Origin of the sequence: Nocardioides sp. GCM10028917 (assembly GCF_042666175.1) — a bacterium.
Lineage (GTDB): Bacteria > Actinomycetota > Actinomycetes > Propionibacteriales > Nocardioidaceae > Nocardioides.
Map to the genome: position 1 here is coordinate 224,248 of NZ_JBHTFL010000006.1, position 57,063 is coordinate 281,310.

At 71.9% G+C, this 57,063-nt stretch carries 52 protein-coding genes (2 of these 52 cut by a window edge); 10 read left to right on the forward strand and 42 right to left on the reverse strand.

Annotated elements, in window-relative coordinates:
* The 3 genes in view from ACFQW6_RS08715 to rimP are tightly spaced (at most 24 nt apart) and all read right to left on the reverse strand, a layout consistent with a single transcriptional unit that may run on beyond the window.
* On the reverse strand, positions 1-291 hold the 5' portion of the coding sequence (locus ACFQW6_RS08715) for a YlxR family protein (protein WP_378543632.1). Its footprint begins 87 nt before the window's first position; 291 of the gene's 378 nt are visible here — the first part of the coding sequence; it begins with the start codon at positions 289-291; the stop codon falls past the left edge of the window.
* 24 nt (positions 292-315) lie between these two features.
* Complete coding sequence (nusA, locus tag ACFQW6_RS08720) at positions 316-1,293, reverse strand: transcription termination factor NusA (protein ID WP_378543298.1); 978 nt, start codon at positions 1,291-1,293, stop codon at positions 316-318.
* Positions 1,293-1,790 (reverse strand): ribosome maturation factor RimP, encoded by a 498-nt coding sequence (rimP, locus tag ACFQW6_RS08725; RefSeq protein ID WP_378543300.1) that lies wholly within the window; start codon positions 1,788-1,790, stop codon positions 1,293-1,295. Before rimP ends, nusA begins: the two co-directional genes overlap by 1 nt.
* A gap of 125 nt (positions 1,791-1,915) precedes the next feature.
* On the opposite strand from rimP, the gene ACFQW6_RS08730 reads away from it, so the two are divergent.
* On the forward strand, positions 1,916-2,431 hold the full coding sequence (locus ACFQW6_RS08730; protein WP_378543302.1) for a hypothetical protein: 516 nt from the start codon (positions 1,916-1,918) through the stop codon (positions 2,429-2,431).
* Positions 2,428-2,862 (forward strand): ferritin-like domain-containing protein, encoded by a 435-nt coding sequence (locus tag ACFQW6_RS08735; RefSeq protein WP_378543304.1) that lies wholly within the window; start codon positions 2,428-2,430, stop codon positions 2,860-2,862. The genes ACFQW6_RS08730 and ACFQW6_RS08735 overlap by 4 nt, the downstream gene beginning before the upstream one ends.
* Before the next feature lie 257 nt (positions 2,863-3,119).
* On the opposite strand, the gene ACFQW6_RS08740 is transcribed toward ACFQW6_RS08735, so the two are convergent.
* From ACFQW6_RS08740 to ACFQW6_RS08750, 3 genes are all read right to left on the reverse strand, one after another.
* Positions 3,120-3,845, reverse strand: a complete 726-nt coding sequence (locus ACFQW6_RS08740) for an HAD family hydrolase (RefSeq protein WP_378543306.1) — start codon at positions 3,843-3,845, stop codon at positions 3,120-3,122.
* Positions 3,846-3,849: 4 nt separating this feature from the next.
* A complete protein-coding gene (locus ACFQW6_RS08745; protein ID WP_378543308.1) occupies positions 3,850-5,628 on the reverse strand; it encodes a proline--tRNA ligase in 1,779 nt (592 codons plus the stop codon).
* 67 nt (positions 5,629-5,695) lie between these two features.
* Complete coding sequence (locus tag ACFQW6_RS08750; RefSeq protein WP_378543310.1) at positions 5,696-8,284, reverse strand: CHAT domain-containing protein; 2,589 nt, start codon at positions 8,282-8,284, stop codon at positions 5,696-5,698.
* A gap of 80 nt (positions 8,285-8,364) precedes the next feature.
* Between ACFQW6_RS08750 and ACFQW6_RS08755 the strand changes: the two genes are divergently transcribed.
* Complete coding sequence (locus ACFQW6_RS08755; protein ID WP_378543312.1) at positions 8,365-9,648, forward strand: S8 family serine peptidase; 1,284 nt, start codon at positions 8,365-8,367, stop codon at positions 9,646-9,648.
* Positions 9,649-9,672: 24 nt separating this feature from the next.
* Here the strand turns inward: ACFQW6_RS08755 and ACFQW6_RS08760 are convergent, their stop codons facing one another.
* The 8 genes from ACFQW6_RS08760 to ACFQW6_RS08795 form a co-directional block, all read right to left on the reverse strand.
* A complete protein-coding gene (locus ACFQW6_RS08760; protein WP_378543314.1) occupies positions 9,673-10,131 on the reverse strand; it encodes a hypothetical protein in 459 nt (152 codons plus the stop codon).
* Complete coding sequence (locus tag ACFQW6_RS08765) at positions 10,128-10,721, reverse strand: RNA polymerase sigma factor (RefSeq protein WP_378543316.1); 594 nt, start codon at positions 10,719-10,721, stop codon at positions 10,128-10,130. The genes ACFQW6_RS08760 and ACFQW6_RS08765 overlap by 4 nt, the downstream gene beginning before the upstream one ends.
* Before the next feature lie 88 nt (positions 10,722-10,809).
* Positions 10,810-11,661: a GNAT family N-acetyltransferase gene (locus tag ACFQW6_RS08770; protein WP_378543318.1), complete on the reverse strand. Its 852-nt coding sequence runs from the start codon at positions 11,659-11,661 to the stop codon at positions 10,810-10,812.
* Positions 11,662-11,710: 49 nt separating this feature from the next.
* The gene (gene ispG, locus ACFQW6_RS08775; RefSeq protein ID WP_378543320.1) at positions 11,711-12,862 is read right to left on the reverse strand and encodes a flavodoxin-dependent (E)-4-hydroxy-3-methylbut-2-enyl-diphosphate synthase; all 1,152 of its coding nucleotides are present in this window, start codon (positions 12,860-12,862) and stop codon (positions 11,711-11,713) included.
* Positions 12,863-13,024: 162 nt separating this feature from the next.
* A complete protein-coding gene (locus tag ACFQW6_RS08780) occupies positions 13,025-14,371 on the reverse strand; it encodes a M50 family metallopeptidase (protein ID WP_378543322.1) in 1,347 nt (448 codons plus the stop codon).
* A gap of 54 nt (positions 14,372-14,425) precedes the next feature.
* Entirely contained in the window at positions 14,426-15,511 is a 1,086-nt protein-coding gene (dxr, locus tag ACFQW6_RS08785) for a 1-deoxy-D-xylulose-5-phosphate reductoisomerase (RefSeq protein ID WP_378543324.1), read from the reverse strand.
* Positions 15,512-15,560: 49 nt separating this feature from the next.
* On the reverse strand, positions 15,561-16,169 hold the full coding sequence (locus ACFQW6_RS08790; protein WP_378543326.1) for a hypothetical protein: 609 nt from the start codon (positions 16,167-16,169) through the stop codon (positions 15,561-15,563).
* A gap of 2 nt (positions 16,170-16,171) precedes the next feature.
* Complete coding sequence (locus ACFQW6_RS08795) at positions 16,172-17,656, reverse strand: M1 family metallopeptidase (RefSeq protein ID WP_378543328.1); 1,485 nt, start codon at positions 17,654-17,656, stop codon at positions 16,172-16,174.
* Between the two features lie 198 nt (positions 17,657-17,854).
* Between ACFQW6_RS08795 and ACFQW6_RS08800 the strand changes: the two genes are divergently transcribed.
* Positions 17,855-18,748 (forward strand): serine protein kinase RIO, encoded by an 894-nt coding sequence (locus ACFQW6_RS08800; protein WP_378543330.1) that lies wholly within the window; start codon positions 17,855-17,857, stop codon positions 18,746-18,748.
* A 79-nt stretch (positions 18,749-18,827) separates the two neighbouring features.
* Positions 18,828-19,922: an LOG family protein gene (locus ACFQW6_RS08805; protein ID WP_378543332.1), complete on the forward strand. Its 1,095-nt coding sequence runs from the start codon at positions 18,828-18,830 to the stop codon at positions 19,920-19,922.
* On the opposite strand, the gene ACFQW6_RS08810 is transcribed toward ACFQW6_RS08805, so the two are convergent.
* The 9 genes from ACFQW6_RS08810 to rpsB form a co-directional block, all read right to left on the reverse strand.
* Positions 19,900-21,117, reverse strand: a complete 1,218-nt coding sequence (locus ACFQW6_RS08810) for a glycosyltransferase family 4 protein (RefSeq protein WP_378543334.1) — start codon at positions 21,115-21,117, stop codon at positions 19,900-19,902. The genes ACFQW6_RS08805 and ACFQW6_RS08810 overlap by 23 nt on opposite strands.
* A gap of 93 nt (positions 21,118-21,210) precedes the next feature.
* Positions 21,211-22,347 (reverse strand): 23S rRNA (adenine(2503)-C(2))-methyltransferase RlmN, encoded by a 1,137-nt coding sequence (gene rlmN / locus ACFQW6_RS08815; RefSeq protein ID WP_378543336.1) that lies wholly within the window; start codon positions 22,345-22,347, stop codon positions 21,211-21,213.
* Between the two features lie 55 nt (positions 22,348-22,402).
* Positions 22,403-22,750 (reverse strand): hypothetical protein, encoded by a 348-nt coding sequence (locus ACFQW6_RS08820; RefSeq protein ID WP_378543338.1) that lies wholly within the window; start codon positions 22,748-22,750, stop codon positions 22,403-22,405.
* Between the two features lie 103 nt (positions 22,751-22,853).
* Positions 22,854-23,636: an SDR family oxidoreductase gene (locus ACFQW6_RS08825; protein ID WP_378543340.1), complete on the reverse strand. Its 783-nt coding sequence runs from the start codon at positions 23,634-23,636 to the stop codon at positions 22,854-22,856.
* Between the two features lie 23 nt (positions 23,637-23,659).
* The gene (locus ACFQW6_RS08830) at positions 23,660-24,559 is read right to left on the reverse strand and encodes a phosphatidate cytidylyltransferase (RefSeq protein WP_378543342.1); all 900 of its coding nucleotides are present in this window, start codon (positions 24,557-24,559) and stop codon (positions 23,660-23,662) included.
* 12 nt (positions 24,560-24,571) lie between these two features.
* Positions 24,572-25,126, reverse strand: a complete 555-nt coding sequence (gene frr / locus ACFQW6_RS08835; protein WP_378543635.1) for a ribosome recycling factor — start codon at positions 25,124-25,126, stop codon at positions 24,572-24,574.
* A gap of 59 nt (positions 25,127-25,185) precedes the next feature.
* Positions 25,186-25,905: a UMP kinase gene (gene pyrH / locus ACFQW6_RS08840; protein ID WP_378543344.1), complete on the reverse strand. Its 720-nt coding sequence runs from the start codon at positions 25,903-25,905 to the stop codon at positions 25,186-25,188.
* 154 nt (positions 25,906-26,059) lie between these two features.
* Positions 26,060-26,872: a translation elongation factor Ts gene (gene tsf / locus ACFQW6_RS08845; RefSeq protein ID WP_378543346.1), complete on the reverse strand. Its 813-nt coding sequence runs from the start codon at positions 26,870-26,872 to the stop codon at positions 26,060-26,062.
* A gap of 117 nt (positions 26,873-26,989) precedes the next feature.
* Complete coding sequence (gene rpsB, locus ACFQW6_RS08850) at positions 26,990-28,084, reverse strand: 30S ribosomal protein S2 (protein WP_378543348.1); 1,095 nt, start codon at positions 28,082-28,084, stop codon at positions 26,990-26,992.
* A 430-nt stretch (positions 28,085-28,514) separates the two neighbouring features.
* On the opposite strand from rpsB, the gene ACFQW6_RS08855 reads away from it, so the two are divergent.
* Positions 28,515-29,102, forward strand: a complete 588-nt coding sequence (locus ACFQW6_RS08855; RefSeq protein ID WP_378543350.1) for a M23 family metallopeptidase — start codon at positions 28,515-28,517, stop codon at positions 29,100-29,102.
* A gap of 120 nt (positions 29,103-29,222) precedes the next feature.
* On the opposite strand, the gene ACFQW6_RS08860 is transcribed toward ACFQW6_RS08855, so the two are convergent.
* The 13 genes from ACFQW6_RS08860 to ACFQW6_RS08920 form a co-directional block, all read right to left on the reverse strand.
* Positions 29,223-30,122 (reverse strand): tyrosine recombinase XerC, encoded by a 900-nt coding sequence (locus ACFQW6_RS08860; RefSeq protein ID WP_378543638.1) that lies wholly within the window; start codon positions 30,120-30,122, stop codon positions 29,223-29,225.
* A 103-nt stretch (positions 30,123-30,225) separates the two neighbouring features.
* Positions 30,226-31,344 (reverse strand): DNA-processing protein DprA, encoded by a 1,119-nt coding sequence (dprA, locus tag ACFQW6_RS08865; protein ID WP_378543352.1) that lies wholly within the window; start codon positions 31,342-31,344, stop codon positions 30,226-30,228.
* Positions 31,341-32,945: a YifB family Mg chelatase-like AAA ATPase gene (locus ACFQW6_RS08870; RefSeq protein ID WP_378543354.1), complete on the reverse strand. Its 1,605-nt coding sequence runs from the start codon at positions 32,943-32,945 to the stop codon at positions 31,341-31,343. The genes dprA and ACFQW6_RS08870 overlap by 4 nt, the downstream gene beginning before the upstream one ends.
* On the reverse strand, positions 32,945-33,346 hold the full coding sequence (locus ACFQW6_RS08875; protein WP_378543356.1) for a YraN family protein: 402 nt from the start codon (positions 33,344-33,346) through the stop codon (positions 32,945-32,947). The genes ACFQW6_RS08870 and ACFQW6_RS08875 overlap by 1 nt, the downstream gene beginning before the upstream one ends.
* A gap of 301 nt (positions 33,347-33,647) precedes the next feature.
* Positions 33,648-33,956 (reverse strand): DUF2469 domain-containing protein, encoded by a 309-nt coding sequence (locus ACFQW6_RS08880; RefSeq protein WP_207081985.1) that lies wholly within the window; start codon positions 33,954-33,956, stop codon positions 33,648-33,650.
* Positions 33,953-34,654, reverse strand: a complete 702-nt coding sequence (locus tag ACFQW6_RS08885) for a ribonuclease HII (RefSeq protein ID WP_378543641.1) — start codon at positions 34,652-34,654, stop codon at positions 33,953-33,955. Before ACFQW6_RS08885 ends, ACFQW6_RS08880 begins: the two co-directional genes overlap by 4 nt.
* A 41-nt stretch (positions 34,655-34,695) precedes the next feature.
* Complete coding sequence (gene lepB, locus ACFQW6_RS08890; protein WP_378543358.1) at positions 34,696-35,463, reverse strand: signal peptidase I; 768 nt, start codon at positions 35,461-35,463, stop codon at positions 34,696-34,698.
* A 147-nt stretch (positions 35,464-35,610) separates the two neighbouring features.
* Complete coding sequence (gene rplS, locus ACFQW6_RS08895) at positions 35,611-35,961, reverse strand: 50S ribosomal protein L19 (protein WP_378543360.1); 351 nt, start codon at positions 35,959-35,961, stop codon at positions 35,611-35,613.
* 197 nt (positions 35,962-36,158) lie between these two features.
* Positions 36,159-37,337, reverse strand: a complete 1,179-nt coding sequence (gene trmD, locus ACFQW6_RS08900) for a tRNA (guanosine(37)-N1)-methyltransferase TrmD (RefSeq protein WP_378543362.1) — start codon at positions 37,335-37,337, stop codon at positions 36,159-36,161.
* Complete coding sequence (gene rimM / locus ACFQW6_RS08905) at positions 37,334-37,936, reverse strand: ribosome maturation factor RimM (RefSeq protein WP_378543364.1); 603 nt, start codon at positions 37,934-37,936, stop codon at positions 37,334-37,336. Before rimM ends, trmD begins: the two co-directional genes overlap by 4 nt.
* Positions 37,937-38,057: 121 nt before the next feature.
* A complete protein-coding gene (locus tag ACFQW6_RS08910; protein WP_091196877.1) occupies positions 38,058-38,300 on the reverse strand; it encodes an RNA-binding protein in 243 nt (80 codons plus the stop codon).
* Positions 38,301-38,302: 2 nt separating this feature from the next.
* Positions 38,303-38,845 (reverse strand): 30S ribosomal protein S16, encoded by a 543-nt coding sequence (rpsP, locus tag ACFQW6_RS08915; protein WP_378543366.1) that lies wholly within the window; start codon positions 38,843-38,845, stop codon positions 38,303-38,305.
* A gap of 190 nt (positions 38,846-39,035) precedes the next feature.
* Positions 39,036-39,692 (reverse strand): GNAT family N-acetyltransferase, encoded by a 657-nt coding sequence (locus tag ACFQW6_RS08920; RefSeq protein ID WP_378543368.1) that lies wholly within the window; start codon positions 39,690-39,692, stop codon positions 39,036-39,038.
* 185 nt (positions 39,693-39,877) lie between these two features.
* On the opposite strand from ACFQW6_RS08920, the gene ACFQW6_RS08925 reads away from it, so the two are divergent.
* Entirely contained in the window at positions 39,878-40,444 is a 567-nt protein-coding gene (locus ACFQW6_RS08925; RefSeq protein ID WP_378543371.1) for a hypothetical protein, read from the forward strand.
* Between the two features lie 63 nt (positions 40,445-40,507).
* On the opposite strand, the gene ACFQW6_RS08930 is transcribed toward ACFQW6_RS08925, so the two are convergent.
* The gene (locus ACFQW6_RS08930; protein WP_378543374.1) at positions 40,508-41,590 is read right to left on the reverse strand and encodes an amidohydrolase family protein; all 1,083 of its coding nucleotides are present in this window, start codon (positions 41,588-41,590) and stop codon (positions 40,508-40,510) included.
* Between the two features lie 159 nt (positions 41,591-41,749).
* Between ACFQW6_RS08930 and ACFQW6_RS08935 the strand changes: the two genes are divergently transcribed.
* A complete protein-coding gene (locus ACFQW6_RS08935; protein WP_378543377.1) occupies positions 41,750-49,432 on the forward strand; it encodes a DUF4082 domain-containing protein in 7,683 nt (2,560 codons plus the stop codon).
* 16 nt (positions 49,433-49,448) lie between these two features.
* Here the strand turns inward: ACFQW6_RS08935 and ACFQW6_RS08940 are convergent, their stop codons facing one another.
* The 5 genes from ACFQW6_RS08940 to ACFQW6_RS08960 all read right to left on the reverse strand — a co-directional run bounded on the left by ACFQW6_RS08940 (position 49,449) and on the right by ACFQW6_RS08960 (position 55,520).
* Positions 49,449-49,811, reverse strand: a complete 363-nt coding sequence (locus tag ACFQW6_RS08940; protein ID WP_378543380.1) for a hypothetical protein — start codon at positions 49,809-49,811, stop codon at positions 49,449-49,451.
* A gap of 119 nt (positions 49,812-49,930) precedes the next feature.
* Positions 49,931-51,526 carry a signal recognition particle protein gene (gene ffh / locus ACFQW6_RS08945; RefSeq protein ID WP_378543383.1) on the reverse strand — a complete coding sequence of 532 codons (1,596 nt, stop codon included), beginning with the start codon at positions 51,524-51,526 and terminating at the stop codon, positions 49,931-49,933.
* A 118-nt stretch (positions 51,527-51,644) separates the two neighbouring features.
* The gene (locus ACFQW6_RS08950) at positions 51,645-53,867 is read right to left on the reverse strand and encodes a [protein-PII] uridylyltransferase (RefSeq protein WP_378543386.1); all 2,223 of its coding nucleotides are present in this window, start codon (positions 53,865-53,867) and stop codon (positions 51,645-51,647) included.
* Positions 53,868-53,892: 25 nt separating this feature from the next.
* On the reverse strand, positions 53,893-54,231 hold the full coding sequence (locus ACFQW6_RS08955; protein ID WP_172259157.1) for a P-II family nitrogen regulator: 339 nt from the start codon (positions 54,229-54,231) through the stop codon (positions 53,893-53,895).
* Positions 54,228-55,520: an ammonium transporter gene (locus ACFQW6_RS08960; RefSeq protein ID WP_378543390.1), complete on the reverse strand. Its 1,293-nt coding sequence runs from the start codon at positions 55,518-55,520 to the stop codon at positions 54,228-54,230. The genes ACFQW6_RS08955 and ACFQW6_RS08960 overlap by 4 nt, the downstream gene beginning before the upstream one ends.
* Before the next feature lie 234 nt (positions 55,521-55,754).
* On the opposite strand from ACFQW6_RS08960, the gene ACFQW6_RS08965 reads away from it, so the two are divergent.
* Positions 55,755-56,699, forward strand: a complete 945-nt coding sequence (locus ACFQW6_RS08965) for a rhamnan synthesis F family protein (protein ID WP_378543393.1) — start codon at positions 55,755-55,757, stop codon at positions 56,697-56,699.
* Positions 56,689-57,063, forward strand: the start of a protein-coding gene (locus tag ACFQW6_RS08970; protein WP_378543396.1) for a glycosyltransferase. It continues 2,616 nt past the right edge of the window; the window shows 375 of its 2,991 coding nt (coding positions 1-375); it begins with the start codon at positions 56,689-56,691; the stop codon falls past the right edge of the window. Before ACFQW6_RS08965 ends, ACFQW6_RS08970 begins: the two co-directional genes overlap by 11 nt.

Here is a 57,063-nt window from a genome sequence, read left to right on the forward strand (position 1 = left end):
GCTGAGCCCCTCGCCCGAGCGGAGGGCCCGGGGAAACGCTCGGCGTCGCACCGCGAGCTCCCAACACTCGGGCGTGGGGTGGACGTGCGCCCCGCGGCCGGGTGCCCGGCGGTCCGGATCGGGCACCAGGGCGGGTCTGCCCTCGGCGTCCGAGCCTGCGACCACCCGCAGCAGCTCGCTCGCAGTGGCTTTCGCCCGACAACCCACACAGGTCCGGACGGGTCCGGGCGCAGGGGTGTCAGACGTGGTGGCCACTGACCTCCACTCTAGCCGGTGTGGCCAGTGGTTCACCAACTGGGCGGCCGCGGTGCCGGGCTACTCCGGCGCGGGAGCCTCGTCCGAGCGGATGTCGATGCGCCAACCGGTGAGCCGGGCGGCGAGGCGGGCGTTCTGGCCCTCCTTGCCGATGGCCAGGGAGAGCTGGAAGTCGGGTACGACCACCCGGCACGAGCGTGCAGCCAGGTCGACGATCTCCACCGAGGTCACCCGGGCCGGCGAGAGGGCGTGCCCGACGAGCTCGGCGGGGTCCTCGGCCCAGTCGACGATGTCGATCTTCTCGCCGTGCAGCTCGCTCATCACGTTGCGCACGCGCTGGCCCATCGGACCGATGCAGGCGCCCTTGGCGTTGACCCCGGGAACGGTCGAGTGCACCGCGATCTTGGTGCGGTGACCGGCCTCGCGGGCGATGGCAGCGACCTCGACGGTGCCGTCGGCGATCTCGGGGACCTCGAGCGCGAAGAGCTTCTTGACCAGGGTGGGGTGGGACCGGGAGAGCGTGATCTGGGGTCCCCGCATGCCCTTGCGGACCGACGTGACCAGGCACTTGATGCGCTCGCCGTGGACGTACTTCTCCCCCGGCACGCGCTCGCTGACCGGCAGGATGGCCTCGATCTTGCCGAGGTCGACCATCACGTCGTCGGGGTTGCGACCCTGCTGGATGATCCCCGAGATGATGTCGCCCTCCTTGCCGGCGAACTCTCCGAACTTGATCTCGTCCTCGGCGTCGCGCAGCCGCTGGAGCATGACCTGCTTCGCGGTCGTCGCGGCGATCCGGCCGAACCCCTGGGGCGTGTCGTCGTACTCCGGACCGGCCGTGCCGTCCTCGCCGATCTCGCGCGCCCAGACGGTGACGTGACCGGTCTTGCGATCGAGCTCGACGCGCGCGGGGTGCGAGGACTCGGTGGCGCGCTGGTAGGCGGTGAGCAGGGCCTGCTCGATGGCCTCGGCCAGCACCTCGAAGGAGATCTCCTTCTCCCGCTCCAGCATGCGCAGGATGCTCAGGTCGATGTCCATCAGTCGTCCTTCTCCTCGGGCTTCTCGGTCTTGCGGTTGAACTCGATCTGCACGAGCGCCTTGGCCACGTCGGCGTAGGCGACCTCGTGCTGCTCCCCGGACACGTCGAGGGTCGCCGAGTCCTCCGACGACGTCAGGATGCGTCCGGTCAAGGTCGACCCGTCGGTGAGGACGGCCTTGACGAGGCGGTCCTCGTTGCGGCGCCAGTGGCGCGGCAGCGTCAGGGGACGGTCGACGCCTCGGGAGGTGACCTCCAGCGTGTAGGGCATCTCACCCATCACGTCGGACTCGTCGAGCACCCGCGACACCTCACGTGTCGCGTCGGCGACGTCGTCGAGGGTGACCCCGCCGTCCTTGTCGACGGCGACGCGGAGGACGCGGCGCTTCCCCGCGGGGGTGACCTCGACGGCCTCGACGTCGAGGCCCATCGCTTGCAAGGGGTCGACCAGCTCCGCCTCGATGCGGTCCCGGGTGGCGTCCTGGTGTGGGGTGCTCATCGGGTTGCGACCTCCTTGTGTAGTTGTCCGTGGACACGATAGCCGTCCCGACCCGGGCCGCGACACACAGCCGTGGCCGGTCCGGACCGGTCCGGGCCTCTCCACGGGGCGGCTAGGGTTCGGGGGTGCCCGGACGCTCGCTGACCCGTCGTACGACGGTGGGCGCGGCACTCGTCGCTCCGCTGCTGGTGGCCGCCTGCGACATCGATCCGCCGTCGCGCGACAACGGGTCCGCCGATGCGGCGCCGCCCCCGCCCGAGGACTCCGAGCTCGTCACCGCGGTCGTCGCGGCACTGGTCCGCGCCCGGTCGGTGGTGGAGGCCGCGACGCTCTCGGTCCCCGACCTGACGCCCCTCCTGGAGCCGGTCGCGACCGCGCACGCCGCCCACCTCGAGGTGCTCGAGGGAGCGGTCGCCGACGCGGACGTCCCGACCCCGCCGCCGCCCCGCATCCCTGCCGATCGTGCCGGGGCCCTCACAGCGGTGCGTCGCTCGGAGCAGCGGCTGCTGCGCGAGGTGCGCCGCGGCTGTGTCGCCGCGGCGAGCGGCGACCTCGCGCGCGTGCTGGCGAGCATGGCGGCGTCCACCGCCCAGCACGGAGCAGCGCTCGGCGACCTCCCGGCCGGGCGGGAGGGGTCATGACCGTCCTCGACGCCCTGCAGGCGAGCCTCGCCGACGAGCACGCCGCGCTCTACACCTACGGCGTGCTCGGCGCGCGTACGTCGCAGGCCACGTCGCCGGCGCTCTTCGAGACGCTGACGTCCGGCTACCGCCGCCACCGCGCACGTCGCGACCAGCTGCTGCTCATGGTGCGCGACGCCGGCGGCGAGCCCGTCGCCGCCGAGGTGGCCTACGACCTCGACGGGTCGCTCCTCCGTCCGCCGCAGCTCGAACGTGCCGCGGCGGACCTCGAGGCGGCGAGCGTCGAGGGGCTGCTCGCGCTCGTCGCGCAGTCGACAGGATCCGTGCGCGAGTGGGCGCTCACCGAGGCGACCTGGTCGGCGGTCTGGCGTCTGCAGCTCGGCGAGACCGCCGAGACGTGGCCGGGAGCCCCCGAGCTCGATCGGGCCTGACCCGCCCCGGCGCCGGACGCACCGTGCCCTGACACAGGGAGAGCGGCCCGCGGCCTCAGCCTTTGGGAAAGTCCCGAGATCTCTCCCAAAAGCCGAGGACGCGGACCGCTCCGTGGGGTTGGTCAGCATCACCCTGTGTCGCCCAACCTGTGGGGGTGGCGGAGCGACATGCACAATCATGCATTCGATCTGCCCGATGGGAAAGCCGGATGCGCTTGCATGTTCCTGCAACGCACGAAGTTGCAGAAGTGCCACGCTCAGGAGGCATCGAGCCGGCGCACGACGGCCGGTACCTCGGCCAGGGACGTGATCGTGGCGTCCGGCTCGCCCTCGGTGTGGCCGACCTGGTTCGCAGGGATCGACGACAGAGGGACGTGGATCGCCCGCATGCCTGCGTTGTGGGCGCCCCACACGTCGTCGAAGAGCCGGTCCCCCACGTACACGCAGGCAGCCGGGTCGCTCACGCCCACGGCGTCCATCGCCGCACCGAAGGCGAGCGGCGAGGGCTTCGTCCACGGGACCTCGCTGGTGTAGACGTCGCCGTCCACGAGGTCGTACACCCCGTCGCGCTCGAAGAACCCGACGTGCCACTCCCGCGGCCAGATGGTGTTGGACAGCACGCCCACCCGCACCCCCGCCGCGCGCAGCTCCTGCCACATCGGCCGGACCTCGGGGTCGGTGAGCGTGTGTGGCTCCCAGAACTCGTAGTAGGCGGCCAGCAGGTCCGGGTCGTGGTCGAGGCCGGCCTCGGTGAAGAGGTCGGCGATGGTGGCGCTCTGCTGGTGGTCGCGGCTGCGTCCCCAGATGACGTCGCCGGCGCGGTGCAGGCGCTCTGCGTGGGCGTGGTGGTCGTCGTCCGGCGAGGGCGTACGACGTACGGCCTGGGCCAGCGCCACCGACTCGGCGTGGAAGTCCACGTCGTGCCAGCGGGTCAGGGTGCCGCCCCAGTCGAAGATGACCGCCTCGATCCGCGCGTGTGCCATGCGGTCAGCTGCGGACGATCTCGGTGATGCGAGCGACCGCCGAGCCGACCGGGACGTCCTCACGCTCGCCGGTGCGGCGGTCGCGGACCTCGACGTTGCCGTCGGCCAGGCCACGGCCCACGGTGACGATCGTGGGCACACCGATGAGCTCAGCGTCCTTGAACTTCACTCCGGGGCTGACCTTGCCGGCGCGGTCGTCGAGGAGCACCTCGACGCCGGCGCCCTTCAGGCCCTGGGCGAGCACCTCGGCGGCGGAGAAGACCGCCTCGTCCTTGCCGGCGGCGACCACGTGGACGTCGGCGGGGGCGACGTTGCGGGGCCAGCACAGGCCCAGGTCGTCGAGCGTGCCCTCGGCGATCGCGGCGACGGCCCGCGACGGACCGATGCCGTAGGAGCCCATGGTGACGGTGACGAGCTTGCCGTTCTCGTCGAGCACCTTGAGCCCGAGCGCCTCGGCGTACTTGCGGCCCAGCTGGAAGATGTGTCCCATCTCGACGCCGCGGGCGGACTCGAGCACGCCCTCGTGGCAGTTGGGGCAGGGATCGCCGTCGCGCACGTCGGCGGCCTCGATCGTGCCGTCGGGGGCGAAGTCACGGCCGACGACGAGGTCGAGCACGTGGGAGCCCGGCACGTTGGCACCGGTGACCCAGCGGGTGCCCTCCACGACGCGGGGGTCGACGAGGTAGCGGATCCCCGACGTCGACTCCTCCCCCAGTGCCTCGGGGCCGATGTAGCCCTTGACCAGGGAGGGGTGCTTGGCCATCTCGGCCTCGTCCATCGCCTCGACCTCGATCGGCTCGAGCTGGCCCTCGAGACGCTTCTGGTCGACGTCGCGGTCGCCGGGCACGCCGATCGCGAGCGGCTCGCGGGTGCCGTCGGGGTGCTTGAGGACGACCAGGACGTTCTTGAGCGTGTCACCGGCGGCCCAGGGACGGTCGTCGCGCGGGTGGGCCTGGTTGAGGTGGGCGACGAGGGTGTCGATGGTCGGGGTGTCGGGGGTGTCCTCGGCGTGCGCGGCGGGAGCGTCGTCGTACGACACCGCGGGCGGGGCGGGGACGGTGACGGCCTCCACGTTGGCGGCGTAGTCGCAGTGCGTGCATCGGACGTAGGTGTCCTCGCCCACGTCGGCCTTGGCGAGGAACTCCTCGCTCGCCGAGCCGCCCATGGCGCCCGACGTGGCCTTGACGATGACGTACTCGAAGCCGAGCCGGTCGAAGATCCGGATGTAGGCGTCGCGGTGCAGCTGGTAGGACCGCTCGAGGCCGGCGTCGTCGACGTCGAAGGAGTAGGAGTCCTTCATCACGAACTCGCGACCGCGCAGCAGTCCGGCGCGCGGCCGGGCTTCGTCGCGGTACTTGTTCTGGATCTGGTAGATCGAGAGCGGCAGGTCCTTGTAGGAGTTGTAGAGGTCCTTCACCACGAGGGTGAACATCTCCTCGTGCGTCGGCCCGAGCAGGTAGTCGCCGCCCTTGCGGTCCTGGAGGCGGAAGATGTTGGGGCCGTAGTCCTTCCACCGCCCCGTCGCCTCGTAGGGCTCCTTGGGCAGGAGCGCCGGGAACGACAGCTCCTGGGCGCCCATGTCGTCCATCTCCTCGCGGATGACGCTCTCGATCTTCCGCAGCACCCGCAGACCGAGCGGCAGCCAGGTGTAGATGCCCGGCGCCGCGCGGCGGATGTAGCCGGCTCGCACGAGAAGCCTGTGGCTCGGCACCTCGGCGTCGTTGGGGTCGTCGCGCAGGGTGCGCACGAACAGGGTCGACATGCGGAGGATGCGGCCAGTCATGCGCGCAACGATAGGGGTGCGCCCGTGGCCGCCGCGAACCAGTTCCGTCGGCGTCGGCGCCGCCCCGTCACAACCCCAGCACGGTGAAGGATGCGGCGGTCGCAGCCAGCACGGACTCACCCGCCGCAGCCTCACGGGCAGCGAGCATCGCGTCGCCGAGCCCGCCCCCTTGTCGGAGCCGGGCGTGGAGGGCGACCATCACCTCGACGGTCGCAGCGTCGTCGACCTCCGCGAGGCTCGAGACGACCCCGGCGGTGCCCATCGACAGGAGCGCCGCCGCCAGGCCGAGAAGCTCCTGGTCACCGACCGGCGCCATGACGCCGGACTCACAGGCCGACAGCACGACGCGGTGCGGTGGTCGGTCGAGGCCCTGGAGGTCGTGCACGAGCAGCGGGCCGTCGGCGAGCGTGAGGGACGAGAAGAGCGGGCTGTCCTCGCGGAAGCGGCCGTGCGCGGCGACGTGCGCCAGCGCCGCTCCGTCCAGCGCGGCCAGCGACGCCGAGACGGTCGCCGCGTCGCCGTCGAGCACCTGCGCACCGGGATCCTGCGCGACGACCGCGGGCACCTCGGCCCCGCCGCTGCCGAGCCCCGGCCCGACGAGCATCACGCGACGGTCCTCGTCCGCGGGCCGCGCCGATCTCGCCCGCAGCCACAGGCGGGCGGACGGCGTGCTGGTGACCGGCCGGCGGGCGAGCAAGGGCACCAGTCCCCACGGCACGCCCTGCAGTGCAGCGGTGCCGGACACGACGATGCGCGAGTCACCCACGCCGTTCAACGCGTCCCCGAGCAGCGCCCGCTCGAGCCGGGCGCCGGCCACGTCGAGCTGCGCCCGACGTCCACGCGCCGCTTGGCGCAGGGTGAACAACGAGAAGTCGACGGCAGCGGCAGCGGCCGTTGCCTCGCCGACCACCCGGTGGCGTACGCGCCCGCGACCCGCCACGAGCGCGTGCAGGACGCCGTCGAGCTCGGTCAGCTCCACGAGGACCGTGTCGTCCTCGGCGAGCGCCTCGAGGAGCGACCTGACGTCGAGGGCCGCGGCAGCCTCTCCGGATCCTCGCTCCTGCAACAGGCGACGGCGCACCTGCTGCTCGAGCCGGGTGGCACGCGCCTCGAGGGCGTCGGTGGGGGCGCCGTCCGCCAGGGCCTCCTCCAGGCGGCGACGCTGGGCCCGCAGCGCGACGAGGTCGGCCCGGGTCTGCGCGTCGTGACCTGCTGTCCGGGCCGGCGTGGCAAGGGCGGTGGCCCGCCACCGCTCCGACCACCGCAGCAGCTGCCGTGCGTCGCCGCGGGACATGGCGGTGCGAGTGCCGAGCTCGGCGAGGGCCGCACCGTGGCCGGCGGATCCGGCTCGCAGCTCCTGGCTGCCGAGAGTCGCCTGGTGCTCATCCAGCGCCCGGAGGCCGCGTTCGCACGCGCGGATGACCGCGCCCGCCTCGCCGGCGGCCTCACGGCGTCTGGCCAGCGCCAGCCAGCCGAGGGCCCGGGTGGTGCCGGTCGAGGCGTTCCTGCAAGCGGCGGCCTCGTCGAGCCAGTGGTCCACCAGCTGTGCCGCCCCTGGTCCGCGCACCCGGCTCGCGACCTGCGCGCCGAGGAGCAGCGCCTGTGGCAGCTCAGGAGCGGCGGACTCGCGGGCTGCCGTGACCAAGGTCTCCAGCCGAGGGAGCAGCCTGGCGGGCCTGCCGGTGACTTCGGCGCGCGACCAGATCGCGTACAGCTCCGCCCTGACCCAGTGCCGCTGGCGCGCCTGCCGTTGGTACAGGCGACATGCTGCGTCGGCGGCCGACCTGGCCCGAGCCCAGTCCCCGGCGGCAAACGCCGCCCCGGCGAGCGCCAGCAGCAAGTCGGCCCGCTCGGTCTCGATCACTGGGCGGGCCTCGAGGGCGCGCTCGACGACGTCCAGGGCGTCTGCCGGCATGCCTGCGACGAGGTAGGCGCTGCACCGGTCGTAGACCAGGTCCACGCTGGTGATGTCGAGGTCGTCGAACCGGTCGCTCGCGTCGGCGTAGCACTCGAGGGCTCGCGGCAGGTCTCCCTCGAGGAAGGCGAGCCACCCCCGTGTGTGGATCCCCGTCGCGACGTCCGACCGTAGGCCGAGGCCCGCGTGCACCTCCATGGCCTCCTCGAACGCGCGGCGTGCAGCGTCGAGGTCGCCGAGACCGGTTCGGGTGAGGCCTTGGAGGTGAAGGGCGCGGGCCCGCCAGATCTCGTCGTCGGACCGGTCGAGGATCGCGAGCGCGCGCACCAGGTCGCCGGCTCCCGCCTCGAAGTTCTCCTGGGTGAAGCTCATCACCCTCGCCCGGCGCACCAGCACCCGCGCGAGCGGTACGCCGTCGAGCGCGGCCGCCGCCTCGTCGAGGTGCCGCAACCCTTCGCGTGTGCGACCGGCGGCGCAGAGCGAGATGCCCAGGGTGGCCTTGGCGTCCGCCGCTCGGGCATGGTCGCCGGAGCGGCGGGCCAGTCGCAGCGCCGTCCGCATCTCGTGGAGCGCTGCCTCCATGTCGCCGAGGTCGCGGACGACGATTCCCACGATCTGGTGCCCGATGGAGGCGAGCGCCACGTCGGGGTCCGGGACGAGCACCTGCTCGGCACGCAGGCGCGCGGCCCCGGGGTCGGCGAAGAGGGTGCGGAGCAGCTCCTCCGCCTCGTCCCGATCCACGTGTCCCATTCTCGCGTATCCGTGCGGAAAACTCTCCGGAATCCCTCGGCCCGAGACCCCGACGACGCTAGCGTCGGACCATGTCAGACGACTGGAAGATCGGCGACGACCGACGGCGACGCACCACCGACCAGATCCGAGCCTTCCAGGAGGCCAACGAGGGCGGGGTCGCGTGGGACACGCTGGCACCCGCCGACTTCACGTACGTGTTCCACCCCGACCGGGTGCTCGTGGACGGCGACGACGTCCAGGCGTTCGAGGAGCTCGTCAGGCAGCTCGGCGACCGGGTCCTCACGGGCGAGCTGCGCCGCGACGACGTCGACCTGCTCGACGGCGAGGTCGTCCGCTACCTGCTGCCCGAGCGTCGTGATGGACAGTCGGTGCCGGAGGTGCTCGACCTCCTCGAGGACAATGGCCTGCGCCGCGGTGCCGCTTCACCCGACCACTGGGTCCACGTCTCCCCCGGCGGCGGAGGAGGCAGCATGTGCCCAGCGATCGAGGCCCAGGAGACCGGGCTCACCGAGCCGTGGCCACCGGTCGCGCCGTTGGAGAAGGCCCGCGAGGTGAGTGTCGTGGTGGTCGACACCGGCTGGCACCCGCCCGCCGCGACCGACCCCCGCACCCCGTGGCTCAAGGGCGTGGAGGGCGACGACGAGCTCAACGGCCCCGACCTGCGACCGTACGCCGGCCACGGCACGTTCATCGCCGGTGTCGTGCGGTGCGTCGCTACGGAGACGAAGGTCTACGTGGAGGGCTTCGCGATCGGCGGGGTCGGTGGCGGCGGGATCCTGGAGTCCGACCTCGTCGTGCAGCTCCAGGAGGCGCTGCGGCACGATCCTCAGGTCATCAACCTCTCGGCCGGCTGCCGCACCCGGCTCGACCTGCCGTCGATCCCGCTGAGGAAGTTCCACAACAAGCACCTGAAGGATCGCGACTGCGTCCTCGTGGCAGCCGCCGGCAACGACTCCTGGGCCGCCCCGTTCTGGCCGGCTGCCTTCGCCTGGTGCGTCGGGGTCGGCTCGCTCGACCGGGACGGACGCGTCTCCGACTTCTCCAACTTCGGGGTCTCGGCCGACGTCTACGCGCTGGGGCGCAACCTGGTCAACGCGTTCCCCGACGGCACCTTCGAATGCAACGAGACGCCGGACAAGGGTGACGTCCGGGTGTTCAGCACGGGCCTGGCGCGGTGGAGCGGCACGTCGTTCTCAGCCCCGGTCGTGGCCGGCCTCATCGCCCGCGAGATCAGCGAGACCGGTGCGTCGGCACGGGACGCCCGCGACGCCGTGCTCGCCCGGGCGACCACGGACTCGGACCCGACGATCGGACCTCACCGGGAGCTGCGCCAGCCCTACCCCGGCCCCTGATGGCGAGGGGCAGGGCCGGGCGGCTCAGAGCTCGATCCAGCGACTGGTCGCCGACCGGCCGCCGTCGCGCACCGTGAAGCGCACCGACCCCGTCGGCTCGGCGGCGAGGGCGAAGAACCCCACCTCGTCGAGCGCGGTGGTCCAGCTCTGGCCGTCGGTCGTCTCGACCACGACCTCGACGGCCCCCATGTCGCCGTCGAAGTCGAGCAGCTGGCCGCGGACCTGGCCGTCGTCGAGCTCGGCGTCGAGCGACCATCCCTCAGCGGCGGTGAAGTAGAGGATCCGCGACGTGGCGAGTCCCCTCACCTGGGCAGCGGGTTCGTCCCGCGAGTCGCGGACGAGGGTGAGCATCTCCCACTCCGCATCGAGGTCGGCGGCAGCGACGGCGGCGATCATCGTCGCGACGAGACCGGTTGGCGGAGGGTCGTAGGTCATCCACATGTCACGCAGTTCCTCAAGGAGAGCGGCGTCCCCAGCATTCATCGCTCGCCTCCTTTCATCAGGGCGGTCCGGACCTTCGCCAGGCACCGGGCCCGCGTGGGGCCGATGCTCCCGACCGGCATGTCGAGGTCTCGGCTGATCGACTGGTAGTCGGGGCGATCCATGAAGGCCACGACTCTCAGCAGCTTGCGGCAGCGCTCGTCGACGGTCGCCACGGCTCCCCACAGCCGTGACGCCTCGTCGTCGAGCATGGCGAGCGCCTCGGCCGACTCCGCGTCAGGGAGTGCGGCGTGCAGCGTCTCGTCCTGCACCGGGGTCGCGCGTCGCGCGGCCCTGGCATGGGCGGCTGCGCCGCGCCTGGCCGAGGTGATCAGCCAGGACGCGACCGCCTGCGGGTCCTCGATGGTCCGGTGGAGGCGTACGAAACCGAGCCAGGTCGCCTGGATCACGTCCTCGGCGGTCTGGCGGTCGTGCCCGTATGCCCGCACCACGTGCCACAGGATCGGCGTCATCGTGGCGACCAGCTCGTCCATCGCTGCGGCGTCCCCCGAACGCCAGGCGATGAACGCCCCACTCGCCATGTCCCACGGTGACTGGTCGGACTGCCCCTCAGTCCTACGGTCCTCTGACATGGTGACCATTGTCCCCATGTCAGCACAGGTGCGCGTACACCCCTGCGTGATACACCCGGGCAAGAATTCTTTTCCGGGCTCGGCCGGCCTAGAACATCAGCGTCGCGAAGGTCGCCGTCTGCTCGAAGCCGACCCGGGCGTAGGCCGCCCGCGCGGCGGTGTTCCACTCGTTGACGTAGAGCGAGACCACCGGTGCCACACCGGAGGAGATGACGTGGGAGACCACGGCCGCCATGCCGCTCGTCGAGAGCCCCTCGCCCCGGCGGTCGGGCCGGACCCACACGCCCTGCACCTGGGCGGCGTACGGCGTCACGCACGCGATCTCGGCCTTGAAGACCACGCCCTGGTCGTCGAAGCTCGCCAGCGACCAGCCGCGGCCGATCAGCTGCTGGACGCGCGCGCGGTAGAGGTCTCCCCCACCCGCGTCGTTCTCCGGCGAGACACCGACCTCCTCGGTGTACATCGCCACGCACGCGGGGTAGAGCCGGTCGAGGTCCCGCGGGGTGGTGACCCGCACGGCGGGGTCGGCGTCGATGGTCGGGACCCGACCCATCTCGAGGTGCGGCTGGTCGGGACGGATCTCCCGCGGTGTCGCCCAGCGCGGCTCGATCTGCTCCCAGAGCGCCGCCACGACGCCGGCGGGGCCGACGATGGTGCCGACGGTGTTGCGCCGGCGCAGCGCCACGTCGGCGAAGGCGCCCACGTCGTCGCGCGTGCACTGCACCGGGACGAGGTTGGCCCCCAGGTGGCAGCCCGCGACGAGCCGGTTCCCCTCGAAGCGTCCCCACACCTGTCCGCCGAGCCACCGTTCGTCGAGGTTGGTGAGCCGGGCGCGGTAGTCGGCGAATACGTTGACGACGGGGTCCTGCTCCGCGAGCGCGATGAAGGCGTCCCGGTCACCCGGGCCCAGCACGCGCACCTGCTCGCGGGTCCTCAGCACCCTCGGGAGCCTAGTAGGAGCGAGCGGCCTGCTGTCACGCCCGGGACGGTCAGCTGACGCTGACCACCGGCTCGCTGCCCTCGAGGGGCTCCATGCCCTCGGCGATGCGCATCGCCTCCTCGATGAGGGTCTCGACGATCTGCGACTCGGGGACGGTCTTGACGACCTCACCCTTGACGAAGATCTGGCCCTTGCCGTTGCCCGAGGCCACACCGAGGTCGGCCTCGCGCGCCTCGCCGGGACCGTTGACGACGCAGCCCATGACGGCGACGCGCAGCGGCACCTCCAGGCCGTCGAGCCCGGCGGTGACCTCCTCGGCGAGCTTGTAGACGTCGACCTGGGCGCGGCCGCAGGACGGGCAGGACACGATCTCGAGGCGACGCGGCTTGAGGTTCAGCGACTCCAGGATCTGGAGGCCGACCTTGACCTCCTCCACCGGCGGCGCGGACAGCGAGACGCGGATCGTGTCGCCGATCCCCTGGCCGAGCAGGTGACCGAAGGCGACCGAGGACTTGATCGTGCCCTGGAAGGCAGGGCCGGCCTCGGTGACACCGAGGTGCAGGGGCCAGTCGCCGGCCGCGGCGAGCAGCTCGTAGGCCCGGACCATCACGACCGGGTCGTTGTGCTTGACCGAGATCTTGAAGTCGTGGAAGTCGTGCTCCTCGAAGAGGCTGGCCTCCCACACCGCGGACTCGACGAGCGCCTCGGGGGTGGCCTTGCCGTACTTGTCGAGGATCCGCTTGTCGAGCGACCCGGCGTTGACGCCGATGCGGATCGAGGTGCCGCGGTCCTTGGCGGCCCGCGCGATCTCCTTGACCTGGTCGTCGAACTTGCGGATGTTGCCCGGGTTGACCCGCACTGCCGCGCAGCCGGCGTCGATGGCGGCGAAGACGTACTTGGGCTGGAAGTGGATGTCGGCGATGACCGGGATCTGCGAGTGCTGCGCGATCTGCGGCAGCGCATCGGCGTCGTCCTGGCTCGGGCACGCGACGCGCACGATGTCGCAGCCCGTGGCGGTGAGCTCGGCGATCTGCTGGAGCGTCGCATTGACGTCGGAGGTCAACGTCGTGGTCATCGACTGGACCGAGATCGGCGAGTCGCTGCCGACGCCCACCGAGCCCACCTTGATCTGGCGGGTCTTGCGGCGAGGGGCCAGGACGGGGGGCGGGAGCGCGGGCATGCCCAAGCCGACGGAAGTCATGGCCTCATCGTACGGGCCGGGCAGCACGACACCGCTGCTCGGGCACGCCTCCCGCGCACGCCCGGGCAACGGGGCCTCTCGCAGGATTCCACAGCGAATGCGACCGCTCAGCCGGTTGCGTGATCCTTTGCCTGCGTCCCACCCGCCCGGGTGCGGCCCGGGTCAGGTCAGCCGCAGCGGCACGACGATGTCGGCGACGATGAGGACCACGCCCATCACCAGCATCGCGAGCCCCACGACGTAGGCCACCGGGAGCAGCTTGGCGACGTCGACGTGCCCGGGGTCGGGACGGCCGAGGAGCCGGGCGATCCCGCGCTTGAGGCCCTCGTAGAGGGCACCCGCGATGTGGCCGCCGTCGAGCGGCAGCAGCGGGACGAAGTTGAACATGCCGATGAAGAAGTTGAAGCTGGCGACGAGGAACAGCAGCGTGACGATCTTCTCGGTGACGGGGAAGGCCTCGCTGGCCGCGGCCTCGCCCGCGAAGCGGCCGCCACCCACGATCGACACCGGGCTCTCGGGGTCGCGCTCCTGCAGGCCGACGATGGCGCGGCCGACCTCGTAGACCTTGACCGGCAGCTGGCCCAGGGCCTTGACCGTCTCGACGGCCATCGTCTCCATCTGCATCGCGGTGTAGACGAGTCCGCCGGTCTCGAGCCGGGTCTCCGGCTGCACGCCGAGGAATCCCACCTCGGTGAGGGTCTTGTCCTCCATCGACGTCTGGCGCAGCGTGACGGTGGTGTTGGTGGTCAGCGTCAGCTGCTCGTCGCCGCGTCGCACCTCGATGACGGCGTCGCCGTCGGCGTTGGCGCGGATCTGCGACTGGAGGCTGTCCCAGTCGCTGAAGGGCGTGCCGTTGAAGCTGAGGATCTCGTCGCCGGCCCGCAGCCCGGCTTCCTTCGCGGGGGTGGGCGGGTCGTCGGCGGCGCAGGCGCGGCCCTGCTCCTCGACGGGCACCACGCACGCGGGCACGGCGGCGACGACCGGCTCCACGACCTCGTCGCGCGGGTTGCCGTAGGTCGCGAAGAGCACGGCGAACAGGCCGAACGCGATGGCGATGTTGACCATCGGCCCGCCGGCCATGACGATCACCTTCTTCCACCACGGGAGGCGGTAGAAGAGCCGGTCGGTCTCGTGCTGCTTGACGTACTCCCACTCCGCGGCCCGCGCGTCGGAGATCAGCTGGGTGAAGAGGCCGGTGTTGGAGCGGCGGACCTTGTGGACCGCCTCGCCGTCCTCGTCGTACGTCGTCTCCTCGACGAGCTCCGCCGCGCCGGGGGGCAGCATCCCGACGATCTTGACGTAGCCGCCGAGCGGGATCGCCTTGACGCCGTACTCGGTGTCGCCGATCTGCTTGCTCCACACCGTCGGGCCGAAGCCGATGAACCACTGCGGCACCTTGCAGCCGAACTTCTTCGCCGGCACGAGGTGCCCGAACTCGTGGAGCCCGATCGAGACCAGGATCGCCAGGACGAAGGCGACGACACCCAGGGTGTAGAGCAGGGCGGACATGTGCGTGGGGGTCCTTCTCGGGGTGGGGACGTCGGGTGGGACGTCTGGGAGGCGTCAGATGAGCGCAGCGGCCTCGGCTCGCGCCCATGAGTCCGCGGCGAGGACGTCGTCGACGGTGAGGTGCTCCTTCGATGGTACGTCGTGACGGTCCAGGACGTGTGCCACTGTGGCGACGATGTCGGGGAAGCGCAGCCGACCGTCGTGGAAGGCGTCGACGGCCACCTCGTTGGCGGCGTTGTAGACGGCGGGCGCGGTGCCGCCGCGCTCCCCCGCCGTCCGGGCGAGGGTGACGGCGGGGAAGACCACGTCGTCGAGCGGCTCGAAGCGCCAGTCCGCCGCCCGGGTCCAGTCGATCGGCGTCTCGGCGTCGGGCACCCGGTCGGGCCAGCCCATCCCGAGGGAGATCGGGACCAGCATGGTCGGCAGGCCGAGCTGGGCCACCACCGCGCCGTCGACGAACTCGACCATCGAGTGGATGAGCTGCTGCGGGTGCACGACGACGTCGATGCGGTCGAAGGGGATGTCGAAGAGCAGGTGCGCCTCGATGACCTCGAGGCCCTTGTTGACCAGCGTCGCGGAGTTGGTGGTGATCACGCGCCCCATCGCGAAGTTGGGGTGCGCGAGCGCCTGCTGCGGGGTGACGTCGGCGAGCTCCTCGGCCGTACGACCGCGGAACGGGCCGCCGGACGCGGTGAGGACGAGGCGTCGTACCTCCTCGGCGGAGCCGGCGCGGAGGCTCTGGGCGATGGCGCTGTGCTCGGAGTCGACCGGCACGATCTGGCCCGGCCGGGCGCGCTCCTTCACCAGCGGTCCGCCGATGATGAGCGACTCCTTGTTGGCGAGGGCCAGCGTGGTGCCGGCGTCCAGGGCGGCGAGGGTGGGCCGGAGGCCGACGGCTCCGGTGATGCCGTTGAGCACGACGTCGCACGGTCGGCCGGCGGCCTCGGTGGACGCCTCCTCCCCCAGCCCGGAGAACCCCGGCGCGAACTCCGCGACCTGGGCCTCGAACAGCTCGGGGTTCGACCCGCCCGCGGTCAGCGCGACCACGCGGAACCGGTCCGGGTGGGCGCGGACGAGGCCGAGCGCCTGGGTGCCGATCGACCCGGTCGAGCCGAGGATCACGATGTCGCGGGCAGTCACCGCGCCAGTCTGTCAGGACGACGCGCGCTGACCGCGCCGGCGCCGGGGCTCAGCCCTGCGGCGCGTCGAACGACCAGAACCTCAGGCCGCCGACCTCGACGAGCGTGGCCCCGGCAGGCACCTGCAGGTTCTGGTCGTCCGACGCGCCGAGCGCGCCGAGGACCGTGAGCGTGTCGTCACCGTGCCGGGAGAGGACCGCGTCACCCGGTACGTCGGCGCACCCGGCCGGGTCGGTACGACCGGCGCGCATCGCGACGTCCCACGGGAGGTCCTCGCCCTCGACCGACAGCACGACGCCGTCGGTGGTGCCGCGGACCACGACCTTCCCGGTGGCGCCGGGCGAGTCGTCGTACTGCACGACGGCGCCCACCCGGGCGGCCGCGAGCACGGTCACGACACCGGTCCCGTGCGGCACGGCCCCGAACGCGACCTGGTCACCGACGTCGACGCCGAAGGCCCGCAGCACGCCGGCGCACGCGGCCACCTCGGTGAGCAGCCGCGCGAAGGTGTGCTGCGTGCCGTCGAGCTGCGCCGCGACGTCGTCGGCCCGGCCGCGGACGACGTGGATGTCGAGGGCGTTGTAGCAGGCGTTGAGGATGCCGGGGTCGTCGCCGGTCGGCGCCCGGAACCACGTCACCCCCGTGGTCTGGCCGGTCATCGTCAGCCGAGCCCGTTGGTGTCGGTGGCGGCCGGCTTCGCGAGCGTGCGGAGCCAGGTGTCGAAGAACGGGCCGAGGTCCTGCCCGCTGACCCGGGCGGCCACCTCCTCGAACTCCGCGGTGGAGCCGTTGCCCCCGCGTTGCTCGCGGATCCAGGTGCGCACGACCCGCCAGAAGGCCTCGTCCCCGACCCGGTTGCGCAGGGCCTGCAGCGCCATCGCGCCGCGACCGTAGACGGCGCCGTCGAACACCTTGGCAGCGCCCGGGTCGTCGACCGCGACCTTCCAGAAGTCGGAGGTCGCGTCGACGTTGGCGTAGTAGCTGCGGAACACGGCGTCGGCGGAGCGGCCACCGTGCGTCTCGGCCCAGCGCCACTCCATGAAGGTGGCGAAGCCCTCGTTGAGCCAGATGTCGGACCAGCGCTCGATCGCGATGTCGTCACCGAACCACTGGTGGGCCAGCTCGTGGACGACGAGGCTCGTGGCGCTGCCGCCGACCGCCGGGTAGGTGGGCCGGGTCTGGTTCTCGAGCGCGAAGCCCGGGCTGAGGCCGGTCGTGATGCCGCCGACGACCGAGAACGGGTAGTCGCCGAGGTCCTTCTCCAGGCCGGCGACGACCTTCGGGGTCTTCTTCATCAGCCGCATGCTCGCCGCCTGGTCGCGATCGGCCAGGTCCTCCGAGACCGCGACGAGCCACGGAAGGCCGCGGTGCTTGCCCTTCTCGATCGCGAAGTCGCCGGCGGCGAAGAACGCGAGGTAGGGCACCATCGGCTCGTCGGCCCTCCAGTGCCACTGCGTCGAGCTCGTGCCGACCTTGCGATCGAGCAGCCTGCCGTTCGAGACGACCTCGCGGCCGTGGGGGACCCGGACCTTCACGTCGACCACGGCCTTGTCCAGCGGGTGGTCGTTGGCGGGGAACCACCACGGCGCCATGTGCGGCTCGTTCATCGTGACGACCTCGTCCTTGCTGGCCAGCCAGTTGCGCTCCCCGGCGTAGGAGTGCCGCGCCGGGCGGTCGTCGTACGCCACCACGACGGTGTGCCTGCTGCCGGCGGCGAGCGGCCGCGGCGGGGTGATCCGCAGCTCGTGCCCGCCGTCGGTCTTGTCGAAGCGTGCCTTCTCGCCGTCGACGGTCACCTTCGAGACGTCGAGGAGGAAGTCGAGGGAGAAGCTGGCCAGGTCCTCGGTGGCGGTCAGCTCGAGCGTGGTGCGCCCGCTCAGCTGCTTGGTCGCCATCGCGTAGCGGTGCGAGATCTTGTAGGTCGCCACGTCGATGCCGCCGTTGCCGTCGAGCGGCCAGTAGGGGTCGCCGATGCCGGACGCGCCGTCGACGGGAGCTGCGGAGGCCCCTGCGGAGGTCTCGGCGGAGGTCCCTGTTGAAGTCTCTGCGGTCGCGGTGGCACCACCCGCCCCGACGGCCATCCCGGCGGTGAGCGCCGTCGCGAGGGCTGCGGACAGGACGGGGCGGCGGATCGGGCGCGTGGTCACCGTCCGAACCTAGCGCGCGTAATTGCGTTGCGCTGTCGAGCTGCGCCAGCGACGATGGGGGCGACGCGCCGCGAGTGGGCGCGTCCACCACGTGCCGATCGCACGCCCGGTGCCCGTGAGACGAGAGGAGCCGTGACATGTCCATCGCTGTCCTCGGCCTGCCCGCCGACCACCTCTCGCACCAACGGAGCACCTACCTTGACTCACCTCATCCCGGAGGACTTCCTCCGGCCTGACGACCGTTCGCCCCTCGAGGGCATCGACGAGTCGTTCGTCTTCACCTACGACACCTACGCCGACGAGCTCGGCGAGGGTCAACGCTGGTCCCGCTGGGAGGACCTTGAAGCCCTCATGAAGGGCCCCGAGCCGCGTCCCGACTGGGTCGTGACCTCCAGCGGCGCCATCGATACCGAGCTCGGCGTCCTCAAGACCGGGAAGGAAGCAGACGTCTTCCTGCTCGAGCGCGAGGACCCGCATCGTCCGGACGAGGCGGTCGTGATGGCCGCCAAGCGCTACCGCGACACCGACCACCGGACCTTCCACCGTGCCGCGTCCTACACCGAGGGCCGCTCGATGAAGCGGTCCCGCGACAACCGCGCCCTCAAGCGGAAGTCGACGTGGGGCAAGCAGGTGGCGGCCGGCGAGTGGGCGGTGTCGGAGTGGAACGCGCTCCGCCGCTGCTGGGAGCTCGGCCTCCCGGTCCCCTACCCGGTCCAGATCGACGAGACCGAGATCCTCATGGAGTGGATCACCGTGACCGTCGACGGCGAGACCGAGACCGCCCCGCGCGTCGCCCAGGTGCGGCCGGAGCGCTCGCTCGTCGAGGGCTACTACGACCAGCTGCGCGACGCCCTGATCACGCTCGTCCAGGCGGGGCTGGTCCACGGCGACCTGTCGCCGTACAACACCTTGGCGGCAGGCGACCGGCTCGTGATCATCGACCTCCCGCAGATGGTGGACCTCGTCGGCAACCCGCGCGGCATGGACTTCCTGATGCGGGACTGCGCCAACATGTGCGCCTGGTTCCGCTCGCGCGGGCTCGAGGTCGACGACCAGGAGCTGTTCGGCGAGCTCATGGCGCACGCCTTCTGAGCCGGGCAGCGGCTGATCCGGGCCACGCTCGCCCTTGAGTCTCCAGGAGACTCAAGGGCGAGCAGCCTAGGTTGGCCCCGTGAAGCACTCCCACGGACGTGTCATCGACGTCACGACCCTCCCCGACCTCGACCGCAGGCTCGCCGCCGGTGTCAGCTCGCTCGCCGGGTGGCGCATCGTCGGCCTGGACCTGACCGACCGCGGGCCCGCGCTGCTCGAGCGGTCGCTCGGCGGGGCGCTGTTCCTGGGCTGCGACTTCACCGACGGCGAGGACGACGTCGTACGCCGTGCCGGTGCGATCGTGCTGCCCGAGATCCCCGGCATCCCGGTGGACACCTACCGGTCCACGCTGTACTCCCCCGGCGACCTCTACGACGCACCGCGCTACCACGACACCCTCGACGCGCGGGCCTATGCCTGGTCGCGGCGCGGCACGAGTCGCGAGAACACCCTGGCGATGGCGCTGCACGACCACCACGTCGACACGGCCCTGGCCGCGTGGGTGGCCGGACGTGACCTGGTCGGCGTCATGGGCGGTCACGCGCTCGAGCGCGGCAGCCCGGCGTACGCCGCCGCGGCCCGACTCGGGCACGCGCTCGGCGGCCACCTGACCGTGGCCACGGGTGGCGGTCCGGGCGCCATGGAGGCCGCCAACCTCGGCGCGTTCCTGCCCGACGGCCTCGACGACGCACTGGGTCGGCTGGCGGCGGTGCCGTCGTTCCGGCCGGACGTGGGTGCGTGGGCGCGGGTGGCCCTCGACGTCGTGGGCGCGACGTCCGGCGGCCGGGAGACGCTCGGCATCCCGACGTGGCACTACGGCCACGAGCCGCCCAACGTCTTCGCCACCGCGATCGCGAAGTTCTTCGCGAACGCGCCGCGCGAGGCGCTGCTGCTCCAGGTGTGCACCGGCGGCATCGTCTTCCTGCCGGGCGCCGGGGGCACCGTCCAGGAGATCTTCCAGGACGCCTGCGAGAACTACTACGCGGGCCGGACCGCCGTCGCGCCGATGGTGCTGCTCGGCCGGCGCTACTGGACCGAGGAGCTGCCGGTGTGGCCGCTGCTCCAGGCGCTCGCCGCCGGGCGACCGATGGAGCCGCACGTGCACCTCGTCGACACCGTCGAGGAGGCCGTGCAGGTCGTGCGGGACACGCTCAGCCGGCGCGGCGACGGGTGACGGAGCTCCGGCCGACCTCGCGGTAGTGGTCCACCAGCAGCTCGTTGACCGCCTGCCACGTCCGGCCCTGCACGCTCTGGCGGGCGGCGAGCGCCATCCGGCGGCGGAGCACCGGATGCGCCACCAGGCGCTCGACGTGGGACACCAGCTCGTTCGCGTCACCGGGCTCGTAGAGGTGGCCGGCGACGCCGTCGGGGACCACGTCGATCGGCCCACCGGACCGCGGTGCGACCACGGGCACCCCACTGGCCAGCGCCTCCTGGGCCGACTGGCAGTAGGTCTCGTGGCGCCCGGTGTGGACGAAGACGTCAAGCGTGGCGTGGGCGCGCGCGAGCTCCTCGCCGTGGAGGACGCCGAGGAAGGCCGCGTCCGGAAGCAGCGCCCGGAGCCTGGCCTCCTCGGGCCCGCCGCCGACCAGCACGAGACGCACGCCCGGGATCCGGTCGACGTGGGCCAGCAGCTCGAGCTCCTTCTCCGCGGCCAGCCGGCCGACGTACCCGACCAGGAGCCGACCGTCGGGGGCCAGCTCGGCGTGGAGGGCCTCGTCGCGGCGCAGCGGTGCGAACAGCTCCTGGTCCACGCCGCGCGGCCAGCGGGCGACCGCGGGCACGCCGAGCCGGGCGAGCTGCGCGATGCTCGCCGTGGAGGGCGCCAGTGTGCGGTCGACCCCCAGGTGGATCCGGCGGGTCAGCGCCCCCATCGCCCGTGCGCCGCCGGGGACGCCGTACTGCTCCGCGAACCCGACCAGGTCGGTCTGGTAGATCGCGACCGTCGGGATGCCGAGCGACCGCGCGGCTCGTGCCGCCTGCAGGCCGAGCGCGGCCGGCGAGGCGATGTGGACGACGTCGGGGCGGAAGCGCTCCATGGTGGCGCGCAGCCGGCGCCGCGTCTCCAGCCCGATGCGAAAGTCGGCGTAGAACGGCAGGCTCGCGCCGCGCGCGAGGGTCACCGGGAACCCGGCATACGTCGCGGGGCCGGTCGGCGCGACCAGCTCGGCCTCGTGCCCCTCGGCGGCGAGGTGCTCCAGCACCCGGCGCACGGAGTTGGTGACCCCGTTGACCTGGGGCAGGAACGACTCGGTGACGACCAGCACGCGGAGCCGCCCGGCACGCCCGGGCGCGGGCCGGTCGGGCGCGAGGGGGACGACGGTGGCCGGGACGGTGCGGCTGCGACGCCGCCTCTCGAGCAGGTCCATGCCCCGGACGCTAGGAAGGCCGCCGCAACGCACGCCCCGCCGCGGACGGACGACACGTGAACGGACCGCGACGTCTCGGCTGCGGCCCTCGGGCTACTCCTTGGCGGCGAGCTGGCCGCAGGCACCGTCGATCTCACGCCCACGCGTGTCGCGGACGGTCGTCGGGATGCCCTTCGCCTCCAGCCGGCGGACGAACTCGCGCTCGTCGGCCGGGTCGGACGCCGTCCACTTCGAGCCCTCGATCGGGTTCAGCGGGATCAGGTTGACGTGCACCCAGCCCCAGTCGCCGTAGGAGTTGAGCACGTCGCCGAGCAGGTCGGCGCGGTGGGCCTGGTCGTTGATGCCGCGCATCATGGCGTACTCGATGGAGACCCGGCGCTTGGTCTTGGCGGCGTAGTTCCAGGCAGCCTCGACGGTCTCGGCGACCGAGAAGCGGGTGTTGATCGGCACCAGCTCGTTGCGCAGCTCGTCGTCGGGGGCGTGCAGGCTCAGCGCGAGCGTGACCGGGATGCCCTCGTCGGCCAGCTGGTTGATGCGCGGGACGAGGCCGACCGTCGACACGGTGACGCCGCGGGCGCTCATCCCGAGGCCGGCCGGCGACGGGTCGGTGAGGCGTCGGACGGCACCGACGACGGCCTTGTAGTTGGCGAGCGGCTCGCCCATGCCCATGAACACGACGTTGGACACGCGGCCCGGGCCGCCGGGCACCTCGCCGCGGGCCAGCGAGCGCGCGCCGGCGACGACCTGCTCGACGATCTCGGCGGTCGACATGTTGCGCTGCAGGCCGCCCATCCCGGTGGCGCAGAACGGGCACGCCATGCCGCAGCCGGCCTGGCTGGAGACGCACATCGTGGCGCGGTCGGGGTAGCGCATGAGCACCGACTCGACCAGCGCACCGTCGAAGAGCTTCCAGAGCGTCTTGCGCGTGGTGCCGCGGTCGGCCTCCATGGTGCGGAGCGGCGTCATCAGGTCGGGCAGCAGCGCGGAGACGAGGTCGTCGCGCTGACCGGACGGCAGGTCCGTCATCTCCGCCGGGTCGTCGGCGAGGCGCGTGAAGTAGTGGTTGCTGAGCTGCTTGGCGCGGAACCCCGGCAGGCCCATCTCCTCCAGCAGCGCCTTGCGACCGGCCTCGTCGAGGTCGGCGAGGTGGCGCGGCGGCTTCTTGCGGCCCCGGGGCTCGTCCATGACGAGGGGCAGCGTCTTGATGGGCTCGTGCGTGGATTCGGACATCGCGCCGATTCTCCCACCCCGACGGTCGACGAGGCGATTCAGCGGGCCGGACGGGTCAGGCGTCGGCCATGAAGTAGAGCACCAGCGAGGCGACGCCGCCGACGACCAGGGCGGTGACGACCATGCCCACGAACATGAACTGGGCGAACCGTCGGGTCTTGCGCTTGACGAGCATCGCGATCGGCAGCGCCAGGGCGAGGACCACGAACGGGAACAGCTGCTCGGACGTCTCGTGGTCGAACAGCAGTCGGAGCACGCCCGCGAAAGCCCCCGGCAGGGCGGTCACGAAGAGCATCCCGGCGAAGAAGCCGGTGATGCCCGCGAACGTCGGGTGGCTGTGGTGCCACCACTCGAAGTGGCGGTCCTGCGCCGCCTCGTGCGCCTGCTGCTCTTGCGTCTCCACCCCACCAGCGTAGGCGCTCGGCCGCCACGCACCGCGCGGGGCGCGCGGTGGCAGGGAGGTCCGTCCGGGCGGCAGGTGCGGGCGTCCGCCGGTCCGGCCAGGGTCAGGCCAGGAACTCCCGGGCTCCCCGCAGCCGGGTCGACAGGAGCGTCGCCGCGCGCGAGGAGTCGAGGCGTACGTCGACGGGGCCCGGCACGGCCAGCTCCGCCCGGGTCGTGGCCCGCAGCACGTCGGGGTCGAGACCGTCGCGGCGCGCAATGAGCCGGCCGAGTTCGTACCGGCTCATGCCGCCGGCGCCGGCCACGTGCAGGACGCCCTGCACGTCGCCCTCGGCGAGCTCGACGAGAGCGCGGGCGAGGTCCTTCACGTGGACCGGGCAGCGGCGCTCGTCCTCGAAGAGGCCTCCCTCGGCGCCCGCTGCCAGCCGACGGACGAGCTCCTCGTGCTGCGACGCGCCGTCACCGAGGATGAGCGAGGTGCGCGCCACGACCGCGTCGGCACGGATGTCGAGGACCGCACGCTCGGCGGCCACCTTGGCCTCGCCGTAGGGCGAGACGGGGTCCGTCGGCGCTGCCTCGTCGTAGGGGCGGTCGGAGCCGCCGAAGACCACGTCGCTGGAGACCAGCACCATCCGGGCGCCGTGCCGGGCGGCCGCGCGCGCCACGTGGGCCGCGCCGTCGGCGGTGACCGCCCGGTCGGACTGGACGTACGCCGTGTGGATGACCGCGTCCGGACGGTGCCGCTCGACCAGCGAGTCCACCGCTTCGGCGTCGCGCACGTCGGCGTCCGCAGACCCCACGGCGACGACCTCGTGGCCCGCCGCAGCCGCTGCGGCGACGTGCCGCCCCAGGTAGCCGGTGCGGCCACCGGTGACGAGCAGGCGCATCAGACGTCCTGGCGACGGGCTCGTCAGAAGACGAGGTAGTAGAGGACCAGCCAGATCGGCGCGACGGTGGCCAGCAGCGAGTCGAGCCGGTCCATCAGGCCGCCGTGGCCGGGAATGACCTGGCTCATGTCCTTGATGCCGAGGTCGCGCTTCATGACCGACTCGCACAGGTCACCGAGCGTGGCCATCACCGCGGCGATCACCCCGAGGAGGACGCCGACCCACCAGTCGCCGCCGAGGAACGAGGTCACCAGCCAGACGCCGACCGCGATGGTGGCGACCATCGAGCCGGCGAAGCCCTCCCAGGACTTCTTGGGCGAGATCACGCGTGCCATCGGGTGCCGGCCGAAGAGGACGCCGGCGATGTAGCCGCCGGTGTCGGAGGCGACGGTGATGGCGATGAAGGTGATGACGCCGCGCACGCCCGGGTCGTCGACGTCGAGGCCGAACGCGGGGGCGGTGCCGCCCTCGCCGAGCAGCAGCGCCACGAAGGAGGCCAGGAACGGCACGTAGATGAGGGTGAAGACCGACGCGGTCGCGTTCATGACGTAGCCGTCGACCCCGCGCCGCAGCAGCCACAGCATGATGACGAGCGCGGTGACGGCAGTGGCGGTGACCAGCGCCGGTGCGCCCCAGACGTAGGCCACGACGACCATCACGACGCCGCCGAGCATCAGGGGCTGCTCGGGGATGTCGACGCCCTTGGCGGCCAAACCCTGGTGCAACTCCCAGACCGCGACGACGACGGCGACCGCCACGATGCCCATGAAGGCGGGCTTCCAGAACAGCAGCGACAGCAGGATCGCCGCGACGAGGACGACGGCCGAGACGACGGCAGCCCGCAGGTCGCGGCCGGCGCGACCGTGGTCCTTGGGTGAGTCGGGGTGGGGGGCGGGCGCCGCCGGAGGATCAGGAGTGGTCATCGGCAGGGTGGCTCAGACCTCGAGCAGCTCGGCTTCCTTGTGCTTGAGGAGCTCGTCGATCTTGTCGGTGTGGGTCTTGGTGAGCGCGTCGAGGCGCTTCTCCGCACCCGTGACGTCGTCCTTGCCGACCTCGCCGTCCTTCTCGAGCTTCTCGAGGCCCTGCTTGGCCGTGCGGCGCACGTTGCGCACCGAGACCCGGCCGTCCTCCGCCTTCGCCCTCGCGAGCTTGATGTACTCCTTGCGGCGCTCCTCGGTCAGCTCGGGGAAGACGCAGCGCAGGACCTTGCCGTCGTTGGCCGGGTTGACGCCGAGGTCGGAGTCGCGGATGGCCCGCTCGATGTTGCCCATCGCGCCGATGTCGAAGGGCTGGATGAGGATGGTGCGGGCGTCCTGCGAGGAGAAGCTGGCGAGCTGCTGCAGCGGGGTCTGGGTGCCGTAGTAGTCGGCCGTGATCTTGGCGAACATCGCCGGGTTGGCACGGCCGGCCCGGATGGCGGCGAACTCCTCGCGCGTCGCCTCGACGGACTTGCCCATCTTGGCGTCGGCGTCCTTCATGACGTCGTTGATCACGGTTGCTCTCTCTCCTCGTACGTCGTGGTGCTGGTGGCGCGGGTGGGTCGGGCCGGTCAGGCCAGGCTGCTCACCAGCGTGCCGATCTTCTCACCCCGCACCGCCCGCCCGATCGTGCCCGGGGTGGAGAGGTTGAAGAAGACCATGTCCATCCGGTTGTCGCGGGCCATGGCGATGCCGGTCGCGTCGGCGACCTTGAGGTCGCGCGCGAGGTACTCGTCGTAGCTCAGCTGGTCGAACTTCACCGCGTCGGGGTTGGTCTTGGGGTCGGAGTCGTAGACGCCGTCGACGCCCTGCTTGCCCATCAGGATCACCTCGCAGCGCGTCTCCAGCGCACGCTGGGCGGCCACGGTGTCGGTGGAGAAGAACGGCATGCCGGCGCCGGCGCCGAATATCACGACGCGACCCTTCTCCATGTGCCGGATCGCCCGGCGCGGGATGTAGGGCTCGGCGACCTGGCCCATCGTGATGGCCGTCTGCACGCGCGTCTCGACACCGTGCTTCTCGATGAAGTCCTGGAGTGCGAGGCAGTTCATGACCGTGCCGAGCATGCCCATGTAGTCGGCGCGGGCCCGCTCCATGCCGCGGTGCTGGAGCTCGGCGCCGCGGAAGAAGTTGCCACCGCCGACGACGATCGCGATCTGGACGCCCGACTTGGCGACCTCGGCCACCTCGCCGGCCGTGGCGTTGATGACGTCGAGGTCCAACCCCACCTCACCTCCGCCGAACACTTCACCGGAGAGCTTGAGCAGGACTCGCTTGTACGCCACGTGCATCCCTTCACAGCCAAACTGGGTGGGTCATCCGAAACCTACCGGAACGGACCGGGGCCGACGAACCCACCGCTCGTACGACGTTCGCACCGACGCGACGAGGGGCCGTACGCCGCGTGGCGTACGACCCCTCGTCGGTGATCGGGTGAGGCGTGGCTCAGGCGCCGACCTCGAAGCGGGCGAACCGCTTCACGGTGGTGCCGGCCTCGTCGAGGACGGCCTTGACCGACTTCTTCGACTCGGTGACCGACTCCTGCTCGAGCAGGACGATCTCCTTGAAGAACCCACCGAGGCGACCCTCGACGATCTTGGCGATCGCCTGCTCGGGCTTGCCCTCCTCGCGGGTCTTCTGCTCGGCGATCGAGCGCTCGGACTCGACGACGTCGGCCGGGACCTCGTCGCGGGTGAGGTACTGGGCCTTCATCGCAGCGATCTGCATCGCGGCGGCGCGGGCGGCAGCCTCGTCGCCCTCGAACTCCACCAGCACGCCGACGGCGGGCGGGAGGTCGGCGGCACGCTTGTGCATGTAGGTGACGGTGGTGCCGTCGAAGTAGGCGACCTCGCCCAGCTCGATCTTCTCGCCGATGGTGATGGCGAGGTCCTCGACGACCTCGCCGACGGTCTTGCCGTCGAGCTCGGCAGCCTTGAGGGCCGCGGTGTCGGTGGCCTTGACGGAGTCGGCGACATCGGCGATCTGCTGTGCCTTGGCGATGAAGTCCTCGTTCTTGGCGACGAAGTCGGTCTCGCTCTTGAGCTCGACCAGGGCGTTGCCGGAGGTGGCGACGAGGCCTGCAGCGGTCTCGCGCTCGGCGCCGCGGGCGGCGGCCTTGGCCGCACCCTTGACGCGGAGCAGCTCGACGGCCTTGTCGAAGTCGCCGTCCGCCTCGGTCAGCGCCTTCTTGCAGTCCATCATCCCGGCCTGGGTCAGCTCACGGAGCTTCTTGACGTCGGCGGCGGTGAAGTTGGCCATGGTCCTTCTTCCTTTGGTCCAGGGGGGTTCGCGGGCCGGCTCGAGGCGACCCTGCGGTGGGTGGGACGACGCGGGGCGCCGGCCGCGGACGTGAGCCCGGCGGCCGGCGTGACCTGCTCAGTCCTTCGTGTCGGCCTCGGCCTCGGCGGGCGCCTCGGCGGCGGCGGCCTCGGTCTCGGCCGGCGCCTCGACGGGGGCCTCGGTCACGGCCTCGGCGGGGGCCTCGGCCTCGGCGGGCGCCTCGGTCGCGGTCTCGGCGGGTGCGGTCTCGGCGGTGGCCTCGGTCGCGGTCTCGGCGGGCGCGGTCTCGGCGGTGGCCTCGGTCACGGCCTCGGCAGCGGCGTCGGCCTGCGGGGCCTCGGACGCGGCACCGGTGGCCTCGGCGGCCGGGGTCTCGGCAGCGGCGTCGCCGGTGGCGGCCGCGGCGGCCTTCTCGGCGTCGCCACCGAGGAGCTCGCGCTCCCACTCGGCGAGGGGCTCCTCGGCACCGACGGTCTCGTCGGCGTCACCGGCCTTGGCGCCGGAGCGGGCGATGAGGCCTTCGGCGACGGCGTCGGCGACCACGCGGGTCAGCAGGCCGACCGCGCGGATGGCGTCGTCGTTGCCCGGGATCGGGAAGTCGACGAGGTCGGGGTCGCAGTTGGAGTCGAGGATGCCGATGATCGGGATCCGGAGCTTGCGCGCCTCCTCGACGGCCAGGTGCTCCTTGTTGGTGTCGACGATCCACACCGCGGAGGGGACCTTCGTCATGTCGCGGATGCCGCCGAGCGTCTTGTCGAGCTTGGTGCGCTCGCGCCGCATCTGGAGCAGCTCCTTCTTCGTGCGGTTGGAGCCCGCGACGTCGTCGAAGTCGATCTCGTCGAGCTCCTTGAGGCGGTTGATCCGCTGGTGCACGGTCTGGAAGTTGGTGAGCATGCCGCCGAGCCAACGCTGGTTGACGTAGGGCATCCCGACGCGCGTCGCCTGCTCGGCGATGGCCTCCTGGGCCTGCTTCTTGGTGCCGACGAACATGATGACGCCGCCCTTGGCGACGGTCTCCTTGACGAAGGCGTAGGAGCGGTCGATGTAGGCGAGCGACTGCTGCAGGTCGATGATGTAGATGCCGTTGCGCTCGGTCATGATGAAGCGCTTCATCTTGGGGTTCCAACGACGGGTCTGGTGACCGAAGTGGACGCCGCTCTCGAGCAGCTGGCGCATGGTGACGACTGCCATGGGTTCTCCTGTTGTGGCGGAGACGCTCACCGACGTGCCCGACCTTCGGCAGGTCGGACCGGGAGCGGGCTCCTGTTGTTTACAGTTGATGCGCCCGGCGGGAGCCGGGAGCCCTGACGCTCACACGTCGGTCCGATCCGCACCGGTGGAGCTGGTGGGAACTGAGGACCGACGCCCGCGGGTGGTCCGGGATCGAGGAGCATCCCGGGCACGGTCGGCGAGCGCGCGAAGTCAGTCCGGGTGGACTGCTCCAGACATCGTAGGCCAGAGGCTCCCCACGAGGCCAATCACTGTCGCCCGCTCCCCCGAGCGTGGACCGAGCGTGGATCGGATGGCCACCAGGCGTCCACAACCCGGGGCGCCGAGAGCTCGTCCACAGGTGGCGTCGTCGCCGCTCGTCCGGCGCCCACGACCGGGTGAGGATCGCTCGATGCGAGCCGTTCTCGGAGCTGTCCTCCTCGTGCTGGTCCACCTGTTCCTCTCCAGCGGCGCCGGACCGGCGCACGCGCGTCCTGACGAGCCCGTCGGCGTGTGGCCCCTCGATCCCCGGCCCGACGTCGTCCGCCACTTCGAGCCCCCGCCCCACCCCTACGCCGCCGGGCACCGAGGCGTCGATCTCGCCGGAACGCCCGGCCAGGCGGTGCGCGCAGCGCTCGCCGGCACGGTCGGCTTCGCCGGCTCGATCGGCGGCAAGCCGGTCGTCACCGTGCTGCACGGCGGACGTCGTACGACGTACGAGCCGGTCGTCGCGTCCGTCGAGCGCGGCCAGGTGGTGGCGGCCGGAGGCGTGCTGGGACGCCTGGTGGTCACCGACAGCCACTGCTTCCCCGCCGCCTGCCTGCACTGGGGCCTGGTCGAGGGCGATGGCGACGCCCGGACGTACCTCGACCCGCTCTCGCTCGTCGGCGGCGGTCCGGTGCGCCTGCTGCCGCTGTGGCGCGACGACCCGGTCACGGTCCGTCTCCCGTGGAGCCCACCGCTCACGAGGTGGCGACGCGCGCTCGACTGGCTCGCCTGACCACTCGTACGTCACGGCCGCTCCGCTCCTCCGCTTCCCCCCGCTGCCAACCTCTGCGTCATACGGATCCGAACCGATACCTCCGCCTTGGGAAGACGCTCGCCGAGATGTGGGGGGCGCTCAGGCGCGGGGGTGGGCCTGCTGGTACGCCCGGCGGAGCCGATCGGTCGTGACGTGGGTGTAGAGCTGGGTGGTGGCGAGCGAGGCGTGACCGAGCAGCTCCTGGACCGAGCGGAGGTCGGCCCCGCCCTCGAGCAGGTGGGTGGCGGCGGTGTGGCGCAGGCCGTGCGGCCCGATGTCGAGCGCTCCGGGCACGTCCGCGATGCGTCGGTGGACGAGGTCGCGGACAGCCCGCTGGTCGATCCTCTTACCGCGCACGCCCAGGAACAGCGCGGGGCCGGACCCCTCCCCGCGCAGGTGGGGCCGGCCGGCGATCAGCCAGCGGTCGACGGCCCGGCCGGCCGGCGTGCCGTAGGGCACGGAGCGTTCCTTGCGGCCCTTGCCGAACACGCGTACGACCCGGCGCTCGTCGTCGACGTCGTCGATGTCGAGGCCGACGAGCTCGCCGACGCGGATCCCGGTCGCGTAGAGCAGCTCGAGCATCGCGACGTCACGCAGCCCGACGGGGCTGCCGTCGTCGGCGAGGTCGGCGGCCGTCCGGATGAGCGACTCGGCCTCGTCGGCGCGCAGGACCGGCGGGAGGGTCTTGTGCTTCTTGGGCGAGCCGAGCGCGGCTCCCGGGTCGCTCGGCAGCCGGCCGGTCCGGTGCAGCCAGGCCGTGAACACCCGCGCGGCCGTGGCGCGTCGCGCGATGGTCGTCCGGCTGCGGCCCGTGGTCTGGAGCCGCGCCAGCCAGCTGCGCAGCGCGCGGAGGTCGAGGTCGGTCACGTCGGTGAGCCCGAGGCGCTGGCAGTGGTCGAGCAGTCCGGCGATGTCGCCGAGGTAGGCGCGCACGGTGTGGGGGGCGAGGTCGCGCTCGGACACGAGGTGCCGCTCGTAGTCACCGAGGAGGCGCACCATGGCCTCGGGAAGGCCGGGCTCACCCTCGGACGTGTCCTCCCGAGGGCTCTCCGTGTCCGCCGCCTCGTCGCTCACGCCCGCAGCCTAGGCGTGCGGACGTCGCTCACACGTCAGGCGCGAGGCGCCACCCACCGTCCTCGAGCAACACGAACCGCTTGGCCCGCAGCCGCCGCAGCGCGCCGACGGTCTCCCGGACGTGGAGCGAGGAGTGGGTGGCGATCGAGTCGACCTCTGCCGGGGTGCTGACCGGCACCCACTCCAGCACCTGCTGCTCGACGCGGGTGAGCGCGTCCCGCGGGCGCTCCTCGCCACGCGGCTCCTCCACGAGGTGCTCCCCGGCCCGGCCGATGAGCTCGAGGATCTCGGAGCCGTGGGTGACCACTGTCCCCCTGCCCTGGCGGACCCAGTTGTTGACGCCCTGGGAGGTGTAGCTGGTCACCGGCCCCGGGACACACATCACCGGCCGGCTCAACAGCTCGGCCCACCCGGCGGTGTTGAGTGCCCCGCTGCGCAGGGCCGCCTCGACGATGACGGTGCCCGTGGTCAGCGCGGCGATCAGACGGTTGCGCGCCAGGAACCGGCGCCGGGTGGGAGCGGACCCCGGCGGTTGCTCGGACACCACGGCGAGCTCCGAGCCGAGGTGCTGCAGGAGTGGCCGATTCTGGGCGGGGTAGACCCGGTCCACGCCGCAGGCCAGCACCGCCACGGTGGCGCCGCCCGCCCGCAAGGCAGCGTCGTGGGCCACGAAGTCGATGCCCCGCGCACCACCGGACACCACGGCGGCGCCCGCGGTCGCGAGGTGGTCGCACAACATCCGGGTCATCTCCACCCCGTAGACGGACGCAGCGCGGGAGCCGACGACCGCGACGGCCGGGTCGAGTGCGGTGAGCGGCATCGGTCCCTTCACCCACAGGCCCGGCGGGGTTCCGCCGAACCCGTCGTCGCCCGCCGCGTCGTCGAGGTGGTCGAGCTCGGTCGGCCACTCCGGGTCCCCGGGGACGAGGAACCGGATCCCGCACCGATCGGCCTGCTCGAGCTGGCGTACCGGGTCGATGGAGGCGAGCCGCTCGGCGAGGAGGCTGTCGGGCTTGGGCACGAGCGAGCGCTCCAAGGCCCGGACGGCGCCGATCTGGCAGATGAGCGCGGAGGTCGTGCCGTCGCCGGGCTCGACTCCGCAGCTCAACGTCACACGGGCCAGCCGCTCGGCCTCGGATGTGGTCACGACGCCGCCACCGAGACCACCCTCGCCGGAAGGCTCCTCGCCGCGTCGTCGGAGCGGAGGGCGAGCGCGACGCCCGCCTCGCGCTCACCCGGCCGGGCCACGCCCGCGCAGTCGGCAACCGTCCACGCCAGCCGCTGCACACGCGTGAGCCCGCGGCGGGTCAGCCTGCCCTGGGCGAGCTCGGTGTCGATGAGCGCCTGCCCGTCGGGCTCGAGCGGCCACCGCTCGACGAGGACCGGACCGGGACAGGAGGCGTTGAGGAGCCACGAGCAGTCGCGGTAGCGGCGGGCCTGGCGCAGCCTGGCCTCCACCACCCGGGCTCGCACCTCGGCGGACGACTCCGGCTCCGGGGCGAAGGACACTCCCCGTCGGCGCCCCTGCGGCCGCACCTCCATCCAGATGTCGACCCGGTCGAGGATGGGCCCCGTGAGCTTGCGGCGGTAGTGGGAGCGCTGGACCTCGGTGCACTCGCAGCTGCCGCCCGAGAGGCCGTGGAAGTTGCCGCACGGGCACGGGTTGGCCGCCAGGACGACCAGCGAGCGGGCGGGGTAGGTGGCCGACTCCTCACCGCGGGCGATCGTCACCTCCCCCGACTCGAGCGGCTGGCGCATCGCCTCGACGACGTCGGCGCGGAAGTGCGGGAACTCGTCGAGGAACAGCACACCGTGGTGCGCGAGGCTGACCTGTCCCGGCCGCACCCGGCCAGTGCCGCCACCGAGCACGCTCGCCGCGGTCGCCGAGTGGTGCGGAGCGAACCACGGTGGACGGCGCACCAGCCCGCTGCCCTCCGGGAGGACGCCCGCGACGGAGTGCAGGGCCGTCACCTCGAGCGCCTGCTCGATCGTCAGGTCGGGCAGGATCGTCGGGATGCGCTCGGCGATCGACGTCTTGCCCGTCCCGCGGGGCCCGATCAGCATCATGGGATGGCCGCCCGCCGCGGCCACCTCGACGGCGTAGCGGACGTCCTCGAGCCCGTCGAGGTCGCGCAGGTCGACGTCGGCCAGCCGGTCCTCGCCGCGCCAGGTCGACAACGGGCTGGAGGAGGGGCCGACGACCGGGTCGGCCTCGGGCACCTCGGCACCCCGGAGCACGGCGGACACCTGGGCCAGCGAGCGGACACCGAAGACCGTCATCCCCGGCACGAGGCCGGCCTCGCCGGCCTGCGGCTCGGGCACGAAGACGCGCATGATGCCGTGGGCGGCAGCGGCGATGACCATGGGCAGCACCCCCGGCACCGGTCGCAGGGCCCCGGCCACGGACAGCTCCCCGATGAACGCCCATCCCTCGAGCAGGTCGGGCGTCAGCTCCTCGTGCTTCTTGTCGGCCGCCATGACGGCCATCGCGATCGCGAGGTCGTAGTGGGTGCCGCTCTTGGGGAGGTCGGCGGGCGCGAGCAGGATCGTCACCCGCTTGGTCGCCGGCCACCGTCCGCAGTCGTTGTTGATCGCCATTCGCACCCGGTCGCGCGCCTCGGACAGGCTCTTGTCCACCCGGCCGACGATCGTGGTGTTGACCAGGCCCGGGGAGACGTCGACCTGGACGTCGATCACGTGGCCGTCGGCACCCTTGAGCGCCAACGAGCGAGCGGTCGCGAAGGCCATCAGCCGACCCCCTCGACGTGCTCGACCTCGACCGGCCCCCCGTGGGGGGCCAGCACGCCCACCAGGTCGATGCGGACGTCGTCGGGATGGCAGTCGTGCACGAGCAGCCACCGCGCCCCGAGCCGTCTGAGGCGGTCTGCCTTGCGCCGGTCGACCGCCTCCAGCGGTGCACCGTAGTCGGTGGACGTGCGGGTCTTGACCTCGCAGATCACCAGGACGTTGCCGTCGCGCAGCACCAGGTCGATCTCGCCAGCGTCGCAGCGCCAGTTGCGGTCGAGCAGGACCAGCCCGAGCCGGCAGAGGTGTCGTGCCGCGATCGTCTCGCCGCGCTCCCCCAGCCGGCGGCGGTGCTCGGCGCCGGGGTCGAGGGCGAAGGGGGAAGCGGCAGCTCGTCGGGCCATCGTGGGTGCCTTCCGGTGGGCGGGTTCGGGGAGGAACCAGCACACCGCGCCCCACCCACGCCCCTCGACGGTCCGGGCGGCGGCCTGTGGAGACCGGGCGGAGGAGGTCGCCTGTGGACGATCCGTGGCCAGGTCTGGGTCGCGTCACCCGCGCGCGACGTCGTACGTCCGACTGCCCCAGGACGGACTGGGAGGCCTGTTCCGACACTTGGAGGCGGTTGCAACCGCCTCCAAGTGTCGGTTTCCCCGCTCGAGCGGGGAAACCGACGAGGGAGGGAGGGCGACAGCGACCCGAGCGCCCTCAGTCCTTGGGCGGGTCGATCTCCTGCGGCGCGAGCTCCTCGACGTTGACGTCCTTGAACGTCAGCACCTTCACGTTCTTGGCGAACCGCGCGGGGCGGTACATGTCCCAGACCCAGGCGTCGGTCATCGAGACCTCGAAGAACACGTCGCCGCTCTCGGAGCGGGCCTTCACGTCGACCTGGTTGCAGAGGTAGAAGCGGCGGTCGGTCTCCACGACGTACTTGAAGATGCCCACGACGTCGCGGTACTCGCGATAGAGGGTGAGCTCCATCTCGGTCTCGTACTTCTCGAGATCCTCGGCGCTCATCGGTCCTCCTCGGTGGTGCTGTCCGGCGTGGGGCCGAGACTAGCCACCTCGTCCCCGGGGACCGGCTCGAGACCCGCCGCACGCCGCACGTTGACGAACCGCATCCGGTGGAGCGGGCACGGACCGTGCTGCGTCAGCGCCGCCTCGTGGTCGGCGGTGATGTAGCCCTTGTGGGTGCGGAAGTCGTAGTCGGGCCACTCGTCGTGGAGCCCGACCATCAACCGGTCGCGGGTCACCTTCGCGATGACCGACGCGGCGGCGATGCACGCGGCGACCCGGTCGCCCTTCCAGACCGCGAGGCCGGGGACGCCGAGGCCGTCGACGGGGAACCCGTCGGTGAGGACGTACGACGGCCGCGTCCCGAGGCGGGCGACCGCGCGCCGGAGCGCCTCGAGGTTGGCGACGTGCATGCCGAGCCGGTCGCACTCCTCGTTGTCGATGACCACGACCGACCACGCCAGCGCCCGGCGCACGACCTGGGCGTAGACGCGCTCGCGCGCCGCCTCGGTGAGGAGCTTGCTGTCGGCCAGCCCCGGGACGATGCCCGCCTTGCCCGGCGGGAGGATCACCGCGCCCGCGACGAGCGGCCCGGCACAGGCCCCGCGTCCGGCCTCGTCGACGCCCGCGATCGGCTCCAACCCGGCCCGGCGCAGGGCGCGCTCGTAGCCGTAGATCCCGGCGTCGCGACGTACGGTCACGCCTCCGGGGAGGGGCTGGGGCGGGAGCTGGGCGGACACGGTCACGAGGACGGGGCCGGCACGTCCTCGAACGTGGCCGGACGGGTGTTCCAGCGGAAGCGGTCGGCGGGCCACAGCAGCACGAAGACCTTGCCGACCACCAGGTCGACCGGGACGAACTCGTCGCCGGGCACGCACTCGGTCTCGTCGGACTGGCACATCTTCTGGGAGCTGTCGGCCGAGCGGGAACGGTTGTCACCCATCACGAAGATGTGGCCGCCGGGGATGGGCCCCACGGACCACTTCTCGTCGCAGGCACCGTTGGTGGGCATCGGCCCGTTGCAGGTCGCGCCGCCGCGCTTGACGTAGTCGGACTCGTCGAGGGGATGCCCGTTGACGATGAGCCGGCCCTGCTCGTCGCAGCACTCGATGGTGTCGCCGGCGACGCCGATCACGCGCTTCACGAGGTGGCCGCCGGTCGGGTAGAGCCCGATCTTGGCCATCGCCTTGGCGACAGGGTTGGTGGGGCCAGCCGAGTCGATCGGCGGCAGCCAGCCGCCCGGGTCCTTGAAGACCACGACGTCTCCGCGCTCGGGCTCGCCGTCGCCCCAGTAGGAGACCTTCTGGATCAGGATCCGGTCGTTGAGGATCAGCCCCGGCTCCATGGACTCCGAGGGGATGTAGAAGGCCTGGACGAAGAACGTCTTGATGACGATCGCGAGCACCAGCGCGACGCCGAGCAGCAGGATCGTCTCCTGCCACAGCGGCAGCTGCTTGCGCTTGCTCCGGCCGGTCTTCTGCTCCGGCTCGTGCGTGGTGCGACCACTCATCGCGTCATCCTCCGACTGCTCACCCAGACGCGACGACCGCGGTTCCTCACCCGCTGAGAGGGACGAGGAACCGCGGCCGTCGGAAGTCACTCGCAGAGACTAGCCAGTCCCTGGTCGATCCCACGCCTCGCGGCGTGGTGCGACAGATCACGCCTCGCGGCGCTCCTTGATCTTGGCAGCCTTGCCGCGCAGGTTGCGCAGGTAGTAGAGCTTGGCGCGGCGCACGTCACCGCGGGTCACGATCTCGATCGACTCGAAGATCGGGGAGTTCACCGGGAAGGTGCGCTCCACGCCGACGCCGAAGGAGACCTTGCGGACGGTGAAGGTGCGGCCGATGCCCGAGCCGTGGACGCGGATCACGACGCCCTGGAAGACCTGGACACGCGAGCGGCTGCCCTCGATGACCTTGACGTGGACCTTGACGGTGTCGCCGGCGCGGAAGGCCGGGACGTCGTCACGCTTGAGGGCGGTGCCGAGGTCGGCGATGACGTTGGTCATGACGTTGCTCCTCGCGAGTGCCACAGGTCAGCCGCGGATTCTGGTGGTGATGGACTTGGCTGGTGCTCGGTGCGGCCGGCCGGCGCGCCCCCTGTGGCAGGTGCGGTGCGGCGGGACCCCGGCGCGGTGCATCGGTGATGCAGCCGGGCGACCCTGGCCTCGAGCGGACCAAGGGTGAAGTCTGCCAGAGCGGGCCGTCAGCGTGAAATCCGACGTCGGGCCTGCTTGGTCATCACGACGGCACCCGGCGGCGCCTTCCGGTCCGGCCGCAGCCGGAACCCGGCCTTCTTGTACATCCGCTGGTTGTCCACGGACCCGGCGCCGGTGAACAGGACGTACGTCGTGACGTCCGCGGGCGCGAGGTCCTCGACCAGCTCCAGGAGCGCCCGTCCCAGCCCACGCCCCTGCAGGTCGGGCGCCACCATGATCCGCCCGATGTCCCACTCGCCGTGCCGGTCGAGCCGCCCGCGGACGGCTCCCACGAGGCGGCCGGACGACGGCTCACGGGCGACCCTCACGGTCCACTCCCCCACCCCGCGGCGTACGTCGTCGAGCGACTCGCGCAGCGCCGGGATGTCCACCCCCGGGTTGGCCTCCATCTCCTGCAGCCAGCAGGCGCGCTGCAGCGTGTAGAGCTCGCCGGCGTCGGCGGGGACCGCGGGGCGTACGTCGAGGTCGGCGAGCGCCCCGACGAGTCCCGTCGCGGGCAGCAGGTCGGGCCGGCGGTCGGCCGTGCGCCGCTCTGCCTGCTCGCGACGCCAGGCGGCGATCCGCGCGTGGTCGCCCGACAGCAGTACCTCGGGGACGTCTCGCCCGTTCCACGAGGCAGGCTTGGTGTAGACCGGGTACTCCAGCAGCCCGTCGGCGTGCGACTCCTCCACCAGCGACTCGGCATTGCCCATGAACCCGGGAAGCAGGCGCACGACCGCCTCGGTGATGGCGAGCGCGGCCACCTCACCACCGTTGAGGACGTAGTCGCCGAGCGACACCTCGCGCACCGTGCCGAGGGTGGCGGCGTGCTCGATGACCCGCTGGTCGATGCCCTCGTAGCGCCCGCAGGCGAAGACGAGGTGCTCGTGCTCGCTCAGCTCGTGGGCGAGCGACTGCGTGAAGGGCTCCCCGCTGGGCGTGGTGAAGACGATGGTCGCTCCCGCAGCCACGGCGTCGAGCGCCTGGCCCCAGGGCTCGGGCTTCATCACCATGCCGGCGCCGCCGCCGTAGGGGGTGTCGTCGACGGTGCGGTGCCGGTCGCTCGTCCACCGGCGCAGGTCGTGCACCTCGATGTCGAGCAGCCCCTTGTCGCGGGCCTTGCCCGGGAGGCTCAGCTCCAGCGGCGCGAGGTAGTCGGGGAAGATCGTGACGACGTCGATCCTCACGACCGGGCCTCGCCTGCGCCCTCGGTCGCGTCGTCAGCCACGTCGTCGGGGAACGGCGACACCAGGCCGGGCCGGTCGGCGACCACGATGCGGCCGGCCGCGAGGTCCACCTCGGGCACGAGCGCGGACACGAACGGCACCAGCGCGTCCCGCCCGTCGGGCGTGCGGACGGCCAGCAGGTCCTGCGCAGAGCCGTGCACGAGGGCCGTGACGCTGCCGAGCGGCGAGCCGTCGACGTCGACCACGTCGAGGCCCACGAGCTGGTGGTCGTAGTACTCCTCGGGGTCCTCCGGCGTCTCGCCGAGGGCGATCGTGGCGTACAGGACGGTGCCGCGCGCCGCCTCCGCGGCGTTGCGGTCACCCAGCTCCTCGAAGGTGACGAGGAGGGTGGTCTGGTGCCAGCGGGCGCGGGCGACGGTCAGGCTGGAGGGACGCCGGTCGGCGCCGGCGGGTGCCTCCGCGCGCAGCGTCGTACCGGGGGCGAAGCGCCGCTCGGGCTCGTCGGTGCGTACGTCGAGGGTGACCTCGCCGCGGATGCCGTGGGGCTTGCCGATCCGGCCGATGACGACCTCGATGCCGGCCCGTTCCTGATCACTCACCCGCCGAGGCTATCGCCGCCCCATCGATCCCCGGACGACCGGGGGATCGCTCAAGCACCCCGGAAAATGCGCGACGGGCGCCACCCCGGTGGGGTGACGCCCGTCGACTGACGTGCTGGGCTCAGCGCCGGCGGTCGGTGTCGACGAAGTCGACCCGCGCACCACCCCGGCCCGCGAGGGCCGAGACGACGGTGCGGAAGGCGGTCGCGGTGCGGCCGTTGCGTCCGATCACCTTGCCGAGGTCGTCGGGGTGCACCCGGACCTCGAGGATCGATCCGCGACGCAGCTGCTTGTCGCGGACCACGACGTCGTCGGGGTGGTCGACGATGCCGCGCACCAGGTGCTCGAGTGCCTCGGCGAGCACGATCAGGCCTGCTTGTCCGCGTCGACGCCGGAGGTGTTCTTGCCCGCGTCCTCGGCCGTGACGTTCTCGAGGTCGGCGTTGGCGTCCGCGGCGCCCTCAGGCGTCTCGGAGGCCGGGACCTCGGCCGGAGCCTCGGCGGCCGGCGCGTCGGCCTTCTTCTCGGCCTTCTTCTTGGTGGTGGTCGCGGAGCCCTTCGACTCGGCGGACACCTCCTTGAGCGCCTCGTTGAAGATGTCGAGCTTGGAGCGCTTGGGCTCCTTGACCTTGAGGGTGCCCTCGGTGCCCGGCAGGCCCTTGAACGTCTGCCAGTCGCCGGTCACCTTGAGGATCGCCTCGACGGCCTCGGAGGGCTGCGCGCCCACGCCGAGCCAGTACTGGGCCCGGTCGGAGGTCACCTCGATGAGGGACGGCTCCTCCTTCGGGTGGTACTTGCCGATCTCCTCGAGCACCCGGCCGTCGCGCTTCTTGCGCGAGTCGACGACGACGATGCGGTACTGCGGCACCCGGATCTTGCCCAGGCGCTTCAAACGAATCTTGACGGCCACGTTTGTGGTGTCTCCTCAGGAATTGTCGTGGGTGAGGGACCGTTCCCAGGTGGGGTCACCGGTGCTGGTCCTTCGAAGGGCACTGCGTCGCTCGGATGAGAGGGTCCGGGCGCGCAGGACACGAGGGAAGATTCTGCCAGACGGTGGCCGCGCGCGACCAATCCGGCGCGGTCGGGGGGCGCGTCCGGGCTCAGACGGCGCCCAGCCCGATGAAGGAACGCACCGCCTCCGCCCCCGTGACGCGGATCGGCTCGGCGTCCCGGACGAACGTCTCGGGGGTCAGGACGAGTCCCTGGTTGAGCGCGAGCTCGCCCTCGCGGCGCTTGATCCGGCTCACCGCACTGGGTCGGTAGCCGACCTTGCGGGAGACGGCCAGCGACGCGGGGTTGTCGAGGAACGCCGCCGAGGTGATCTCCTCGAAGCCGAGGTGGTCGAAGAGCAGCTCGCACATCGCCCGTCGCATGACAGTGCCGAGTCCGCGGCCCTGGAACTCGCGGCCCAGCCACGAGCCGGTCTCCCCGGTCCGGGTCACGGGGAAGTGCTTCGCGGCCACCCCCTGGGCCCCGATCACGCGGCCGTCCAGGATGACGGCGAGGTCAAGGCAGAAGTCCTCGGGCGCGAAGGTGGACCGCTTGCCCCAGTGGTAGGCCGCGGTGTTGCGGGCGAGCTCGCCCGGCGCGGCGGCTGTCCACGGGAAGTAGAACGGCATCTCGGCCGGGTCGTGGATGCCCTTCTCGGCGAGGTCGCACAGCTCGAGGACGAGCTCGTCGGTCAGCCCGCGCAGCTCGAGCGGGCCGGCCTGGACGTGCAGTCCGAAGGGCGGGAAGAGGTCGACGAGGGTGCTCACGCACCCATCCCACCGCCTGCACCGCCACACGCTCAAATCGGTTTCGCGGCGCGAGCCCGGGAGCCGGGCCATGGCCCGAAGTGACCATGCGGGATGACCGATCCTCGAATTGTCTGGACCAGCGGTGTGCAGCAGAGTGGGCCGCCGTCAGTACTCCATCCCCCCATCAACAGGAGCACTCCCAGATGAACACCACCCGGCGCATCACCGCCACCGCCCTTGCCACCGCCGCGCTGGTCGCGCCGTCCGCACTGGCTGCCACCGCCGTGGCCGCACCGGACAAGCCGACCAAGCCGGCGAAGGCGGTCAAGGCGCAGACCAAGCAGCTGCTGAAGGACATCGCGGGCAAGGACAAGCGCCTCGAGCGGCTCTCGACCAGCACCGCCGTCGAGGCCCTGGCCGACGACACCGAGGCCGAGGTCGTGGCCAACGTGACCGACGCGCGGACCGCCCTCGCCGAGCTGAGGACCACCGTCGAGGCGGCCGACAGCACCGTCGACACCCGAGCGGCCCGCAAGGAGCTGCGCTCGTTCCGCGTGGAGAACTTCCGCATCGTCGTCAGCATCGTGAAGAAGGTCGAGGGCCTCGAGGAGGCCGCCGCCGCCGACCCGGAGGCCGTCACGCACCTCGCGGCCGCCGAGGCCGCCGCGCTCGAGATCACCGCCACCAGCACCAAGGCCGACCTCCGCGCGGCGCGCGAGCACGTCAAGGCCGCCCAGGCCGAGCTCGAGGGCGAGACCACGACCGCCTGATCGCAGTCACGTCCCCGAGGGGCGGTCACCCTGCGGGGTGGCCGCCCTTCGTCGTCCGTCGTGTCAGCCCACCACGGCACGACCGCGCAGCACGACGCGCGTCGGCGCGCGCAGCACGGACAGGTCGGCGCGCGGGTCACGGTCGTAGACGACGAAGTCCGCCGACGCGCCCTCGACCAGCCCGTCCACCCCGAGCCACTCCCGGGCCCGCCAGCTGGCGGCGCCGAGCGCGTCGTGGGCCGGCATCCCGATCCGCACGAGCGCCTCGATCTCGCCGGCGATGTTGCCGTGGCGGCTGATGCCCCCGCCGTCGGAGCCGGCGTAGATCGGCACCCCGGCGTCGTAGGCCGCCATGATCGTGGCGGGCATGCGCTCGTAGAGGTCGACCATCGTGTCGGCGTACGCGGGGAACCTCTCCTGCCCGGCTGCCGCGTGCTCGGGGAACTTGTCGAGCTGCATGACGGTGGGCACCAGCCGGGTGCCGCGCTGGACCATCGCGTCGATGAGGTCCTCGGTGAGCCCGGTGCCGTGCTCGATGCAGTCGATGCCCGCCTCGATCAATCCGGGCAGCACGCCGTGACCGAAGCAGTGCGCCGTCACCTTGGCGCCCTCGGCGTGCGCGGCCGCGATGGCGCCGGCGAACGCCTCCGCGGGGAACGACGGGGCGAGGTCGCCCTCGTCGCGCGAGATCCAGTCGCCGACCAGCTTGACCCAGCCGTCGCCGTTGCGGGCCTCCTGCGCGGCGTACGACGCCAGCTCGGCCGGCTCCACCTCGTGGGCGTAGCCGCGGATGTAGCGCTTCGTCGCGGCGATGTGCCGACCGCAGCGGATCAGCCGGGGCAGGTCGTCGCGGTCGTGGATCCAGCGCGTGTCGGCAGCCGAACCGGCGTCCCGGATGAGGAGCGCCCCGCCGTCACGGTCGGCGATCGCCTGCTGCTCGGTGGCCGCGTCGTCGGTGGCACCGAAGTCGTCGAGCCCGAGGTGGCAGTGCGCGTCGACCAGGCCGGGGACGATCCAGCCCTCCGCGACGGTGTCGGCTCCCGCCTGCGGCTCGTAGGTGATGCGGCCGTCGACGACGTAGAGGTCCCGCGCCTCGCCGTCGGGCAGGACCGGTCCACGGAAGCGCTGGGCTGGCTGGAGAGGCATGCCCGGACGTTATCGCCGCGCGGGCGCCTGGCGCTTCCCGATGCCCAGTTGTGGGCATGACGCCGGACGGGTCCCGAAACGACGATGGACAGCACGGTGTCCGCGCTGTCGTCACCCCGGGTGGCAGGTTCCGTGGGCCGGGGACGAGGGAGTGCCGTCATGTCCGTGCAGAGACGACTTGCCGCGCTGCTGACGCTGATGCTCGCCGCAGCCACTCTCGTGATCGTCACCGCGGTCACACCCGCGGTGGCCGCACCCTGTGACCCACCCGTCACCAACCCCGTGGCCTGCGAGAACAGCCTTCCCGGCAGCCCCGAGAGCGAGTGGGGCGTCTCCGGCGCCGGGTCCACGTCGATCCAGGGCTACGCGACGGACATGAGTGTGGACCAGGGCCAGTCGATCGGGTTCAAGGTAGACACCAGCGCCTCGTCGTACCGGCTCGACATCTACCGGATGGGCTACTACGGCGGGGACGGGGCACGGCAGGTCGCGACCGTCACCCCGACCGTGCTCAACAGCCAACCCAACTGCATCACCGCTGTGGCGACGGGCTTGGTCGACTGCGGCAACTGGACCCAGAACGCGTCATGGGCTGTGCCTGCCACTGCGGTGTCGGGGATCTACTTCGCGAAGCTGGTCCGCACCGACGGGACGACCGGCGCCAGCCACGTCTTCTTCGTGGTGCGCGACGACGACGGCGCGTCGGACATGCTCTTCCAGACCTCCGACACCACGTGGCAGGCGTACAACACCTACGGGGGCAACAGCCTCTACACCGGCGCACCAGCAGGACGTGCGTACAAGGTGAGCTACAACCGTCCGTTCACCACGCGCGGCAACGCGCCCGAGGACTGGGTGTTCAACTCCGAGTACCCGATGGTGCGCTTCCTCGAGTCCAACGGCTACGACGTCAGCTACAGCTCAGGTGTCGACACGGACCGCCGGGGTGCCGAGCTGCTCGAGCACGATGTCTTCCTGTCGGTGGGCCACGACGAGTACTGGTCGGGCACGCAACGCGCGAACGTCGAGGCGGCCCGCGACGCCGGCGTCCATCTGGCGTTCTTCTCCGGCAACGAGGTCTTCTGGAAGACGCGCTGGGAGAACAGCATCGACGGCTCCGGCACGCCGCACCGCACGCTCGTGTCGTACAAGGAGACCCACGCGAACGCCAAGATCGACCCGCTCAGCAACGTGTGGACCGGCACCTGGCGCGACCCGCGCTTCAGTCCCCCGGCCGATGGAGGGCGACCCGAGAACGGGCTGACCGGCACGATGTTCGCGATCAACTGCTGTGCGATCAACATGGTCGTCGGACAGGCCGATGGCCAGATGCGGTTCTGGCGAAACACCCGGGTGGCGAGCCTCGGCACCAACGCCACGACCACCATCGGGACCAACGTCATCGGCTACGAGTGGGACGAGGACCCCGACAACGGCTTCCGACCGCCTGGCACGTTCCGCGTGTCCTCGACGACGGGGACCGGTGACCGCCTGCAGGACTACGGCAACAGCTACGCGTCCGGCCAGGCCACCCATGCCATGACGACCTACCGCGCGCCGAGCGGGGCGCTGGTCTTCAGCGCCGGGACCATCCAGTGGGCGTGGGCCCTGGACGCCAGTCACGACCGCGGGTCCGCCGCTCCCGACACGGCGGCCCAGCAGGCGACGATCAACCTGTTCGCGGACATGGGGGTCCAGCCGGACACCCTGCGCACCGGCCTGACCGCCGCCACCGCCTCCACCGACACGACCGCTCCCACGACCGCGATCAGCTCGCCAGCCGCTGGCGCGACCCTCCCCGTCGGCAGCCCGGTCACGATCAGCGGGACGGCCACGGACACCGGCGGCCGGGTCGCCGGCGTGGAGGTGTCGACCGACAACGGCGCGACGTGGCGACGGGCCACCGGTCGCGGCTCGTGGAGCTACACCTACGCCCCCTCCGCCTCCGGCGCCGCCACCCTGAGGGCCCGCGCCGTGGACGACACGGCCAACATCGGCACCGCTGCGACCGTCAACATCACGGTCGGCAGCGCGCCGACCGCCTGCCCGTGCACGATCTGGCCCGGTACGGCCACCCCTGAGCGGACCGACCCCGACCGCGACCCCGTCGAGGTCGGCGTGAAGTTCCGGAGCAGCGCCGATGGGCTCATCACGGGCATCCGCTACTACAAGCCCACCGAGACGAGCGGCACGCACGTCGGGTCGCTGTGGACCAGCACCGGCACGCGGCTCGCCCAGGTCACCTTCACCAACGAGAGCGCCAGCGGCTGGCAGCAGGCCAGCTTCGCCACACCCGTCCCCGTCACGGCCGGGACGACCTACGTCGCGTCCTACTTCTCGCCCACGCGGTACGTCGTCAGCTCGCGCTACTTCCAGAGCACCGGCACGACGCGCGGACCGCTCACAGCGCTCCAGGACGGAGTGAGCGGAGGAAACGGCGTCTACCGCTACACGTCGACGCCGAGCACGTTCCCCAACCAGACGTGGCAGAGCGAGAACTACTGGGTCGACGTCGTCTTCACCGAGGCCAACGACACCACGAAGCCGACCGTGACCTCCCGGACACCGGCGCCCAACGCCACGGCCGTCGCGCTGGGCAGCGACGTCACGGCGACGTTCTCGGAGCCGGTGCAGCAACCGGGCATCGCCTTCGAGCTCCGAGCGCCCGGCGGCGGCGTCGTTCCAGCGACGATGAGCTACGACGCGTCGAGCCGCACCGCGACCCTGGACCCGGGCGCCGCGCTCGCCGCCACCACGACCTACACCGTCGCCCTCTCCGGTGCGCGGGACCCTGCAGGCAACCAGATGGATCCGGTGACCTGGTCCTTCACCACCGACACCCCTGACACCATCAAGCCAACGGTGACCGGTCGCACGCCGGCCAGTGCCGCGACAGGGGTCGCCCTCGGGGTGTCTCCGACGGCCACCTTCAGCGAGGGCGTCCAGCAGGCGACCATCACCATGGAGGTGCGAGGCCCCGGGAACACGCTGGTGCCCGCCATCACGACGTACGACGGCGCCAGCCGCACCGTCACGCTCGATCCCGGCGCCAACCTCGCCGCGAGCACGGCCTACACCGTCAACCTCAGCGGGGCCCGCGACGCCTCGGGCAACCAGATGGACCCGGTGTCCTGGACGTTCAACACGACCGCCGTGGTCTCGGACTGCCCCTGCACGATCTGGCCGTCGACGACCACCCCCGCCGGCACCGACCCCGACGCCAGCTCGGTCGAGCTCGGCGTGAAGTTCCGCGCCAGCACCGACGGCACCATCACCGGCATCCGCTACTGGAAACCCACGCAGACCTCGGGCACCCACGTCGGGTCGCTGTGGACCCGGACGGGCACCCGGCTCGCCCAGGTCACCTTCACCAACGAGTCGGCCAGCGGCTGGCAGCAGGCGACCTTCGCCACGCCGATCCCCGTCACGGCGGGAACGACGTACGTCGCGTCCTACTTCACCCCCAGCCGCTACGCGGTGAACTCGTCCTACTTCTCCACCGGCGCGACCACGCGGGGCCCGCTCACGGCGCTGCAGAACGGCACCGACGGCGGCAACGGCACCTACCGCTACACCACCACGCCGAGCACGTTCCCCGACCAGAGCTTCAACAGCGAGAACTACTGGGTCGACGTGGTCTTCGAGGACGGCCCGGACACCGCGAAGCCGACGGTGACAGCACGGACCCCCGCGTCGGGCGCCACCGGCGTGCTCGCGGGCAGCGACGTGACGGCGACGTTCAGCGAGCCGGTCCTGGCAGGATCGATCACCGTCGAGCTCCGCACCCCCGGCAGCACCCTCGTGCCCGGCTCCACGTCGTACGACGCGGCGACCCGGACGGTGACCCTGGACCCGACCAGCGCGCTGACCGGCAGCACGACCTACACAGCCACGCTCAGCGGCGCCGAGGACACCGCGGGCAACCGGATGGACCCGGTGTCGTCGTCCTTCACCACCGAGGCGCCCGACACCACCAGGCCGACCGTCACCGAACGCACCCCGGCCAGCGGCGCGACCAACGTCGCCACCACCGCGAACGTCACCGCGACCTTCAGCGAGGCCGTCACGTCGTCGAGCGTCGCGGTCGAGCTGCGCGGACCCAGCGGAAGCGTCGCGGGCGCACTGACCTACCACGCCGCCACTCGCACCGCGACGTTCGACCCGACCCTGGGCCTCGCCACGAGCACGACCTACACCGCGACCGTCAGCGGCGCCCGCGACGCCGCCGGCAACCAGATGGACCCGGTGTCGTGGTCCTTCACGACGGCGGCCACGACCTCGGGCTGCCCGTGCACGATCTGGGCGTCGACCGCGACACCCGCAGGCACCGACCCGGACACCAGCTCGGTCGAGCTGGGCGTGAAGTTCCGGGCCAGCACCGCGGGCTACGTCACCGGGATCCGCTACTGGAAGCCGACACAGACCAGCGGGACCCACGTCGGCTCGCTGTGGACCTCCTCCGGCACCCGGCTCGGACAGGTCACCTTCACGAACGAGTCGGCCAGCGGCTGGCAGCAGGCCACCTTCGCCTCTCCCATCCCGGTCAATGCCAACACCACCTACGTGGCGTCCTACTTCACGCCGACCCGCTACGCCGTCAACGGCGGCTACTTCTCCACCCCCACCACCCGCGGCCCGCTGACGGCGCTGCAGAACGGCACCGACGGCGGCAACGGCACCTACCGCTACACCTCGACGCCGAGCACGTTCCCCGACCAGAGCTTCAACAGCGAGAACTACTGGGTCGACGTCGTGTTCTCCGAGCAGGCCAACGACACCATCCCACCGGCCGTCGTCACCCGGGTGCCCGCGGCCGGCGCGACCGGTGTCACGGTGGGCGTGCGGCCGAGCGTGACGTTCAACGAGCTGGTCACCGGGTCCTCGGTCTCGATGGTCCTGAGGACGTCCGGCGGTCAGGTCGTGCCGGCCACGACGTCGTACGACGCGGGGTCGTCCACGGCGACGCTGACCCCCGCCATCGACCTCGCCTACACCTCGACCTATACCGTCGAGGTGAGCGGTGCGCGCGACTCCGCCGGCAACACGATGACACCGGTGTCGTGGTCGTTCCAGACGGCCGCCGAGCCACCGCCGGGCATCACCGACGGCCCGGGCGGACCGATCGCGGTGGTGACGAGCAGCGGCAACCCGTCCTCGTCCTACCTCACCGAGGTCATGCGCGCCGAGGGGCTCAACGAGTTCGCCAACCTCCGCGTCTCCGCGCTCGACGCCGCCCGCCTGACGTCGTACTCGGTGGTCGTCGTGGGTGACGTGACGCTGACGGACTCCCAGGTGGACGCCCTCACCGCATGGGTGGACGCCGGCGGCAACCTGGTGCTGATGCGGCCGGACGCGAGGCTCTACGGGATCGCGGGGATCGCCGCGCAGGCGGGCACCGTCAGCGACGGCTACTTCGCGGTCAACGCCGCCAGCGAGCCGGGTGCCGGCATCACGACCGACACCATGCAGTTCCACGGCATCGCGAACCGCTACTCCCTCAACGGCGCCACGAGCGTCGCCACGCTCTACTCCACCGCCACGTCCAGCACGGGTCTCCCGGCGGTCACGCTCCGCAGCGTGGGCACCAACGGCGGCCAGGTGGCCACCTTCGCGTTCGACGTCGCTCGTTCGGTCATCGCCACCCGGCAGGGCAACCTCGCCTGGGCCGGCCAGGACCGTGACGGCCTCACTCCCAACCGCTCCAACGACCTGTTCCTCGGCGGCACGTCGACCGACTGGGTCAACCTGTCGAAGGTCCAGATCCCGCAGGCCGACGAGCTGCAGCGGCTCCTCGCCAACGTCGTGACCGTCAGCGCGCGCGACCGCCTGCCGGTTCCCCGGTTCTGGTACTTCCCGGGGACGACCAGGGCCGTCGTGGTCGCCACCGGCGACGACCACGGCAACAACGGGACGCCGGGCCGCTTCAGCACTTACGCCGCGGCGAGCCCGTCGGGCTGCTCGGTGGCCCGGTGGGAGTGCCCGCGGTTCACGTCCTACATCTACCCCAGCACGGCGATTACCAACTCCCAGGCCGCCTCCTTCGACGGCCAGGGGTTCGAGGTCGGCATCCACGTGCAGAACAACTGCGCCAACTACGGGTCCTACCAGCAGCTGGCCGACACCTACACCAGCCAGCTGTCGACCTGGCGCACGAAGTACACCTCGCTCCCGGCGCCCACGACCAATCGCTACCACTGCATCGTCTGGAGCGACTGGGTGTCCCAGCCCAAGGCGGAGCTCGCCAGCGGCATGCGGCTGGACACCAACTACTACTACTACCCCGGATCCTGGGTCGCGGACCGCCCGGGCTTCATGACCGGGTCCGGCATGCCGATGAGGTTCGCCGACACCGACGGATCGATGATCGACGTCTACCAGTCCAACACCGTCATGACCGACGAATCGGGCCAGACCTATCCGTTCACGCCGAACACGCTGCTCGACCGTGCACTGGGCACGCTGGGCTACTACGGCGCCTTCACCGCCAACCTGCACACCGACGCCGCCTCGACCTTCGAGGACACCCAGGTGCTGGCCTCCGCCCAGGCGCGCAACGTCCCGGTCATCACGGCCCGCCAGCTCCTCACCTGGACCGACGGACGCAACGCGTCGTCCTTCGGCGGCCTCTCGTGGAGCGGCAGCACCCTCTCCTTCACCGTCGGGGTCGGAGCGGGCGCGACGGGGCTCACCGGCATGCTGCCGACCACCGGCCCCGGTGGCCGCGTGCTGGCCTCGATCAGCCGCGGAGGCACGGCCGTGCCGTTCACCCGGATGACCGTCAAGGGCCAGGAGTACGCCATGTTCAGCGCCGTCGGCGGCGCCCACCAGGCGACGTACGACGTCTCCGGCGGCGCAACGACGCTCACCCGCGTCGCAGCCGACACCTCCCCCGAGGACGGCGCATCGGTGTCCTGGATTTCCGACGAGCCCGCGACTAGCGTCGTGCGGTTCGGGACCTCGCCCACGCGTCTCTCGTCCCGGGTGGTCGTGGCGGGGCGCACCACCGACCACGTGGTCCGCCTGCCGCTCGCCGCCGCGGGCACCCGTTACTGGTACCGCGTCGCATCGCGCGGTGCCGACGGGTCCGTGTCGGTCTGGCCACGTCCCGGCCATGCGGCCGTCTCGCTCACCACGCCCGCCGGGGACCGATCGGCCCCACGCGTCGGCGGGGTGCGGGCCCTGGCGCTGCCTGACGGCTCCGTCCGGGTGACCTGGCGGACCGACGAGCCGGCCACATCGGTGCTGCACCTGGCCCGCACGGGCCAGCCGCTACGGCGCCGCGGCATCGACACCGAGCTGGTCCGGGACCACACCGTGGTCGTCACGGGGCTGGCACCACGCCGGTCCTACGCCTTCCGGGTCGTCTCGCGCGACGCCTCGGGCAATCTGGCCGCGGGACGCCCGCGACGGTTGCGGGCCGCGGCTGCGGGCATCGCGATGATGACGTCCGAGGACTTCCGCACCGGCGCGACCGGCGGCGACCTGCGCATCGCCGACGACGGTCTGGGAGCGCTCACGCTGGGCGCCCGCGGTTGGGGCCGGTACACCTCACGGGTCATCGACTCCGGGCGCAAGGCGCGCTGGCTCGGCCTCGTCCTCGACGCCACCACCCCCGCGGGCTCGCAGGTGGTCGTACGGGTGCGGGCCGGCGACCGCCCGACGCCCGACGCCACCTGGTCGGGCTGGCGGGTCGTGGCGCTGCGACCTGGGAGCCGCGCCGCCGTGACCGGCCGCTACGTGCAGTACGACGCGACCCTGAGCGCCGAGCGCGGTGGCCTGCCCGTCGTACGGGCCGTCGGTCTGACCCGCACCGGCGGGACCACCTACCGCGGCGAGCACTGAACCGGCCGCCGGGCGTTCAGACCTGGTCGAGCAGCCAGGACGGGCTGAGCACCTGGGCAGGCGCCACGTTCGCGGCGAGCGCGCGGTCGGCGGTCACCACGACGACGTGGCCGCCCGCCTCGCCCGCACGACGCGCCTGCTCGCGGATCTCGGCATCACCGTCGCGCGTCGCGTGCACCGTGCGGACGTGGGCGTCCCGTCCGGCTCGGACGCCGCCCTTGGCCTGACCCTCCAGCACCAGCACGATCTCGTCGTACGACGTGTCGGCGACGAGGAGCCGCTCGTGCAGGCGGCGCGCCGCCCCCGCGCGGTCCTTCCACCAGCCGTCGGGGACGGACCCGACGACGTTGGCGCCGTCGACGACCAGGGTTGTTCCCAATGTGCCCGACCTCCCTGGTTTCGACGCGCTCGCGCGACTTCGTTCCTCAGTCGCGTCGCTTGCTCAACCTGGCCGCCCCCACGCCGCCTGCTCGCTGCGCTCGCACACGGTTGGGCGTCTCACTTGAGGAACTGCGAGAAGTCCTTGGGCAGGTTGAGCTGCTCGGCAGCCTTCTCGTAGTCGACGTCGGTGCCGTCGGGGTTGCCGAAGGGGTTGGCGGCCTTCTCGTCCGAGGCGGTCTTCTGCGCGGCCTTCTGCTGGGCCGCCTTGGCCGGGTTGCCCGAGACGCGCTTCTTGCCCTTCTTGCCCTTGCCCTGCGGGGCCTGGCGGCCGCCGGCGCGCTTGCCGCCGCCGAGGCCGGGCACTCCGGGCATCCCGGGCATGCCGGGGACGCCACCGCCGCGCGCCATCTGCTCCATCATCTTGCGCGCCTCGAAGAACCGGTCCACGAGCTGGTTCACGTCGGACACCTGGCGCCCGGAGCCTGCGGCGATGCGGGCGCGGCGCGAGCCGTCGATGATCTTCGGGTTGTCGCGCTCCGCCGGCGTCATCGACTGGATGATCGCCTGGATGCGGTCGATCTCGCGCTCGTCGAAGTTCTCGAGCTGGTCGCGGAACTGACCCATCCCGGGGAGCATCCCCATGATCTTGGTCATCGAGCCGAGCTTGCGGATCTGCATCATCTGCTGGAGGAAGTCCTCCAGCGTGAAGCCGCCCTTGGTGGCGAGCTTCTCGGCCGCCTTCAGCGACTGCTCGGAGTCGAACGCCTTCTCCGCCTGCTCGATCAGGGTGAGCATGTCGCCCATGTCGAGGATGCGGGAGGCCATCCGGTCGGGGTGGAAGAGGTCGAAGTCGGTCATCTTCTCGCCGCTGGAGGCGAACATGACCGGCTTGCCGGTGATCGAGCGGATCGACAGCGCGGCACCGCCGCGGGCGTCGCCGTCGAGCTTGGTGAGCACCACGCCGTCGTAGCCGACACCGTCGAGGAAGGCCTGCGCGGTGGTGACCGCGTCCTGGCCGATCATCGCGTCGACGACGAAGAGCACCTCGTCGGGCTGCACCGCGTCGCGGATGTCTGCGGCCTGCTGCATCAGCGTCTGGTCGACGCCGAGGCGACCGGCGGTGTCGATGATGACGACGTCGTGGAGCTTGCGCTTCGCCTCCTCGATCGACCTGCGCGCGACGTCGACCGGGTCGCCACCGTGCTCGACTCCTTGGGCGTTGCCCGGCTCGGGGGCGAAGACGGGGACGCCGACGCGCTCACCGTTGACCTGCAGCTGCTGGACGGCGTTGGGACGCTGGAGGTCGGCCGCGACGAGCATCGGCGTCTTGTCCTGGTCCTTGAGCCACAGCGCGAGCTTGGCCGCGAGCGTCGTCTTGCCGGCGCCCTGGAGGCCGGCGAGCATGATGACCGTCGGCCCGCTCTTGGCGTAGCGCAGGCGGCGCGTCTCGCCACCGAGGATGGTGACGAGCTCCTCGTGGACGATCTTGATGATCTGCTGCGCCGGGTTGAGGGCGCCGCTGACCTCCTCGGAGCGGGCGCGCTCCTTCACCGCCCCGACGAACTCCTTCACCACGGGCAGCGCGACGTCGGCCTCGAGCAGCGCGATGCGGATCTCACGCGCGGTGGCGTCGATGTCGGCCTCGGAGAGCCGGCCCTTGCCCCGCAGGTTCTTGAAGGTGTCGGCAAGGCGGTCGGAGAGTGTGGCGAACACGGTGTGGGTCTGTCCCTCGCATCGGTGGTGGATCAGGGGTGGATCAGAGTCTGGTACGACGACCAAGACTAACGGCCGCACCCCGCCCGGGCTCAGCCGACGAGCTCATCCGACGTGCTCAGCCGCCGAGCGCCGTGCGTACGGCATGGGCGGCCGCCGCCGCCCGCTCCTCCGTCGGGCGCACGCCGCCGACCTCCTGGACGTAGAACACGTCGACCGCTTGGGGGCCGAGCGTGGAGACGTGCGCGGAGGCGACCGTGAGGCCGAGCCCGGCGAGGGTGGTGAGCACGCGGTGGACCACACCGGGCCGGTCCGAGGTGCGGATCTCCAGCACCAGCGAGGCGCGCGAGGCGTCCGGGCGGACCTCGACGATCGGTGGCAGCTCGCCGTCCGGGCGCGCGGGCAGGTCGGGGAGCCGCTGGGTGCCCTCGACGACGCGGCGGATCCGCTCGCGCACGACGCTGGCGTCGAGGTAGGCGTCGGGCACCTCCCACGCGCTGACGCCCCACTCGCCCTCCGCGTCGACCTGCGACCAGGCGCGAGCGGCGTGCACCGGCACCCGGAGCGCGGCGAGACCGCCGGCGACGTCGGCGAGGAGGCCGACGCGGTCGGCCGCGACCACGGTGACGGTTGCGCCGACCTCGTGCGGGACGATCTCGACCGACACGGCGGCCGGGTCACGCCGTACGACGTCGGGGACGGGCAGCGACCCGGCCGGGGCCACGTGGGTGATCTCGGCGCCGAGCGCCTGCCCGGCCCGCGAGACGAGGCGGTCGACCAGCGACGCCCGCCACGTCGTCCACGCCGCCGGCGAGGCTGCTCGGGCATCGGCCTCGGTGAGCGCACGCAGCAGCTCGAGGCTGGCCGCGTCGGGGACGTGGGTGAGCAGCTCGGCGGTGGTGGCCGGGTCGTCCGGGTCGCGGGTGGTCGCGAGGTCCGCGAGCAGGAGGTGCCAGCGCACGAGGGACGCGACCACCTCGGCGTCGAGATCGGTGAACCCCATCCGGGCCACGACCTTGCGGGCCAGGGGCTCGCCGGCCACGGAGTGGTCGTGCAGCGAGCCCTTGCCGATGTCGTGCAGCAGCGCGGCGACCAGCAGCAGGTCGGGCCTGCGGACGCTGCGGATCAGGGTGCCCGCCGCCGCGCAGGTCTCCACGACGTGCCGGTCGACGGTGAAGCGGTGGATGGCCGAGGCGTGGGGCAGGAGCCGGATCTGTTCCCACTCGGGCAGGAAGGTCCCGATGCCCTCGACCTCGTCGAGGGTCTCCCAGACAGGCAGCAGGGCGGGCCCGCTGGCGAGCAGGCGGACGAGCGCGTCGCGGGCGGGGACCGGCCACGGCACGGGGAGCTCTGCCCCCTCCCGCACCAGCCGGGCGGCGGTGGTGGGCGCGAGGACGGCGTCACGGCTCGCCGCCTCCGCCGCCCCGCGGAGCAGGAGGGTCGGGTCGTCGCCGGGCCGGGTGCCGGCGTCGAGGACGACCTCGCCGCGCGACAGCGCGATGCCGGGGGCGATCCTCTCCAACGCTGGCGTCCGCCGACCCCTCTCCCCCGTCGACCGGGCCATGACGGCGTCCGTGCGCCGCCACGCCAGCCGCGAGAGGTGGGCGATCCGGCGGCCGAGGGAACGGACGTGGCGCTGGGCGGCCGCGGCGTCGGCGAGCCCGAGGCGCTCAGCCAGCGGTCCCCACATCTCGGGGGCGATGCGGTCGGCCGGCCGGCCGGCGAGGTCCTGCACCTCGTCGCGGACGTCGAGGAGCATCAGTCGCGCCGCCTCGAGCGCGGGCGTGGAGGCGTCGACGAGCCAGCTGGCCTCGATCGCCTTGAGCACGCCGGCGTCGCGCAGCCCGCCCTCGGCCTCCTTCACGTCGGGCACCGAGACGTGCGCCAGCTCGCCGGTGACGTCGTGGCGCTTGAGCGTCATCGCCTTGAGCTCCGGCAACCGGGTCCGGGCCTGACGGCGCCAGTCGGCCAGCATCGTGGTGCGCAGCCGCAGGCTGAGCCCCGGGTCGCCGGCGAGGTGGCGGGCGTCGAGCAGGCCGAGCGCCACCCGGAGGTCCGCCGCCGCCTCGAGCACCTCGCTCATCGAGCGGACCGAGTGGTCGAGCCGCCGCCCCGAGTCCCACAGCGGGTACCAGAGCGTGGCACCGAGGTCGCCGAGGTCGAGGCCGTCCTCGTGGACCAGGACGACGTCGAGGTCGGAGTGCGGCGCGAGCTCGCCCCGGCCGTACCCGCCGACCGCGACCAGAGCCACCCCGGTGACGGGCCCGCCGGAGGCGGCGTACGCCTCCCGGCAGAGCTCGTCGGCCGAGGTGGCCCTGGTCTGTCGCAGTTCTGCGGTCACGCTGGGTCCCGAGACAACTCGACCATCAGAGTGCCGACGCGTCCTGCTCGCCGGTGCGGACACGGACGACGGTCTCGACGGGACTGACCCAGACCTTGCCGTCACCGATCCGACCCGTCTGCGCGGTCTTGACGACGATCCCGACGATGTCGTCGGCGTCGGCGTCGTCGACGACGATCTCGATGCGGATCTTCGGGACGAGGGCGATGTCGTACTCCGCCCCCCGGTAGACCTCGGTGTGGCCCTTCTGGCGGCCGTAGCCGCTGACCTCGGAGACCGTCATCCCGGCGACCCCGAAGGTCTCGAGCGCCTCGCGGACGTCCTCCCACTTGTGCGGCTTGATCACCGCGGTCACGAGCTTCATGCGCTGGCTCCTTCGGTCTTCGTGGTGGTGGCGACAGGGGCGGTGGAGGCTGCGAGGACGCTGCTGCTGCCGCCGCTGGTGCCGCTGTGCAGGTCGTACGCCGACTCGCCGTGGGCGACCAGGTCGATGCCGTTGACCTCGTCCTCCTCGTCGAGGCGCAGGCCCATCGTGTACTTGATCGCGAGGGCGATGACAGTGGTGAGGATGCCCGAGTAGAGGACGGCCACCAGGACACCCAGCGACTGGTCGGCCAGCGAGCCGAACCCGCCGCCGTACAGGAGCCCGTCGACGCCGCCCGCGCCCTCGGCCGTGGAGAAGACGCCGATCAGCACGGTGCCGACGACGCCGCCGACGAGGTGCACGCCGACCACGTCGAGCGAGTCGTCGTACCCGAGCTTGTACTTGAGGCCGACGGCCCAGGCACACAGCCCGCCGGCGATCAGGCCGATCGCCACCGCGCCGGAGAGGTTCACCGCACCGGCGGCCGGGGTGATCGCGACCAGGCCGGCGACGATGCCCGACGCGGCGCCGAGGGACGTGGCCTTCTTGTGGATCAGGCGCTCGACCAGCAGCCAGCCGAGGATGGCGGCGAAGGTCGCCAGCGTCGTGTTGGCGAAGGTCCGCCCGGTCTCGGCGAAGAACTGGTCGTCGTTGTAACCGTCAGCGAAGACGATCGAGCCCACGTTGAAGCCGTACCAGCCGAGCCACAGCATGCCGGCGCCCAGCATGGTCAGCGTCAGGTTGTGCGGACGCATCTGCTCCCGGGGCCAGCCGATCCGCTTGCCGAGCAGCAGCACGAGCACCAGGGCCGCGACGCCGGCGTTGATGTGGACAGCCGTCCCGCCCGCGTAGTCCTGCGCGCCGATGCGGCCGCAGATGAGCGAGTCGTCGGTGCAGCTGAACACCATGTGGGCCATCGGGAAGTAGACGATGACGGCCCACAGCGGGACGAAGACCAGCCAGGCGGAGAACTTGAGCCGATCGGCGACCGCGCCGCTGATCAGCGCTGCGGTGATGATCGCGAAGGTCATCTGGAACATGACGTAGATGTAGTTGTCGGTGCTGACGCCCTCGAGCCAGAACAGCTCGAACGGGTTGGCGAAGAAGGTGCCGTCGCCGCCGAAGCCCATCGACCAGCCGACGGCGACGTAGAGGATGCCGACGACGGGAGCCGCGATGAACGACATCATCATCATGTTGAGCACGGACTTCGACCGCGACATGCCGCCGTAGAACAGGGCCAGCGCGGGCACCGTCATCATCAGGACGAAGGCAGTCGCCACCAGCATGAAGGCGTAATAGCCGTCCACAGGACCTCCAGGATTTCGAGCACGAACAGATGGGGGTGGTCACCCGGGCCATGACGCCGCTGTCATGGCGGTGCCCACGTGATGACCCGCAGCCTGTGCGGGCGAGGTTTCGCCGGGCCGCGACGGATGTTGCGAGCAGGCAACGGAATGGGTCCTCGTGTTACGGGTGTGTGAACGGATCGGCCCCGGAGGCCGCCTTGTTAGGGTTCGGCCGTGTCCAGACTGGCCGTGATGGCGCACTACGACGTCGCCGGGGAGCTGCGGCCCCACGTGCGTGGTCAGGTGGAGGCGCTTGCCGCGTCGGTCGACACCCTGCTGGTCTGCACGACGGCCAGCCTGCAGGACTCGGCGCGCGCCTGGCTGACCGAGCGGGCGGTCCTCGTGGAGCGGGCCAACTACGGCTACGACTTCTTCAGCTACAAGGTCGGCCTCGACGCGGCGGGCGACCTGACGGCGTACGACGAGGTGGTGGTCTGCAACGACACCTACGTCTTCGCCCTCGACTCCTACGAGCCCGTCTTCGCCGAGATGGCCACGCGGCCGTGCGACTTCTGGGGCCTGACCGGCGCCGAGCGCGTGGCGCCGCACATCCAGTCCTTCTTCATCGCCTTCCGTCCGTGGGTCGTCGGGTCGCGGGCGTTCACGACGTTCTGGGAGGAGATGGAGCCGATCTCCAAGCGCCGCCAGGTCATCCGGCGCTACGAGGTCGGCATGTCGCGCCGGCTCTACGAGGCGGGCTTCCTCTCCGACACCTACTTCGTCGAGACCCCCGAGGACCGGCGCATCGCGCGCGAGCGGATGCGCTGGTGGGCCGCCCACCGCTCACACTTCCCGCGCACGCGCGCCGAGGTCCGCGAGTGGCGCGAGCGTGCCAACGAGCCGTGGAACCCCGCTCGGAGCCTCGCCGACCGGGTCCTCGACAACGCCCGGCTCCCCTACGTCAAGATCGACACCCTGCGCTACGACCCCTACAACCTCGACGCCAGACGGCTGCTCGAGCTGTGCGAGCGTCGCTTCCCGCAGCGCTTCGACGGGGTCCGCGAGTTCCTCGAGGAGACCGCGCAGTACTACCCCCTCCGCGACACCGAGCGGCTGCTGCCCACCCCGCTGGCCCTCGAGCCCCTCTTCCCGCGGGTGAGGTACTCCGATGCGCGGTGAGCGTCGCCGCCCGGGTCAGGTGAGGCTCGACGACGCCGCCGACGTCATGGTCGCCTCCGGCCTCGTCGACGCGGACTACGTCGCCGCCCAGCTCGGCACCACGTTCGGGTCGACCCTCGAGGCGGCCCGCGCGGTCGTCGACGCCGGCGACGTGTCCCCGCACCCGCTCTTCGAGGCCCAGTGGATCGGTCGGCGCCGGTCGTGGCAGCGGGCCGGTCAGCACCCCGTGCTCTGGTACGTCTCCGAGCGTCGGCGGCGCAACCGCATCGCGCCGCACCCGCTCGTCGACCCGCGGATCATCTTCGCGGCCTACCCCGAGGCCCGCCACCACCCCTACGGTGCGCTGTCCTACTGGCTCGGCGCC

Excerpts from the sequence above, each read along its gene's own strand:
- lepB (WP_378543358.1), bottom strand. The coding sequence starts at position 35,463 with ATGAGTGGTCGCACCACGCACGAGCCGGAGCAGAAGACCGGCCGGAGC.
- ACFQW6_RS08745 (WP_378543308.1), bottom strand. The coding sequence starts at position 5,628 with ATGACTGGCCGCATCCTCCGCATGTCGACCCTGTTCGTGCGCACCCTG.
- ACFQW6_RS08855 (WP_378543350.1), top strand. The coding sequence starts at position 28,515 with ATGCGAGCCGTTCTCGGAGCTGTCCTCCTCGTGCTGGTCCACCTGTTC.
- ACFQW6_RS08760 (WP_378543314.1), bottom strand. The coding sequence starts at position 10,131 with ATGAATGCTGGGGACGCCGCTCTCCTTGAGGAACTGCGTGACATGTGG.
- ispG (WP_378543320.1), bottom strand. The coding sequence starts at position 12,862 with ATGACTTCCGTCGGCTTGGGCATGCCCGCGCTCCCGCCCCCCGTCCTG.
- ACFQW6_RS08735 (WP_378543304.1), top strand. The coding sequence starts at position 2,428 with ATGACCGTCCTCGACGCCCTGCAGGCGAGCCTCGCCGACGAGCACGCC.
- ACFQW6_RS08880 (WP_207081985.1), bottom strand. The coding sequence starts at position 33,956 with ATGAGCGCCGAGGATCTCGAGAAGTACGAGACCGAGATGGAGCTCACC.
- ACFQW6_RS08960 (WP_378543390.1), bottom strand. The coding sequence starts at position 55,520 with ATGCTGGTGGCGACTGCCTTCGTCCTGATGATGACGGTGCCCGCGCTG.
- pyrH (WP_378543344.1), bottom strand. The coding sequence starts at position 25,905 with ATGCACGTGGCGTACAAGCGAGTCCTGCTCAAGCTCTCCGGTGAAGTG.
- ACFQW6_RS08765 (WP_378543316.1), bottom strand. The coding sequence starts at position 10,721 with ATGTCAGAGGACCGTAGGACTGAGGGGCAGTCCGACCAGTCACCGTGG.
- ACFQW6_RS08875 (WP_378543356.1), bottom strand. The coding sequence starts at position 33,346 with ATGGCCCGACGAGCTGCCGCTTCCCCCTTCGCCCTCGACCCCGGCGCC.
- ACFQW6_RS08810 (WP_378543334.1), bottom strand. The coding sequence starts at position 21,117 with ATGGACCTGCTCGAGAGGCGGCGTCGCAGCCGCACCGTCCCGGCCACC.
- ACFQW6_RS08935 (WP_378543377.1), top strand. The coding sequence starts at position 41,750 with ATGTCCGTGCAGAGACGACTTGCCGCGCTGCTGACGCTGATGCTCGCC.
- rlmN (WP_378543336.1), bottom strand. The coding sequence starts at position 22,347 with ATGTCCGAATCCACGCACGAGCCCATCAAGACGCTGCCCCTCGTCATG.
- ACFQW6_RS08825 (WP_378543340.1), bottom strand. The coding sequence starts at position 23,636 with ATGCGCCTGCTCGTCACCGGTGGCCGCACCGGCTACCTGGGGCGGCAC.
- ACFQW6_RS08955 (WP_172259157.1), bottom strand. The coding sequence starts at position 54,231 with ATGAAGCTCGTGACCGCGGTGATCAAGCCGCACAAGTGGGAGGACGTC.
- ACFQW6_RS08930 (WP_378543374.1), bottom strand. The coding sequence starts at position 41,590 with ATGCCTCTCCAGCCAGCCCAGCGCTTCCGTGGACCGGTCCTGCCCGAC.
- ACFQW6_RS08830 (WP_378543342.1), bottom strand. The coding sequence starts at position 24,559 with ATGACCACTCCTGATCCTCCGGCGGCGCCCGCCCCCCACCCCGACTCA.
- ACFQW6_RS08780 (WP_378543322.1), bottom strand. The coding sequence starts at position 14,371 with ATGTCCGCCCTGCTCTACACCCTGGGTGTCGTCGCCTTCGTCCTGGCG.
- ACFQW6_RS08870 (WP_378543354.1), bottom strand. The coding sequence starts at position 32,945 with ATGGCCTTCGCGACCGCTCGCTCGTTGGCGCTCAAGGGTGCCGACGGC.
- tsf (WP_378543346.1), bottom strand. The coding sequence starts at position 26,872 with ATGGCCAACTTCACCGCCGCCGACGTCAAGAAGCTCCGTGAGCTGACC.
- rpsB (WP_378543348.1), bottom strand. The coding sequence starts at position 28,084 with ATGGCAGTCGTCACCATGCGCCAGCTGCTCGAGAGCGGCGTCCACTTC.
- ACFQW6_RS08790 (WP_378543326.1), bottom strand. The coding sequence starts at position 16,169 with ATGACCGGCCAGACCACGGGGGTGACGTGGTTCCGGGCGCCGACCGGC.
- rimP (WP_378543300.1), bottom strand. The coding sequence starts at position 1,790 with ATGAGCACCCCACACCAGGACGCCACCCGGGACCGCATCGAGGCGGAG.
- ACFQW6_RS08755 (WP_378543312.1), top strand. The coding sequence starts at position 8,365 with ATGTCAGACGACTGGAAGATCGGCGACGACCGACGGCGACGCACCACC.
- ACFQW6_RS08860 (WP_378543638.1), bottom strand. The coding sequence starts at position 30,122 with ATGGTGCGCCTCCTCGGTGACTACGAGCGGCACCTCGTGTCCGAGCGC.
- ACFQW6_RS08740 (WP_378543306.1), bottom strand. The coding sequence starts at position 3,845 with ATGGCACACGCGCGGATCGAGGCGGTCATCTTCGACTGGGGCGGCACC.
- nusA (WP_378543298.1), bottom strand. The coding sequence starts at position 1,293 with ATGGACATCGACCTGAGCATCCTGCGCATGCTGGAGCGGGAGAAGGAG.
- rplS (WP_378543360.1), bottom strand. The coding sequence starts at position 35,961 with ATGACCAACGTCATCGCCGACCTCGGCACCGCCCTCAAGCGTGACGAC.
- ACFQW6_RS08925 (WP_378543371.1), top strand. The coding sequence starts at position 39,878 with ATGAACACCACCCGGCGCATCACCGCCACCGCCCTTGCCACCGCCGCG.